At 65.4% G+C, this 55,433-nt stretch carries 59 protein-coding genes and 3 pseudogenes (2 of these 62 cut by a window edge); 27 read left to right on the top strand and 35 right to left on the bottom strand.

Features of this window, described 5'->3' with window-relative positions; genetic code table 11:
- The 5 genes and pseudogenes from N6H05_RS26810 to N6H05_RS26825 form a co-directional block, all read left to right on the top strand.
- Nucleotides 1-383: the 3' portion of an MBL fold metallo-hydrolase RNA specificity domain-containing protein gene (locus tag N6H05_RS26810; protein WP_021245239.1), read on the top strand. It extends 1,078 nt beyond the left edge of the window; only the last 383 of its 1,461 coding nucleotides appear in the window; its start codon lies beyond the left edge, outside the window; the stop codon is at nt 381-383.
- Nucleotides 380-1,918 carry a thymidine phosphorylase family protein gene (locus tag N6H05_RS26815; protein WP_030541610.1) on the top strand — a complete coding sequence of 513 codons (1,539 nt, stop codon included), beginning with the start codon at nt 380-382 and terminating at the stop codon, nt 1,916-1,918. Before N6H05_RS26810 ends, N6H05_RS26815 begins: the two co-directional genes overlap by 4 nt.
- Nucleotides 1,915-2,821: pseudogene (locus N6H05_RS26820) on the top strand (ribose-phosphate pyrophosphokinase); the annotation flags it as partial. The gene N6H05_RS26815 and the pseudogene N6H05_RS26820, both read left to right, overlap by 4 nt.
- 147 nt (nt 2,822-2,968) lie before the next feature.
- Nucleotides 2,969-3,221 (top strand): annotated as a pseudogene (locus N6H05_RS28355) (hypothetical protein).
- Nucleotides 3,218-3,589 carry a hypothetical protein gene (locus N6H05_RS26825; protein ID WP_047100325.1) on the top strand — a complete coding sequence of 124 codons (372 nt, stop codon included), beginning with the start codon at nt 3,218-3,220 and terminating at the stop codon, nt 3,587-3,589. The pseudogene N6H05_RS28355 and the gene N6H05_RS26825 overlap by 4 nt, the downstream one beginning before the upstream one ends.
- A gap of 180 nt (nt 3,590-3,769) precedes the next feature.
- Here the strand turns inward: N6H05_RS26825 and N6H05_RS26830 are convergent, their stop codons facing one another.
- The 3 genes from N6H05_RS26830 to N6H05_RS26840 all read right to left on the bottom strand — a co-directional run bounded on the left by N6H05_RS26830 (nt 3,770) and on the right by N6H05_RS26840 (nt 5,162).
- A complete protein-coding gene (locus N6H05_RS26830; protein ID WP_284114364.1) occupies nt 3,770-4,153 on the bottom strand; it encodes an NADH dehydrogenase ubiquinone Fe-S protein 4 in 384 nt (127 codons plus the stop codon).
- Entirely contained in the window at nt 4,137-4,658 is a 522-nt protein-coding gene (locus tag N6H05_RS26835; protein WP_047100326.1) for an Hsp20/alpha crystallin family protein, read from the bottom strand. The genes N6H05_RS26830 and N6H05_RS26835 overlap by 17 nt, the downstream gene beginning before the upstream one ends.
- 93 nt (nt 4,659-4,751) lie before the next feature.
- Entirely contained in the window at nt 4,752-5,162 is a 411-nt protein-coding gene (locus N6H05_RS26840) for an Hsp20 family protein (protein WP_075153450.1), read from the bottom strand.
- 610 nt (nt 5,163-5,772) lie between these two features.
- Here N6H05_RS26840 and N6H05_RS26845 point away from each other — a divergent pair.
- A complete protein-coding gene (locus tag N6H05_RS26845) occupies nt 5,773-6,408 on the top strand; it encodes a response regulator transcription factor (protein ID WP_047100328.1) in 636 nt (211 codons plus the stop codon).
- A gap of 26 nt (nt 6,409-6,434) precedes the next feature.
- Here the strand turns inward: N6H05_RS26845 and cueR are convergent, their stop codons facing one another.
- The 5 genes from cueR to copC form a co-directional block, all read right to left on the bottom strand.
- The gene (cueR, locus tag N6H05_RS26850) at nt 6,435-6,833 is read right to left on the bottom strand and encodes a Cu(I)-responsive transcriptional regulator (RefSeq protein ID WP_047100329.1); all 399 of its coding nucleotides are present in this window, start codon (nt 6,831-6,833) and stop codon (nt 6,435-6,437) included.
- A complete protein-coding gene (locus tag N6H05_RS26855) occupies nt 6,830-9,187 on the bottom strand; it encodes a heavy metal translocating P-type ATPase (protein WP_284114366.1) in 2,358 nt (785 codons plus the stop codon). The genes cueR and N6H05_RS26855 overlap by 4 nt, the downstream gene beginning before the upstream one ends.
- A 107-nt stretch (nt 9,188-9,294) precedes the next feature.
- Nucleotides 9,295-9,969 (bottom strand): class I SAM-dependent methyltransferase, encoded by a 675-nt coding sequence (locus N6H05_RS26860; RefSeq protein ID WP_020820524.1) that lies wholly within the window; start codon nt 9,967-9,969, stop codon nt 9,295-9,297.
- 36 nt (nt 9,970-10,005) lie between these two features.
- A complete protein-coding gene (copD, locus tag N6H05_RS26865) occupies nt 10,006-10,950 on the bottom strand; it encodes a copper homeostasis membrane protein CopD (RefSeq protein WP_007406374.1) in 945 nt (314 codons plus the stop codon).
- A 4-nt stretch (nt 10,951-10,954) separates the two neighbouring features.
- Nucleotides 10,955-11,332: a copper homeostasis periplasmic binding protein CopC gene (gene copC / locus N6H05_RS26870; RefSeq protein WP_039335443.1), complete on the bottom strand. Its 378-nt coding sequence runs from the start codon at nt 11,330-11,332 to the stop codon at nt 10,955-10,957.
- 132 nt (nt 11,333-11,464) lie between these two features.
- Between copC and N6H05_RS26875 the strand changes: the two genes are divergently transcribed.
- The 9 genes from N6H05_RS26875 (at nt 11,465) to N6H05_RS26915 (ending at nt 19,200) form a co-directional block, all read left to right on the top strand.
- Nucleotides 11,465-11,737, top strand: a complete 273-nt coding sequence (locus N6H05_RS26875; RefSeq protein ID WP_007406394.1) for a hypothetical protein — start codon at nt 11,465-11,467, stop codon at nt 11,735-11,737.
- Nucleotides 11,737-12,174, top strand: coding sequence for a periplasmic heavy metal sensor (locus N6H05_RS26880; protein WP_284114505.1), 438 nt, complete (start codon nt 11,737-11,739; stop codon nt 12,172-12,174). Before N6H05_RS26875 ends, N6H05_RS26880 begins: the two co-directional genes overlap by 1 nt.
- Nucleotides 12,171-12,737, top strand: a complete 567-nt coding sequence (locus N6H05_RS26885; RefSeq protein ID WP_136958221.1) for an RNA polymerase sigma factor — start codon at nt 12,171-12,173, stop codon at nt 12,735-12,737. Before N6H05_RS26880 ends, N6H05_RS26885 begins: the two co-directional genes overlap by 4 nt.
- A 66-nt stretch (nt 12,738-12,803) precedes the next feature.
- Entirely contained in the window at nt 12,804-14,756 is a 1,953-nt protein-coding gene (locus tag N6H05_RS26890; RefSeq protein WP_284114369.1) for a copper resistance system multicopper oxidase, read from the top strand.
- Nucleotides 14,753-15,940 carry a copper resistance protein B gene (locus N6H05_RS26895; protein WP_015449252.1) on the top strand — a complete coding sequence of 396 codons (1,188 nt, stop codon included), beginning with the start codon at nt 14,753-14,755 and terminating at the stop codon, nt 15,938-15,940. Before N6H05_RS26890 ends, N6H05_RS26895 begins: the two co-directional genes overlap by 4 nt.
- A gap of 90 nt (nt 15,941-16,030) precedes the next feature.
- The gene (locus tag N6H05_RS26900; protein WP_015449253.1) at nt 16,031-16,504 is read left to right on the top strand and encodes a DUF305 domain-containing protein; all 474 of its coding nucleotides are present in this window, start codon (nt 16,031-16,033) and stop codon (nt 16,502-16,504) included.
- A gap of 58 nt (nt 16,505-16,562) precedes the next feature.
- The gene (locus N6H05_RS26905) at nt 16,563-18,098 is read left to right on the top strand and encodes a PAS domain-containing sensor histidine kinase (protein WP_284114371.1); all 1,536 of its coding nucleotides are present in this window, start codon (nt 16,563-16,565) and stop codon (nt 18,096-18,098) included.
- Entirely contained in the window at nt 18,088-18,711 is a 624-nt protein-coding gene (locus N6H05_RS26910; protein ID WP_284114372.1) for a response regulator transcription factor, read from the top strand. Before N6H05_RS26905 ends, N6H05_RS26910 begins: the two co-directional genes overlap by 11 nt.
- 81 nt (nt 18,712-18,792) lie before the next feature.
- Complete coding sequence (locus N6H05_RS26915) at nt 18,793-19,200, top strand: response regulator (protein WP_016743851.1); 408 nt, start codon at nt 18,793-18,795, stop codon at nt 19,198-19,200.
- Between the two features lie 62 nt (nt 19,201-19,262).
- Here N6H05_RS26915 and corA read toward each other — a convergent pair.
- A pseudogene (corA, locus tag N6H05_RS26920) lies at nt 19,263-20,231 on the bottom strand (magnesium/cobalt transporter CorA).
- A gap of 448 nt (nt 20,232-20,679) precedes the next feature.
- A complete protein-coding gene (locus N6H05_RS26925) occupies nt 20,680-21,510 on the bottom strand; it encodes an SDR family oxidoreductase (RefSeq protein ID WP_021245217.1) in 831 nt (276 codons plus the stop codon).
- Nucleotides 21,511-21,579: 69 nt separating this feature from the next.
- On the opposite strand from N6H05_RS26925, the gene N6H05_RS26930 reads away from it, so the two are divergent.
- Nucleotides 21,580-22,146, top strand: coding sequence for a TetR/AcrR family transcriptional regulator (locus tag N6H05_RS26930; protein WP_062787982.1), 567 nt, complete (start codon nt 21,580-21,582; stop codon nt 22,144-22,146).
- 207 nt (nt 22,147-22,353) lie between these two features.
- On the opposite strand, the gene N6H05_RS26935 is transcribed toward N6H05_RS26930, so the two are convergent.
- The 22 genes from N6H05_RS26935 to N6H05_RS27040 form a co-directional block, all read right to left on the bottom strand.
- Entirely contained in the window at nt 22,354-22,926 is a 573-nt protein-coding gene (locus tag N6H05_RS26935) for a PepSY domain-containing protein (protein WP_284114374.1), read from the bottom strand.
- 347 nt (nt 22,927-23,273) lie between these two features.
- On the bottom strand, nt 23,274-23,555 hold the full coding sequence (locus tag N6H05_RS26940; RefSeq protein WP_004212690.1) for a type II toxin-antitoxin system YafQ family toxin: 282 nt from the start codon (nt 23,553-23,555) through the stop codon (nt 23,274-23,276).
- Entirely contained in the window at nt 23,542-23,805 is a 264-nt protein-coding gene (locus N6H05_RS26945; protein WP_004212689.1) for a type II toxin-antitoxin system RelB/DinJ family antitoxin, read from the bottom strand. Before N6H05_RS26945 ends, N6H05_RS26940 begins: the two co-directional genes overlap by 14 nt.
- Before the next feature lie 384 nt (nt 23,806-24,189).
- The gene (locus N6H05_RS26950) at nt 24,190-24,627 is read right to left on the bottom strand and encodes a DUF411 domain-containing protein (protein ID WP_007683347.1); all 438 of its coding nucleotides are present in this window, start codon (nt 24,625-24,627) and stop codon (nt 24,190-24,192) included.
- A gap of 79 nt (nt 24,628-24,706) precedes the next feature.
- A complete protein-coding gene (locus N6H05_RS26955; protein ID WP_007683345.1) occupies nt 24,707-25,948 on the bottom strand; it encodes an MFS transporter in 1,242 nt (413 codons plus the stop codon).
- A complete protein-coding gene (locus tag N6H05_RS26960) occupies nt 25,942-26,928 on the bottom strand; it encodes a copper resistance protein B (protein ID WP_284114376.1) in 987 nt (328 codons plus the stop codon). The genes N6H05_RS26955 and N6H05_RS26960 overlap by 7 nt, the downstream gene beginning before the upstream one ends.
- Nucleotides 26,925-28,631: a copper resistance system multicopper oxidase gene (locus tag N6H05_RS26965; protein ID WP_062788780.1), complete on the bottom strand. Its 1,707-nt coding sequence runs from the start codon at nt 28,629-28,631 to the stop codon at nt 26,925-26,927. The genes N6H05_RS26960 and N6H05_RS26965 overlap by 4 nt, the downstream gene beginning before the upstream one ends.
- A 25-nt stretch (nt 28,632-28,656) precedes the next feature.
- On the bottom strand, nt 28,657-29,682 hold the full coding sequence (gene adhP, locus N6H05_RS26970; RefSeq protein ID WP_037569599.1) for an alcohol dehydrogenase AdhP: 1,026 nt from the start codon (nt 29,680-29,682) through the stop codon (nt 28,657-28,659).
- 26 nt (nt 29,683-29,708) lie between these two features.
- Entirely contained in the window at nt 29,709-31,229 is a 1,521-nt protein-coding gene (locus N6H05_RS26975) for an aldehyde dehydrogenase family protein (protein ID WP_039335428.1), read from the bottom strand.
- 252 nt (nt 31,230-31,481) lie between these two features.
- A complete protein-coding gene (locus N6H05_RS26980) occupies nt 31,482-31,811 on the bottom strand; it encodes a hypothetical protein (RefSeq protein ID WP_039335426.1) in 330 nt (109 codons plus the stop codon).
- Between the two features lie 147 nt (nt 31,812-31,958).
- Nucleotides 31,959-32,360 carry a hypothetical protein gene (locus tag N6H05_RS26985; RefSeq protein ID WP_015449265.1) on the bottom strand — a complete coding sequence of 134 codons (402 nt, stop codon included), beginning with the start codon at nt 32,358-32,360 and terminating at the stop codon, nt 31,959-31,961.
- A gap of 318 nt (nt 32,361-32,678) precedes the next feature.
- Nucleotides 32,679-32,969 carry a hypothetical protein gene (locus N6H05_RS26990; protein WP_007406388.1) on the bottom strand — a complete coding sequence of 97 codons (291 nt, stop codon included), beginning with the start codon at nt 32,967-32,969 and terminating at the stop codon, nt 32,679-32,681.
- 228 nt (nt 32,970-33,197) lie between these two features.
- Entirely contained in the window at nt 33,198-34,499 is a 1,302-nt protein-coding gene (locus N6H05_RS26995) for a glycoside hydrolase family 130 protein (RefSeq protein WP_438830636.1), read from the bottom strand.
- A gap of 254 nt (nt 34,500-34,753) precedes the next feature.
- The gene (locus N6H05_RS27000; RefSeq protein WP_015449267.1) at nt 34,754-35,194 is read right to left on the bottom strand and encodes a four-helix bundle copper-binding protein; all 441 of its coding nucleotides are present in this window, start codon (nt 35,192-35,194) and stop codon (nt 34,754-34,756) included.
- Between the two features lie 14 nt (nt 35,195-35,208).
- Entirely contained in the window at nt 35,209-35,652 is a 444-nt protein-coding gene (locus N6H05_RS27005; protein ID WP_007406411.1) for a DUF1622 domain-containing protein, read from the bottom strand.
- A complete protein-coding gene (locus N6H05_RS27010; protein ID WP_044663288.1) occupies nt 35,639-36,361 on the bottom strand; it encodes a cytochrome c3 family protein in 723 nt (240 codons plus the stop codon). Before N6H05_RS27010 ends, N6H05_RS27005 begins: the two co-directional genes overlap by 14 nt.
- Nucleotides 36,358-37,086: a hypothetical protein gene (locus N6H05_RS27015; RefSeq protein WP_007406424.1), complete on the bottom strand. Its 729-nt coding sequence runs from the start codon at nt 37,084-37,086 to the stop codon at nt 36,358-36,360. Before N6H05_RS27015 ends, N6H05_RS27010 begins: the two co-directional genes overlap by 4 nt.
- On the bottom strand, nt 37,086-38,996 hold the full coding sequence (locus N6H05_RS27020) for a 2Fe-2S iron-sulfur cluster-binding protein (protein ID WP_013039106.1): 1,911 nt from the start codon (nt 38,994-38,996) through the stop codon (nt 37,086-37,088). The genes N6H05_RS27015 and N6H05_RS27020 overlap by 1 nt, the downstream gene beginning before the upstream one ends.
- Nucleotides 38,997-39,019: 23 nt before the next feature.
- Nucleotides 39,020-39,340 (bottom strand): hypothetical protein, encoded by a 321-nt coding sequence (locus N6H05_RS27025; RefSeq protein WP_007406382.1) that lies wholly within the window; start codon nt 39,338-39,340, stop codon nt 39,020-39,022.
- 59 nt (nt 39,341-39,399) lie between these two features.
- Nucleotides 39,400-39,621, bottom strand: coding sequence for a hypothetical protein (locus N6H05_RS27030; protein ID WP_007406426.1), 222 nt, complete (start codon nt 39,619-39,621; stop codon nt 39,400-39,402).
- On the bottom strand, nt 39,618-40,097 hold the full coding sequence (locus N6H05_RS27035; protein ID WP_007406417.1) for a heavy metal-responsive transcriptional regulator: 480 nt from the start codon (nt 40,095-40,097) through the stop codon (nt 39,618-39,620). Before N6H05_RS27035 ends, N6H05_RS27030 begins: the two co-directional genes overlap by 4 nt.
- Nucleotides 40,098-40,237: 140 nt before the next feature.
- Nucleotides 40,238-40,594 (bottom strand): hypothetical protein, encoded by a 357-nt coding sequence (locus tag N6H05_RS27040; protein WP_004212653.1) that lies wholly within the window; start codon nt 40,592-40,594, stop codon nt 40,238-40,240.
- 243 nt (nt 40,595-40,837) lie between these two features.
- On the opposite strand from N6H05_RS27040, the gene N6H05_RS27045 reads away from it, so the two are divergent.
- The 7 genes from N6H05_RS27045 (at nt 40,838) to N6H05_RS27075 (ending at nt 49,433) form a co-directional block, all read left to right on the top strand.
- Nucleotides 40,838-41,200 (top strand): hypothetical protein, encoded by a 363-nt coding sequence (locus tag N6H05_RS27045; RefSeq protein ID WP_007406428.1) that lies wholly within the window; start codon nt 40,838-40,840, stop codon nt 41,198-41,200.
- 77 nt (nt 41,201-41,277) lie between these two features.
- Entirely contained in the window at nt 41,278-41,535 is a 258-nt protein-coding gene (locus N6H05_RS27050) for a hypothetical protein (RefSeq protein ID WP_007683334.1), read from the top strand.
- A gap of 63 nt (nt 41,536-41,598) precedes the next feature.
- On the top strand, nt 41,599-42,861 hold the full coding sequence (locus tag N6H05_RS27055; RefSeq protein ID WP_013039107.1) for a TolC family protein: 1,263 nt from the start codon (nt 41,599-41,601) through the stop codon (nt 42,859-42,861).
- Nucleotides 42,858-44,348 (top strand): efflux RND transporter periplasmic adaptor subunit, encoded by a 1,491-nt coding sequence (locus tag N6H05_RS27060; RefSeq protein WP_007406384.1) that lies wholly within the window; start codon nt 42,858-42,860, stop codon nt 44,346-44,348. The genes N6H05_RS27055 and N6H05_RS27060 overlap by 4 nt, the downstream gene beginning before the upstream one ends.
- The gene (locus N6H05_RS27065; protein WP_007406408.1) at nt 44,345-47,488 is read left to right on the top strand and encodes an efflux RND transporter permease subunit; all 3,144 of its coding nucleotides are present in this window, start codon (nt 44,345-44,347) and stop codon (nt 47,486-47,488) included. The genes N6H05_RS27060 and N6H05_RS27065 overlap by 4 nt, the downstream gene beginning before the upstream one ends.
- Before the next feature lie 11 nt (nt 47,489-47,499).
- Nucleotides 47,500-47,889, top strand: a complete 390-nt coding sequence (locus N6H05_RS27070) for a copper-binding protein (protein WP_007683329.1) — start codon at nt 47,500-47,502, stop codon at nt 47,887-47,889.
- A gap of 248 nt (nt 47,890-48,137) precedes the next feature.
- Nucleotides 48,138-49,433, top strand: a complete 1,296-nt coding sequence (locus N6H05_RS27075) for a type II restriction enzyme NmeDI-related protein (protein ID WP_013039108.1) — start codon at nt 48,138-48,140, stop codon at nt 49,431-49,433.
- A gap of 66 nt (nt 49,434-49,499) precedes the next feature.
- Here the strand turns inward: N6H05_RS27075 and N6H05_RS27080 are convergent, their stop codons facing one another.
- Nucleotides 49,500-50,030: a GNAT family N-acetyltransferase gene (locus N6H05_RS27080; protein WP_228228193.1), complete on the bottom strand. Its 531-nt coding sequence runs from the start codon at nt 50,028-50,030 to the stop codon at nt 49,500-49,502.
- On the bottom strand, nt 50,027-50,647 hold the full coding sequence (locus N6H05_RS27085; RefSeq protein ID WP_008832583.1) for a recombinase family protein: 621 nt from the start codon (nt 50,645-50,647) through the stop codon (nt 50,027-50,029). The genes N6H05_RS27080 and N6H05_RS27085 overlap by 4 nt, the downstream gene beginning before the upstream one ends.
- Before the next feature lie 176 nt (nt 50,648-50,823).
- Between N6H05_RS27085 and N6H05_RS27095 the strand changes: the two genes are divergently transcribed.
- The 4 genes from N6H05_RS27095 to N6H05_RS27110 all read left to right on the top strand — a co-directional run bounded on the left by N6H05_RS27095 (nt 50,824) and on the right by N6H05_RS27110 (nt 55,313).
- Complete coding sequence (locus N6H05_RS27095) at nt 50,824-52,503, top strand: TnsB C-terminal domain-containing protein (protein WP_000179844.1); 1,680 nt, start codon at nt 50,824-50,826, stop codon at nt 52,501-52,503.
- A gap of 2 nt (nt 52,504-52,505) precedes the next feature.
- On the top strand, nt 52,506-53,414 hold the full coding sequence (locus N6H05_RS27100; protein WP_003155746.1) for a TniB family NTP-binding protein: 909 nt from the start codon (nt 52,506-52,508) through the stop codon (nt 53,412-53,414).
- A complete protein-coding gene (locus N6H05_RS27105; RefSeq protein WP_006122485.1) occupies nt 53,411-54,628 on the top strand; it encodes a TniQ family protein in 1,218 nt (405 codons plus the stop codon). The genes N6H05_RS27100 and N6H05_RS27105 overlap by 4 nt, the downstream gene beginning before the upstream one ends.
- Nucleotides 54,629-54,689: 61 nt before the next feature.
- The gene (locus tag N6H05_RS27110; protein WP_003155741.1) at nt 54,690-55,313 is read left to right on the top strand and encodes a recombinase family protein; all 624 of its coding nucleotides are present in this window, start codon (nt 54,690-54,692) and stop codon (nt 55,311-55,313) included.
- Nucleotides 55,314-55,384: 71 nt separating this feature from the next.
- Here the strand turns inward: N6H05_RS27110 and ampC are convergent, their stop codons facing one another.
- Nucleotides 55,385-55,433 carry the final stretch of a class C beta-lactamase gene (gene ampC / locus N6H05_RS27115; protein ID WP_048709300.1) on the bottom strand. 1,115 nt of this gene lie beyond the right edge of the window, so the window shows 49 of its 1,164 coding nt (coding positions 1,116-1,164); its start codon lies off the right edge, out of view; it ends in the stop codon at nt 55,385-55,387.

Below are 55,433 nucleotides of genomic sequence, written 5' to 3' on the forward strand. Positions count from 1 at the left end.
CGGCCAGCGGAATGGCAACGGGCGGCCGCGTGCTCCACCATCTCAAGCGCTTCGCGCCGGATGGGAAGAACCTCATCCTCTTCTCGGGCTTCCAGGCGGCGGGCACCCGCGGCGCCGCCATGATCGGCGGCGCCCGGACGATCAAGATCCACGGCGAGTATATCCCGGTCGAAGCCGAGGTCGCCAACCTGACGATGCTCTCGGCGCATGCCGACAGCGACGAGCTCATGCGCTGGCTCGGCTCGCTGCACGAGGCCCCGCGCCACGTCTATGTCACCCATGGCGAGCCGACCGGCGCCCACGTCCTGGCGAAGCGTGTCTCGGAGGAACTGGGCTGGGCATGCAGCGTACCGGCGCTGGGTAGCTGGGGCATGCTCGCGTGAAGCCCGGGATCATCGAGAACGCCGAAGCAGAGTCTGTCGCGACGACGCTGCGGGCACGCCGCATCGGCCTGTCGGGTGCCGGTAGCGATCTGATTGCGGTCATGCGCCACGACTGTCCCGTCTGCCGCTCGGAAGGTCTTGCGTCCCGCGCGCAGGTCGCGCTGCGCGCCGGCGGGCGGGAAATCGTCGTCTCGCTGCTGCACAGTTCCGCGGAGGCTCCAGCGCCCGGCGAGATCGGCCTCTCGGAATCCGCATGGCAGCGGCTCGGCGTCAGCGAGGGCGATCCGGTCGAGATCGCGCACGCCCAGCCTCTCGCCTCGCTCGCCGAAGTGCGTCGGCGTATCTATGGCAATCGTCTCAGTGACGGGGCTTTTTCAGCGATCATCACCGACATCGCCGAGCGACGCTATAGCGATGTCCATCTCTCGGCATTCGTCACGGCCTGCTCGGCGGTCCCGCTCGATACGGACGAAACGATCAGCCTGACCAGGGCGATGGTCGATGTCGGCGAGCGATTGCAGTGGCCCGGAACGGTCATCGTCGACAAGCATAGCGTCGGTGGATTGCCGGGCAATCGCACCACGCCGATCATCGTCTCGATCATGGCCGCGGAGGGCCTGATCATGCCCAAGACATCGTCGCGGGCGATCACCTCGCCGGCCGGCACGGCGGACACGATGGAGGTGCTGGCACCTGTCGACCTCGACGTTTCCGCAATCCGCAAGGTGGTCGAGCGCGAAGGCGGCTGCATCGCCTGGGGCGGCGCCGTCAATCTCAGCCCTGCCGACGACGTGATCATCGGCGTGGAGCGCGTGCTCGATATCGATGCCGTCGGGCAGATGGTCGCCTCGGTGCTGTCCAAGAAAGTCGCGGCCGGTGCGACCCATCTGGTCATCGACATCCCGGTCGGGCCGACCGCCAAGGTCCGCGGAGCCGCTGCCGCCGACACCCTCGAGCGCGCGCTGAGCTCGGTCGCCCAAGCCTTCGGGCTTCGCACGCGCGTGATGCGCGGCCCCGGCGCGGAGCCGATCGGACGGGGCATCGGTCCGGCGCTCGAGGCGCAGGATATCCTTGCCGTGCTCCAGGGGCAGCCTGGCGCCGAGGATCTCGCCCACCGGGCCTGCGAGCTGGCGGGAGGACTGCTTGAGCTCGCGGACGCGGCCCCGGCCGGCGAAGGCTATGCGCGTGCGCGGGCGTGCCTCGAAAGCGGCCGGGCCTGGGCCAAGTTCCAACGTATCTGCGAAGCGCAGGGCGGCATGCGGGCTCCACCGGTCGCCCGGTTCCAACAGGATATGATCGCTCCCTATAGCGGCCGCCTGGTGAGTATCGACAATCGCAAGCTCGCGACGGTCGCGAAGCTTGCCGGCGCGCCGATGGCCAAGGCCGCCGGCGTCGCGCTGCAGTGTCGGCTGAACCAGATGGTGGATGCCGGGGCTCCCTTGAGCACCATTCATGCCGAGAGCCCGGGCGAGCTCGATTATGCGGCGGCCTATGCGGTGAGCGACGGGCCGATCTTCGGGATTGAAGCGCTATGAACCGTCCCGTGCTGTTCGCGCTGTCTGGCAGCGAGGCCCTGGCACAGCCGCTATCCGCCGCACTCGATGCAGAGGTCGGCACGATCGAGCATCGTCAGTTTCCCGACGGGGAAACCTATCTCAGGGTCGTAAGCGACATCAGCGACCGCGACGTCATCCTGCTGTGCAGTCTCGATCATCCGGACGCCAAGCTGTTGCCGCTGCTGTTCGCAGCCGACACCGCGCGCGATCTGGGCGCTCGCAGGATCGGGCTCGTCGCCCCCTACCTCGCTTACATGCGCCAGGACATTCGCTTCCATGCCGGCGAGGCGGTGACGTCGCGAACCTTTGCCGCGATCCTGTCCCGCCATCTCGACTGGCTGGTGACGGTCGATCCGCATCTCCACCGCTATCATGCGTTGTCGGAAATCTACCGCATCCCGACCCAGGTTGTTCATGCTGCGCGGCTTCTGGCCTCGTGGATCAAGCGCAATGTCGCTCGTCCGCTGATCATCGGTCCGGACCTGGAAAGCGAACAGTGGGTCTCGCAGGTGGCGGCCGATGCCGATGCTCCGTTTCTCGTGTGCGAGAAAATCCGGTCCGGCGACCGTGACGTCACCATCTCGATTCCGAATGCCCCAGCGTTTCTCGATCGCCAGCCGGTGCTGGTCGACGATATCGCCTCATCCGGCCGGACCCTCGCCGAGGCGGCGCGCCAGCTGGTCGGCATGGGGTTCGCGCGACCGGATTGCGTGGTCGTGCATCCGCTTTTCGCCGGCGATGCAGCGCAAGTCCTGGGTGGGCTCGTCGAGAGGATCGTGAGCACGAACGCTGTTGCGCATACCTCTAATGATATCGACGTGATGCCGGCGATTGCGGAGGCCGTTCGTCACGGAATTTGAACGGTGCGCTGCGCGTCAGTTCTTCAGTACTCAATGCTCAATGCACGATGAAAACGAACGCCCGGCAAACGCCGGGCGCATTCCCATCCATTGACCCTACACGAGCCCGAACCAATCTTCCGGGAACTTCGCTTTCGGAGAAAGTCGCGGCAGGAAAGGAGGATATGTCATGTCGCACACACGCTCTTTCCTTGATCCCTTCATCGTTGCTCGGACCCGCAGCTTGAGCCCGAAGTGAAGCCCGCCATCCTTGCATCCTGGGCGCCCGATCGCTCCGCCGTCGAGGGCCAACCGGCCCTCCGTCGCCCGCCAGCATCCCGGTGCCGGTCGACGATGTGATGGCAGCGCTGCGCTGGCTCGATCGCGCTGAGCACGGCGCAGGCAACCGGCATATATCGCCCGGTTCAGAGACCCGGCAATGAGCCGCGGCGCGTTGCGGCGCTGGCGTCAACGGGGCAGCCGGACCGTCACGGTCTCGCTGGCCTTTGCCGACATCATGGAGATTGCGCTCGCGCTGCTGTCGCTCTCTCCGGATGAACTGGCGCGGCTCGATTGGAGCTTTGCCGATCGCAAGCGCCTGCTCGATCATCTCCTGCAGTCGGGCAAACAGGCGCAGTCAGTGGACCGGGACCAGCTCGACCAGACATTGCTGCGCCTCGCGCTTCCCGCGCGCGACGTGCGACGCCTGAAACGCTTTGCGCAGCGCGAACTGCCAAAAACGGCCACGAACGCGGCTGTGATCGAACGGCTGAGCGCCGTGCTCGAGGCAGCCGATCCGGACAGGATCTAGCGCGGCTGTTCAATGGCGCTACGCCCGCCGCATGTTCCCGGAGCGCGCGCGTGCGTGCGTCATAGGCGCGCGCGAGCTGCGCGTGAACGATGATCGCCTCTGGGATCGCCGCAGCCTCGGCCGCCGCCCATTCCTGAGCCGCGCGCCTCATGCAATAATCCAGATCGTCGTCGACACTGCTCAAACCCGTCCACCTCCCAGAAGGCCCGGATACGCGCCGAGCCGAAATATCAGTCCTGTCGATCGGCAATAGCGCTCGGCCGCACCACGATCTTGAAATCGCAGTTCGACATGGGCAAGCGGATCGCGGCCGCCCGTCCACCCCGTCAACGGATCGATGAAGGGGGGACAGCGCGGCTCGAAGCGGACCCGCCACTGGCCGCGCCGGGCCCGTCCGCCCTGATTGGTCGCGATCGGCATCGGCTCGATGATCGCCACCGCATCGGGCGGGAAGGCGCCGGTGCAAACGGCACAACGCCGGCCATTATCGTTCGGCGGCGTTGACGACCGCCTGCGTGGCCCGGAACGGGTGTTCCGGACCAGCTCGTCATGCGGCGCCGCCATTGATCGGAATGCGGCGACGATGATCGTCCGGCACCTCCGATCGGGGCAGCGCGACGGTGAGCACGCCGTTCTTGAACGTCGCGGTCGCCTTGTCGCGGTCGATTCCGCGCGGAAGGCCAATGCGGCGCTCGAAGCGGCCGTAGCTCCGCTCGGAATAGCCGCGGTCCTTGTCGTCGACCTCCGCACGCTTTTCGCCGCGGATGGTCAGCGCGCCTTCCTCGATGCTGATGTCGACATCCTTTTCCTCGAGCCCAGGGAGCTCCGCAGTCACGCGAATCTCCCTATCGGTCTCGCCAAGCTCGACATGCGGCCACGCGGCGCCGCGGTCGAAGCCGCCGAAAGCCGGCACGCCAAAACCGCGAAACACGTCATCGAACAGCCGGTTCACGTCGCGATGAAGCGAAAAGAGCGGGTGGGTTGCAGCCTCGCGATCGCGCTCGGCGCCGATGGCTGCGGGAAGCCGGTTCTCCTGCCGGCTCCAGGGGATCAAATCACGGAACGCCATGACGGCTATCTCCTTGTCTGGCTAGAGTTGGGGCATGACCCGCCGGCCACCGCCCCCACGGGGACGGTGCCGGCGAGCCGATTGTGATCGCGATCAGGCCGCTTGGGCGTCCTTGGGTGCCTCGATGCGGTCATTGGCGGCACTGCCGCCGCCGCTGATCTCGATCTTGCGCGGTTTCATCGCTTCGGGAACGACCCGCTTGAGCTGGATCCGCCGCTCGAACGAACGGGTCGCGATGCCGCGATGCAGATAATCGCCCTGATCCTGGTCTTCGGCGCGCTGGCCGGTGACGGTGAGCTGATTCTGCTGGGCAACGACCTCGATATCGTTCGGCCGGAAGCCAGCGACGGCCAGTGTGATGCGATAGCTATCCTCGCCGTCCCTCACGATGTCGAACGGCGGAAAGCCGTCATCCTCGCGCTGGCCCGCTTCGAGCATGTTAAACAGGCGGTCGAAGCCAACGGTGGAGCGCCGATAGGGCGCAAAGTCAAACGTGCTTCTCATTTCCAAATCCTCCTCAGGAAGCGATCTGGGCATGAGCTGCGCCGGTGCAGGAGAGCCGGCGCCCTCTATGTCCCACCGGACCCGAACACGGCGCCCGGCGAAACCGAGTTAGAAACTCGCGACGCCATTTCAAGAGATGGAAAGACACCAAATGCGCCGGTGAAAACGCCCGTCCATCGGTGCCCTTTGCGGATGCTTTTCATAAAGCCGCACGCGAGCGGAATGGCCATCCGTCCCGGACATCGGCATTATGACGCTGCTGACACAGCATAGCTATCTACCAGCTTCCTGACCTGACAACATCGCGCGTCGGGCTTAGGAGGAAGCAGCGCGCCCATCTCCCAAGAGCACGTGCACACTCCCGGCGGCCGCGTCTCCCGGCGCCTTGCCGCCGGGAGACCAGATGGAAACGTCCGCATCGCATTGGCAAGAGCCGTCATATCGCGACGGTGGGCCGACGAAGGTTGCGATTACCCCCAGCCGTGCATCTGCGCCGCTTGATGTGCTGCGGCATTTCGGCCTTGACCTTGGACCATGGTCCTACCCGTAAGAGGCCTCCCCGATTGCGGTGCCCCGCGGCACGGCGCATCCTGATCGATATCCGGGGACTATGGGTAACAAGCGTGTCGTTCACATCGTCGATGACGAAGAGACAATTCGAAAAGCATTGGGATTCACGTTGCGGACCGCAGGCTTTGTCCTCGAGGTCTACGCTTCGGGGCCGGAATTTCTGTCGGCCCTGGGTGACGCCGAGAAAGGCTGCGTGATCCTCGACATGCACATGCCGGACATGGACGGCCTTCAGGTCCAGGCGGAGCTGACAAGACGCGGCATCGGCATGCCCGTCGTGGTGCTGACCGGAAATGGAGATCCTACGCTCGCCGTCCAGGCCATGAGGGCGGGTGCAGTCGATTTTCTCGCCAAGCCGGTCGAGAAGGCCGCGCTGCTCGGCGCAATCGACCGCGCCTTCAGCCGGCTGGAGAATATAGCCGGCCGTGCCGCCGAACAGGCCGACGCTCTGTCGAAAGCCGCGAGACTGACGCAGCGCGAACGGGCTATCCTGAGAGGGATTGCGCGAGGTCATCCCAACAACCTCATCGCAGATGAACTCGGCATCACGTCCCGCACGGTTGAGCTGGATCGGGCCAGCCTGATGATCAAACTGGGAGCCCAAAGTTTGCCCGACCTGCTACGGATCGCCTTTGCTGTGGATGTAGGCGGTTCGGCCAGTGCCGACCGGCGTTAGGCTTCACGCCCGAGCCATGCCGTATACTATGCGGATCGGGCCAACGCCAGTTCAGCAATGATCGGACAATCCGGCCGCTCGTCGCCGTGACACCGCTCGGCGAGATCGACCAGCGTGTCGCGCAGCGCCGTCAGTGCCGCGGCCTTGCGCTCAAATTCCTCGGCGCGGGCAAGGGCAAGCCGCTTCACCTCCGCGCTCGCGCGACCCATATCCGCCCAAAGGCCGAGCAAGGTGCGGATCTCCTCGATCGGGAAACCCAGATCTCGCGCATTGGCGATGAACCGAAGGCGATGGAGGTCACTCTCGCCATAGTCGCGATAGCCTGCACCCCGGCGCGGCGGCGCCGGGATGAGGCCAATCTTCTCATAATGGCGGATCATCCGCTCCGAGACCCCGCTTTGCTTCGACGCCTCCCCGATGTTCACAGCGCTTTCCGGTTGAGGCGCAGCGCGTTGGTGACCACGCTGACCGAGGAGAGCGCCATGGCGGCGGCCGCGATGATCGGCGAGAGGAGGATGCCGAACAGCGGATAGAGTGCGCCCGCCGCGACCGGCACGCCCGCGACATTGTAGATGAAAGCGAAGACGAGGTTCTGGCGGATGTTCGACATGGTCGCCTGGCTGAGCCGTCGCGCCCGGACGATGCCGGTAAGGTCGCCCTTGAGCAGGGTGACGCCTGCGCTCTCGATCGCGACGTCGGTGCCCGAGCCCATGGCGATGCCGACATCGGCGGCGGCTAGCGCGGGGGCGTCGTTGACACCATCGCCGGCCATGGCGACCACCCGTCCCTCGCGCTTGAACTTCGCGACCACGGCGCTCTTCTGATCGGGCAGCACCTCGGCTTCGACCTCGTCGATGCCCAGGCGCCGGGCGACCGCTTCCGCCGTGGTGCGGTTGTCGCCGGTCAGCATGACCACGCGAATGCCCTCCGCCTTGAGCGCGGCGAGCGCTTCGGGCGTCGTGGCCTTCACCGGATCGGCGATCGCGAAGGCGCCGCCGACCGTGCCGTCGACGCCGATGAAGATCGCGGTGGCGCCATCCCGGCGCAGTGCGTCGGCCTGGCTGGCGAGCGCCTCAGTCGCAACCCCTTCGTCGGCAAGGAACCGCGCATTGCCGAGGACGATGCGCCGCCCTTCGACCGTGCCGAGCGCGCCGCGCCCAGTCGGCGAGTCGAAGTCGATGACGTCGCTCGTGGCGATGCCGCGATCCTTCGCGGCCTCGACGATTGCCAACGCGAGCGGATGCTCGGAGGCCCGCTCGACCGAGGCGGCAAGCCGCAGCAGTTCGGCTTCGTCGAAGCCGGGCGCCGGCACGATCTGGGTGACGGCAGGCCGGCCTTCGGTGAGCGTGCCTGTCTTGTCGACGACGAGCGTGTCGACCTTTTCCATATGCTCGAGCGCTTCGGCGTTCTTGATAAGGACGCCGAGCCCGGCGCCGCGGCCGACGCCGACCATGATCGACATCGGCGTTGCGAGACCCAACGCGCAAGGACAAGCGATGATCAGCACGGCGACCGACGCCACCAGCCCGTAGGCGAAGCGCGGCTCTGGGCCCCAGATACCCCAGGCGATGAACGCGACCACCGCGACCGCGATGACCACCGGCACGAACCAGCCCGACACCTGATCGGCCATGCGCTGGATCGGCGCGCGCGAGCGCTGCGCCTCGGCGACCATCTGGACGATCCGCGCGAGCATGGTGTCGCGTCCGACCTTGTCGGCGACGATCACCAGCGCTCCGGTCTGGTTGAGCGTGCCGCCGATCACCGTGTCGGCCTTGGCCTTGGTGACGGGCATGGACTCACCGGTGACCATCGACTCGTCGAGCGAGGAGCGGCCGTCCTCGACCACGCCGTCGACCGGCACCTTCTCGCCGGGCCGCACGCGCAGGCGGTCGCCGACCGCGACCAGATCGAGGCTGATTTCCTCTTCGTTGCCATCGGAACCGATGCGGCGCGCGGTCTTGGGCGCGAGATTGAGCAGCGCCTTGATCGCGCCCGAGGTTCGCTCACGCGCGCGCAGTTCGAGCACCTGGCCGAGCAGCACGAGGACAGTGATCACCGCGGCCGCCTCGAAATAGACGGCAACCATGCCGTCCTCTCCGCGGAAGGCGGGCGGGAACAGCTGGGGCGCGAGCGTCGCGACGACGCTGTAGATCCAGGCGACCCCGGTCCCCATCGCGATCAGGGTGAACATGTTGAGGTTGCGGGTCTTGAGCGAGGTCCAGCCACGCTCGAAGAAGGGCCAGCCCGCCCAGAGCACGACGGGTGTCGCCAGCACGAACTGGATCCATACCGAGATCGACATCGGCACGAGGCGATGGATCGCGGGAAAGAGATGCGCGCCCATCTCGAGGATCAGCACCGGGAGGGCCAGCATCAGGCCGACCCGGAAGCGCCGTGTGAAATCGACCAGTTCGTGGCTGGGGCCGCTGTCGGCGGTTACTGTCGCGGGTTCGAGCGCCATGCCGCAGATCGGACAGGACCCGGGATGGTCCTGCCGGATCTCGGGATGCATAGGGCAGGTCCAGATCGTGCCTTCTGGCACCGCGACCGGCGGTGCCGGCGGGCCGAGATAGCGCTCGGGATCGGCGATGAATTTTGCCCGGCAGCCCGCGCTGCAGAAATGATAGCGTTCACCGCCATGATCGGCATGGTGCGCGGTGGTCGCCGGATCGACGGTCATGCCACAGACCGGGTCCTTGATGCCGGTCGCCGCTTTCGCGCCGCCGTGGCCGCCGCAGCAACCGCCGCCATGCGCCGCTCCATGTGTCTCGTTCATCGCCTTGCTCCTTTCGACGCCTGACGATCTAGGGTCTGACACCGTGTCAGGGTCAATACGTAATCGCCTAAGCGGCCAAATCGGCGTACCCGGTCGCTCGGCCGGGATCAGCCAAGGTCGTTCGCAACCGTAAGGCCCTGGGCCTGCGCCGGTCGATGCGCGGTAAGCAATTCGATCGCGCCGGTGATGGTCAAGAGCCGAAACGTCTCGGCCACATGCCTGAAGCCGGCCGCCGCGATCAGGCCGGGGAGCACGCCGTCGGCGTTGGGTCGGGTATCATCGATGCCATCGAGTCGCTGCACGGTCAGGCGAAAGGCGAGCCGCATGAGACCGTGCTGGCGGCCATAATCTGCGATCACCAGGCGGCCACCCGGGCGCAGCATGGCGAACATGGCGCGCAGGGTTGCCGCCTTCTCCCTGACCGGCATCTGATGCAGCACGAGACTCGATACGACAGCGTCGGCGGTGCCCGGGGCCACGTCCCTGGCAAATCCCTGACGCCAGTCAATATCGGCCTGCCGCGCAGCGGCCTTGTGCCGCGCGATGTCGAGCGCCTCGGCATCGGGATCGAGACCGATCACCTGCGTCCTGGGCTCGGCTTGCTTGAGCATCAGCGCGAAGCTGCCGGTGCCACAGCCGACGTCGACGACCGTCTCACCGGCTTTGGGCGCCAGGGCGGCGAGCATGGCGGCACGCCACCGCTTCTCCCGCGTCCACAGGCGGATCGCGCGATCATAGTCTTTCGTCGATCCGGTCCCGAGCGGCGGGGTGTAGGATTGCATTGGCTTCTCCCAACGCGAGGCGTCCGAAACGATAAGCTACATCGACATGGGCGGCGATAGTGTCCCCAGCCAGGCGACGAGCCCGAGAATGACGATCGCAAGACCGCCTTCGACGACGAGGCTCGCGCGCAGCAGCGCCTGCGCCCGTGGCGCGTCCTCTTCCTCGATCGCCTGCGCAAGTGCCGGGGTCAGGCGATAACGGTTGAGCGCGGCCAGGCCCAGCATGCCGGCGAACAGCAGCAGCTTGGCGATGAGCAGCAGGCCGTAGGTCGACTGCCCGAGCGAGGCGATGTTGCCCGGACCGACGAGGAACCAGCCGTTCACCGTCCCGGTCAGGATCAGCAGGGCGACGATGATCGTGCCGACGAGGGAGAAGCCCCGCAACGCTTCCTCGGCGAGCGTGACCCGGTCCATGTCTTGAGCGGCGAGATCGTCGGTTGCGAGCCTGGGAAGTACCAGCGCGAGGAATGCGGCAAGTGCGCCGACCCAGGCGCCGGCGGCGAGCAGATGGATGAGATCGGCGCCCAGTTGCAGCCAGCCCGCCTCGCCTTCGCCAGCCGCGCCATGCCCACTCCAGGCGAGGGTCGCGAGTGCGACCGCGCCTGCCAGAGTGGAGGCGATGAAGGCAGGACGGGATTGCCGGCGATAGAAGGGGATGGAGAGCAGAAGAACGAGGAGCGCGACGAGGCGCGCCTTCAGCGCCGTTCCCATGGACGTGCCGTTGAACAGCTCTGCGACCATGGAAAGATCAGGCTGGGTGAGCGGCAGCCCGGTCATGGCCGCTGCCTGCAACGCGAACCCCAGCGCCGACAGCAGGAGGGCGAGACAGGCGAGACCGGCCACCATTGCTACCATCGGCAGATGCCGCTGTACCATCCGGCCGCCGCCGGGCGCATAGAGCGCGAACAGCGGCAGGCCGAACAACAGGCCGAGATCGACGTAGAGCGCCCAGCGGACGGCGACGAGTGCCACGTCGTTCATGGCGTCACTTGACGGTAAAGGCGAGATTGCCCTGGATGCGGTGCGTGTCGGTCGAGACGACGTGCCAGGCGACCTGATAGCTGCCCGCCATGAGCGGCTTGGCGAGCGTCAGCACGAGCGTCTTGTCGCCTTCGACGGACGTCTTGAAGCCGGTTACCGCCATGCGATGGTTGGGCATGCCGGGCATACCGGTCATCACGATCTCGGCACCCGACAGCCTGGGCATCAGACCTTCGCTGAACGTAAGCGTAATGCGCGAGGGCGCCGAGACGCTGGCATTGGCGGCCGGAGCCGAGGATACAAGCTTGGGATGGGCATAGGCCGGAGCCGAAACACTCAGGCCTACGATGGCGATAGCTGCGAGAGGCGAAAAGAAACGCATTGGAACATTCTCCTGTGGATCCCATGAGACAATACGCAGCCGCGACCTGCACCCCTCGCAATTTTCTTTTTGTTCCCGGACAAGGGTTGCCGGACCATCCTGCGTATTGAGAAGTGAAGACGGAGAAACATCATGGACCACCTCGACGACATGCTCAGCCGGTTGCGGGAAGCGCCGCTCGATCCCCGGCTTGCCGGGCTGGACAGCCGCGTCATGGCCGAGATCGCCCGGCTCCAGGCCATGCCCCGCCTGAGCGCCACGACATTCGGTATCGCCGCGGCAGCAGCCTTGTTCCTGGGAATTGCCGGCTCGGCCGTGCCTGTGCGGTCGACCGAAGCCGGGCCGATATCGCCCTTTGACGCGCGGCTCGCGCTCGCTCCTTCGACGCTGCTGAGTTCACAATGATGCGCGACCGCCGGCTCCTGCTCCTCGTCCTGCTGACCTTTGCCGCGGCGATCGCCGGTGTGGTCATCGGCCGCGTCTATGTGGTTCCGGTGCGCCCGGTCGAAAATGAGTTGCACGACCTGCTCCATCGCGATCTGAAGCTGGACACCGCGCAACATAGCCGTCTCGAGACGATCGAGAAGAACTATGCGATCCGGCGTCAGGCACTGGAGGCCGAACTGCGCGCCGATAACGCGCGGCTCGCCGAGGCGATCGAGGCGGAGCATGGCTATGGTCCTCGGGTTGCAGGGGCGGTGGATCGCTCGCACCAGGCGATGGGCGCGCTGCAGAAGGAAACACTCGAGCATATCTTCGCGATGCGGGCCGTGCTGCGCCCGGATCAGACGGACAAGTTCGACGACGCCGTGGTGAAAGCGCTGACGGCCAAGCCCAAATGACCGCGTGCCTCCCCGACTGCTCGGACGGGGAGCTCGCGGCTCTGGCGCTTGGAGGCCGGCAAGCGGCCTATGGCGAGCTGGTCCGCCGGCATCAGGGCTGGGTGCACCGCCTCGTGCGCAGCCATATAGGTGACGGAGAGGAGGCGCTGGACGTCACGCAGGCAAGCTTCGTCGCCGCCTTCGCCGCACTCAACCGCTATGACGCTGCGCGACCCTTCCAGGTCTGGATGTCCCGGATCGTCATCAACAAATGCCATGACTGGCGGCGCCGGCGCGCGGTCCGGAACTTCTTCTCCATGGCCCTGCCGCTGGGCGAGGCGGATGACGTCGCCGATGAGGCGCCGCTACCCGACCAGGCAATCGGCGCCGAGCAGCAACTGGCAGAGGCGATGAAAGCGATCGCCGCCCTGCCCGCCTCTCTCAAAGACACGCTCATCCTGCGGACGATCGACGAGAAATCGGAAGCCGAAACCGCCGAGATTCTCGGCATCAGCCAGAAGGCAGTCGAGACCCGCCTCTACCGCGCCCGCGCACGCCTCGCGGAAATGTTGAAGAAAGTTTGAGGGGGATGAGGCCACGCTGCGTATTTCCAATAGGTCCGCCCTCTTTCTTAAAGCTGAGACAACCGAATGATTTCTGCTCTCGACCGCCGCCAGTTCCTCCGCGGCGCGGCCCTCGCCGGCGGCGGCGCAGCATTGTCAGCCTGGCTGCCGGCCTGGGCGCAGACGATCTCGCCGGGGATGCGACCGACGCTGCCGACCGTGTCGGGCGAAGACATCACGCTCACCATCGCCCGGCAGTCGATGACCATCGACGGGCGCAAGTTCCGGGCAATCGGCCTCAACGGCACGGTCCCCGCCCCGCTGATCCGGCTGCGCGAGGGCCAGCGCGTGCGGCTCAACGTCATCAATCAGCTGGAGGAGGACAGCTCGATCCACTGGCACGGGCTGATCCTGCCGGCCAATATGGACGGTGTGCCGGGCGTGTCTTTTCCGGGCATCAAGCCGGGCTCGAACTACCTCTACCAGTTCTCCGTCGTGCAAAGCGGCACCTACTGGTACCACAGCCATTCAGGCCTGCAGGAACAGGAAGGCCATTACGGCCCGATCATCATCGATCCCGCCGGTGCCGATCCGGTCGCCTATGACCGCGAGCATGTCATCGTGCTCGCCGATCACAGCGCGCTCTCGCCGCAGGCGATCTTCCGGCGCCTCAAGGTCAACCCCGGCCATTTCAATTTCCAGCGCCAGACCCTGGCCGGGCTCCTGTCGGGCAAGGATCAGCCGCTCAAGGACCGGCTCGACTGGGGCCAGATGCGGATGGACCCGGCCGACATCTCCGATGTGACCGGATCCACCTACACCTATCTCGTCAACGGCCATGGTCCGATGGACAACTGGACCGCGCTCTTCACCCCGGGCGAACGGGTGCGGCTGCGGGTCATCAATGCGTCGGCGATGACCACCTTCAACGTCCGCATCCCCGGCCTGCCGCTGACCATCGTCCAGGCCGACGGGCAGAATGTGGTGCCGGTCACCGTCGACGAGTTCCAGATTGGTGTTGCCGAGACCTACGACGTCGTTGTCAGCCCAGGCGATGACAAGGCCTACACCCTTGTCGGCGAGGCGATCGACCGCTCGGGCATGGCGCGTGCCACGCTCGCGCCGAGGGCCGGCATGGCCGGCGAGGTGCCTCCCTTACGCAAACGGCCGCTCGCCGACATGAAGGACATGGGCATGGACATGTCCTCGATGCCGGGCATGGAAGGCATGGACATGTCGGGCGGCGCTATGCGGGGCGTCGATCCGACGGCCGAGAAGAACGCGTCCGCGCGCCTCGCGACCGGCGCGGCGGCAGCGATGGCGACCATGGACAACAGCGCCATGGCGGGCATGGACCATTCGGGGATGGATCATTCCGCGATGAGCGGGATGGATCATGGATCGATGGCCGGCATGGACCACGGCGCGATGGGCGCCGATGGCCAGATGGCGGGCATGGATCATGGCGGGCACGCGATGGGTTCGATGAAGATGCGCGACTTCTCGAACGCGCCGCAGGTGAAGCGCGATCCGAGCGTCCAGACCATCTCGCCGATGCCCGTCGACCGCACCGGCGAGCCCGGCCAGGGCCTCACCGACGTCGGCCACAAGGTGCTCGTCTACAAGGATCTGATGGCGCTCGAGCGCAATCCAGACGTGCGCGCGCCGAGCCGCAGCATCGACATCCACCTCACCGGCAACATGGAGCGGTTCATGTGGTCGTTCGACGGCGAGAAAATGTCGGACCATCACGAGCCGATCCCGTTCATCGAAGGCGAGCGGGTGCGCGTCAATCTCATCAACGACACGATGATGGGGCATCCGATCCACATCCACGGCCATTTCTTCGAGCTGGTGACCGGGCATGGCGACCATGCGCCGCGCAAGCACACCGTCATCGTCCAGCCCGGCGGCAAGGTGAGCTGGGACTTCACCGCCGACGCGGTCGGGGACTGGGCCTTCCACTGCCATCTCCTCTACCACATGCATGCAGGGATGATGCGGGTCGTGAGCGTGCGTCCGAAGGGAGACGCGCAATGACCCGCATCCTCACGCCGCTGGTGAGCGCGATCGCCCTTCTCGCCGCCGCACCCGCCTTTGCCCAGGATCATTCGATGCACGACATGCCCGGCATGGCGCCGCCGGGCGGGGCGCGGCCGGCGCAGGAGAAAAAGAAGGACAAGGCCGCCGCGCCGCGCCCCAAGCCCACTGCCAGGCCGCGCGCTCAGAAGCCAGCGCCGGACACCATGCCGGCAATGGACCATTCGCAGCACCAGACCACTCCCGCGGCGCAAGCAAATGCGGCCGGTCAGCCGCAATCCACGTCTCCCGCAATGCCGGAGATGCCGGGCATGGACCACTCCCAGCATCAGGACGGCGCGATGCCCGACATGCCCGGGATGGACCATGCGCAGCATGGCCAGACAGCGACGCCGGGAACGCCCGCCATGCCCGGCATGCAAATGACCGGCACCGCACTTCCGGCCGGCAATGCGCCCCCGCCGCCGCCCCCAGGCGACCACTTCGCCGATCGGGATTTTCCCGGCGGCGAGATGGCGCGCTCGCGCGACATCATGATGAAGGACAGCGGCGGCAACAATTTCGGGCAGGTGCTGCTCAACCTGTTCGAGTATCAGGCGCATAGCGGCCGCGATGGCTATCGCTGGGATGGCGAAGGCTTTTACGGCGGCGACATCAACCGCCTCTGGCTCAAGAGCGAGGGCGAAGGCGAGTTCGGCCGCGGCATCGACAGCGCCGAGGTGCAGGTGCTCTACAGCCGGGCCATCGACCCCTATTTCAATCTTCAGGGCGGTATCCGCCAGGACTTCGGCCGCGGGCCCGACCGCACCTACGCGACGATCGGCGTCGAGGGCCTGGCTCCTGGCATGTTCGAGGTCGAAGGCGCGCTGTTCCTCTCGACCAAGGGCGATGTTCTGGGCCGGGTCGAGGGCTATTACGACCAGCGCATCACCCAGCGCCTGATCTTGCAGCCGCGCGCCGAGGTCAATTTCGCCGCGCAGGATATTCCGGAGAACGACATCGGTTCGGGGCTGGTCAACATAGAGCTCGGCGCGCGCCTGCGCTACGAATTCAGCCGCCAGTTCGCACCTTACATCGGCGTTTCCTATCTGCGCAAAGCCGGAGACACGGCGCGGCTGTCGAGGCTTGCGGGCGAGGACGTCCATGCCACCAGCTTCGTCGCCGGCGTTCGCTTCTGGTTTTAGCATCAGGACGGCTGATGGCGGGGGCGAACAAGAGAGCGGGGCGTTACACTCATACCCAGGTCGGCCGGCGCCGAGCGAAGGAGATACGCCATGGACCATTCGTCCCACATGAACACCCGGAAGATGGGTGCCTATTGGAGCCTTGCCGTTCAGACCGTCATCAGCGGCGTCATCATGTATCTGGTGATGTTCGTCATGATCGACGGGCTCGACAGCTTCTACAACAACCTCAACATGCTCTACATGACGCTGATGATGGTCGCACCGATGGTGGTGCTGATGATCCTCGCCATGCGACACATGTTCGTGTCGAAGGCCGCCAACATCGCGCTGATCGCCGCGTCGCTGGTCGCCTTCTTCGGCAGCTTTGCACTCATCCGCACCCAGACCACGATCGGCGACACGGCCTTTCTGCGCTCGATGATCCCGCATCATTCCGGGGCGATCCTGATGTGCCAGGAAGCAAAGCTCAGCGATCCGGAAGTCATCCGGCTTTGCGAAGCGATCAAGCGCTCGCAGCGGCAGGAAATCGACGAGATGAAGGCCATACTCGCGCGGCGCTGAGTGGCACGGTCGGGCTACGCCCGGATACGTGCGCCCGGCCAGGTATGTGAGCCGGCCGATGGTCGACACGAGGCGCGGGGCGGACGAGATTGCCAGGGAGGTGGTGCGGCTTGCGCCTTTGTTCCTGCGACAGGCTGGCGGCCATGTCCTGACGCTGCTCGATCCTGCCGGGATCGTGCTGAGCTATAATGAAGAAGGCGAGCGTGCCGAATGCTGGCCCCTCGATCGCGTCCTGGGACAGCCCCATGACCTGTTCTACCCGCCCGACGAGATTGCGGCCGGCCGCCCGTGCGCAGACCTGGCGGCCGCCCTTCACGAAGGCACGCTGGAGCGCGAAGCGTGGCGGGTCTGCGAGAACGGAGCGGAGTATCTCGCGCGCCTGACGATCAGCGCCCTGTTCGAAGGCGACGCACATCGAGGCTTTGCCTGCATCAGTCGCGATGTCACCGACGAGGCGGCGGTCCGGGCGTCAATCGAGACCCGCGAGCAGCATCTCCAGTCGATCCTGGCGACCGTCCCCGATGCGATGATCATCATCGACGAGACCGGCGACATCACGTCGTTCAGCGCGGCCGCCCAACGCCTGTTCGGCTATTCGGAAACCGAGCTCGTCGGCCGCAACGTCTCCTGCCTGATGCCCCAGCCCGATCGCGACCGGCATGACGAATATATCGCGCATTATCTCCAGACCGGCGAGCGCCGGATCATCGGCCTCGGCCGCGTCGTGGTCGGCCAGCGCCGCGACGGCTCGACCTTCCCGATGCAGCTGTCGGTTGGCGAGGCCGGTGAAGACGGGCAGCGGTTGTTCACCGGCTTCATCCGGGATCTCACCGCCAAGGAGCTGGATGAGCTCAGGCTCAAGGAACTGCAGGCAGAGCTGGTCCATGTCTCCCGGCTGAGCGCGATGGGCACGATGGCCTCGACCCTCGCGCATGAGCTCAACCAGCCGCTTGCCGCGGTCGCGCTCTATCTCGAGACGATCCGCGACATGCTCGACGAGCGGGACGACGAACCCTTCGTGTCGCTACGGTCGGTGATGGATGATGCGGCACAGGAAACGCTGCGGGCCGGCCATATCGTCCGGCGCCTGCGCCATTTCGTCGCCCGCGGCGAGGTCGACAAGAGCCTCCACGATCTGCCGCAGGTTGTCGCCGAGGCGAGCGAGCTCGCGCTGGTCGGTGCACGCGAGCGCGGCATCCGCAGCTTCTTCGCGGTCGATCCCGCCGCGACGCCGGTTCTCGTCGACAGGGTGCAGATCCAGCAGGTGCTGGTCAACCTGATGCGCAACGCCATCGAGGCGATGGCGGCGTGTCCTGTTCGCGACCTCAAGGTAGCGACCAGGTTGCGCCCTGACGGGCTGATCGAGGTGACCGTGGAGGATACCGGCCCCGGCATCGCCGACGAGGTCCGGGAGCAGCTCTTCACGGCGTTCAAGTCGACAAAGGCCGACGGCATGGGCCTCGGCCTTTCGATCTGCCGGACCATCATCGAAGCGCATGGGGGCCGTATCTGGATGGAGCGCCCCGACCGCGGCGGCGCGCGCTTTCATTTTACCTTGATCCATGCGCGGGCGGAGGAGGAACATGGGGGATAGACGCGTCATCCATCTGGTCGACGACGAGAAGAGCATCCGCAAGGCGGCGAGCTTTGCGCTCAAGACCGCGGGCTACGACGTCGTGACCTATGCCTCGGGCGTGGAGTTTCTCAAGGAGGCGAAGTCGGCGGCCGTCGGCTGCGTCATCCTCGACGTGCGCATGCCCGAGATGGACGGTCTCGAGATTCAGGCCGCCATGGCAGCACGCGGGGTCAATATGCCGGTCATCGTCCTGACCGGCCATGGCGACGTGTCGGTTGCGGTGCAGGCCATGAAAGGCGGCGCGGTCGACTTTCTCGAGAAGCCCTTCGAGAAAGCCGCCCTGCTCGGCGCCGTCAGCCGCGCGTTCGCGCGTCTCGACGATGTCGACCTTCGCACTCTGGAAACCTCTGAAGCCGGCGTGCGGGTCGCTGCACTGACGCCCCGGGAGCGTGAAGTGCTGGAAGGGCTGGCGAACGGCCTGCCCAATAAGACGATCGCCTATGACCTGGGCTGTTCATCGCGAACGGTCGAGGTCCATCGCGCGAGCCTGATGGCCAAGCTCGAGGTCCGCAATTTGTCCGAAGCCCTGCGGATCGCCTTTGCCGCGGGCATGGGCCGCAAGCCGAAGTGACTGCGACCTCTACGTAGCGACGGGACGAGGCGCGATATGCGATCGATGGTGCAATCGTCACACGGGTGTCCGCTTCTCGCAATGCCATCGGTCCGTTCCACTCAGCATGATGGCAGATACACCATCCTCGTCTCCGACGACGATCCCGGCGTGCGGCGTGGCCTCCAGCTGCTGCTGAGATCGCGCGGCTATGCCGTGTGGGGATATACGACCGGCCACGCGCTGTTGGCCGACCCCCGCGCGAAGGAGGCAGACTGCGTCATCCTCGACTATCGCATGCCCGACATCGACGGATTCGCGATGCTGCGTCACCTTCGCGAGATCGGATGGTCGGGACGCGCGATCATGATCTCAGGCTTTCATGACACGCTGCTGGCCTCGCGGGCCGCTGAGGCGGGCTTCGATCATGTTCTCGCAAAGCCGCTGATCGGCAGGGCTTTGCTCGAAGCGTTGGACCGGCACCGCATCGAGACGCTTCGAAAGCATTGAATTGTGGCGGCCGGCCCCCGGCAGCCTCAGCCCGGCGCGATGTGGAAAGCCGATCTGCGCCGTCAAAGCCAGTGGCTACGTTTGAACCGGATGTAGAGCCCAATGCAGACCGCAGCGATGACGCCGAGGATGACGAAATATCCCCATTGCGTCTTCAGTTCGGGCATATTCTCGAAATTCATGCCGTAGATTCCGGCAATCGCGGTAGGCACCGCGAGGATCGCTGCCCGGGCGGCAAGCTAACGGGTGATCGCACCTTGGCGCTGCTGTTCGAGCAGGTGACTCGCCTCGAACACCGAGATCAGGATGTCGCGGATGCCGGTGATGGCGCTCTCAACCCTGAGCATGTGATCGAGCAAATCACGGAAATAGGGTTTGGAGGCCTCATCAAGCCGCGGAAGCTGCAGGTTCACCAGCTTGCGACCGACCTCGAGCATGGGTCCGAGCACGCGTTGGAAGCGGACGAGCTCACGCCGCAGCGTGAAAATCCGGGTCACCTCCTCGCGGGTGAGAAAGGCTGCAAGCATGCGCTGCTCCATCTTGAGGACGTCCTCCTCGATCGCCTCGACGATCGGGAAATAGCCATCGACGATGAAGTCCAGAATGGCATGGAGCACATAGTCCGGGCCCTCGCGCAGCAGCTCGGGCGTGATTTCGAGATGCGCGCGAAGCTCGCTGTGCGAACGTGCCGAACCCTGCCGAACGGTGATCAGGAAACTCTTGCCCAGGAAAATCGCGGTGGAGCCGTAGGCGATATGATCGCCTTCAAGATGTGCCGTCCTGGCGACGATGAACAACTGGTCACCGTAGACGTCGAGCTTGGAAATCTGGTGGCCGTTGCCGGCATCTTCCACGGCAAGCGGGTGAAGGCCGTAATTTCCGGCGATGTCGGCAAGTTCTGTCTCGGTGGGCTGGGAGAGGCCGATCCACACAAAGTCATCCTTGGCGATATGCTCGCACGCCGGATCGATCAGGGTCACCGGCCGTAGCCGTTTGCCCTCGTGATAAAGAAAGGCGGCGACGACGCTCATGGCACTTTCCGGTGCCGCCACTGCGGCGGCGACCGGAAGCCGTGTGCCTGGCCCATTGAGACGCGCGCACGAGCAGACGCGCCTCATTCTTCAAGCCCAGTCGCAGGAAGAAGAAAGCGGCGCGCAGCAATTCGAGCGAGAGCTTGTAGAAAAAGCGGCGGAGCGTTGGGTTTCGCAGAAGGCCGCTCCCGTTCATGACGCGCGTGGCTGGGCGGCGCGCTGCCACATCAAGGGCACGCAGACTGCGAAGGTCCGCGCACCCTTGATTGGCGACCGCGAAGGTTTTCCTCTCTTGCGATGGTACCAAGCGATTGCCCGTTTGGCGCTTCGGCAATCGTGTCGGATGGCTATACCTAAGTATCGGATAGCGGCGCTGACGACAGGGGTTGCCGGGCCCCGGTGAGGCGCATCGCACCGCGCGGAGACGAAAGCTGGAAGACGGGAAAGCTCAACTGTCGAAAGCGACCGAGCGCGCGAGCGCTTCCTGGGACTGCAGAAAGGCGAGCCGCGATTGCAGCGCCGCCTGGACAACGCCGAAAGCGTCACCCCCCAGAGTCACGCGCAGCGGCGGATGGTCGCTGGTTGCGACATCGACGATCGCTTGCGCGATCTTTTGCGGGTCGAGCGTGTAGAGCTCGTTTCCGGCGGTCTCGAACATCTTGCGGATATCGCCGGCGGGCGTATCGCGATAGGCGGCGATCTCGCTGGCGAATTGCAGGTTGTGGCTGAAGCTGGTGCGCGCGCCACCCGGCTCGATCAGCGTCACGAACAGGTTGAAGGGTTCAAGCTCCTGGCGGAGGCATTCGCTGAAGCCCTCCAGGCCCCATTTGGCCGCATGATAGAGACTGCTCGTCGGAAGCGAGCCCTGACCGCTGGCGCTGGAGATCTGGATGATCCGGCCGCTCCCGCGCAGGCGCATCGCGGGGACAAAGGCGCGGGTGATGTGGATGGGCGCCATGAGATTGAGCGCGATCTGGCCTTCGACCTCGGCGTCCGACATCTCTTCGGTGGCGCCGATCACGCCGCCGCCGGCGTTGTTGACCAGAATATCGACGGGTCGACGCGCCTGCGCCCGGGCCACGACCGCAGCAATATCGTCCTTGACCGTGACGTCGAGCGCTTCGACGCGCAGCTGGCTCGGATATTTCGCCGCAAGGTCGTCGAGGCTTTCGGGCCTGCGAGCCGTCGCGGTAAGGTCGTCGCCCGCGGCCAGGATCAGTTCGGCCAGATGGCGGCCAATGCCGCTGGACGCGCCCGTGAGAAACCAGTGATTGGACATATGCTGCTCCATATATTACCAACTGGTAGGTAACTTCATGTGTGGAATGCGTCAATGCCGGGAGGTGTGATGAAGGAACGAACCAGGCGGAATGCCGCACAGAGCCGCGAGAGGCTCCTGGCTGCAGCGACCGAGGAGTTCGCGTCCCATGGGCTGGCGGGCGCGCGGATCGATCGCATTGCGCAGGCGGCGGGTATCAGCAAGCCGATGCTCTACACCTATTTCGGGGACAAGGAGGCGCTCTTCGATGCCGCGCTGACGCAGGAAGTGATGGACGCGGCGCAGGCCGATCGCTTCGATCCCGATGATCTTGAGGGTTATGCGGGGCGCACCTATGACTTGCTGGTCGAGCGCCCGCGCTTGTGGAGGCTGCTGACCTGGCATCATTTGGAGCGTGGCCAGGATGTTCTGATGCTCCCGGCCGGCGAGGTCCTTCTCGGGGAGAAGCTGGACGGGATCGCAGCGGCGCAGGCCGAGGGGCGGATCGTCGCCGACTTCACGCCCATGGACGTCGTCCGGCTTGTCGCCGCCCTCACCCAGCTCTGGTGCATGACCGGAGCCGCACGCGACGCTACCGAGCATGCGGCGCGCAGGGCGACGATCATGCGGGCGGTGGGGCGACTGCTGCGCGTGTGATCGTGCGAGGCGCGCGTTGCCCGCCCGCGCGCCGATCAGGACACAGCAAGCTCCATCGCACCCCGCGACATTACCCGACCGCGAAGATACGGCGGCTCATCTGCTCGCGCTGCCCGTGGGCACGGCGGGCCGAGCGACGATCAGAATTGCGCGGCCACAGCCGAACCGGAGTGGATCGGCAAGTGAGCCCGTCGCAGCGCGATGACCTCAGGTCGCAGGCCTTGATGCGCGACGTTTCGTCAGCAGTCGTTTGAGATCCTTCGCAAGGCGATAAAACAGAATGACGATCCCGGTGACCACGATGAGCAACGTCGCCGATGCAGCGACAACGATCAGTGGATGGTTGTAACTGCGCGAGGCGCCAAGGTTCATGATATGGATTTTGTAAAAGAAATCATAGAAGTCCCACAGGTCCGAACGGCGACTGAGCACCTCTCCGGTGAACGGATCCAGATAGAGGCGACTATGCTCCTTGTCGGCGAAGCTGGCGCGCCACAGCGGCCCGCCGACCTGCGCTTCCTCGGGCGCCGTTTCCTGATAGTCGACCGCCTGCAGCCCGCCGGATCCTTTGTAGGACATCAGAGCATAGCGCCGAGCGTCTGCCAGACTGATCTCATCGACATTTTCGCCAGTGTAGGCGTTCCACCAGCTTTCGCTTCCGCCCCGCGCCTTGAGGACCCATATCGGACCGCGCGGCGTATTTTTGAGCGTGGCCTCGTTGAGGTTCCTTCTCACGATCTGGCTTTTGAGCCATGCGAGCATGGAATCTTTTGCCATCATGGGCGTCGTCGTCGCTCTCGGCAGCATCGTCTACCGGGCCAGCATCCGCCGGTCATCAACGTAGGGGTCACGACGGTGGAGCGAGCGGTCGGCTCTTCAAGCCCAACGCGATCGGCTCATTTCTCGCTCACCAGTCGTGAACTAACGGCAAATTTGTCAGAATTTGAGGGTGAAAGTGATTTATGGCCCTCATTTTTGTTTCAAGCAGCGCCTGCCGAATGCATCTCTGCGATTGATGTCTTCTGCAAAAGCTTGTTGGCATCGGATGCTCGCTGATCACACCTAACCCGTAATCGTGCCTCTGGCTGACATACCCGACAAACGTATAAGCTCGCCATGCGCGCGCGTCACCAACCCAATTCCGCGTGCGATCCCAAGCGCACAAGCTGCAAGGTGTCGTCATCGGGCTTGCGGTAAATCAGCACGAGGTCGGGCTTTATGTGGCAATCGCGATGGTCGCGCCAGTCGCCGGTCAGCGCATGGTCGCGGTGGCGCGGTTCAAGCGGCTCGTCGGATGCCAGCGCCTCGATGATCGGGATCAGGTCAGCGTCCAGCGTCTTGGCGTGCTGCCCCTTCTTCTCCCGCTTGTAGTCGCGCTTGAACCGCCCGAAGCGTTCAATCGTCCGCATTGAGGTCGGCCATCAGGTCGACCACCGTGGCGAACCGCTTGCCCTTTCCCTCGCGCGCTTCCTTCATGGCCTCGATCGTCTCGGCATTGGGCACCAGCGGTTCAAACGGCAAGGCCTTGTCGCGGGCAACGCGGGTCAGCATCAGGCGCACGGCATCGGAGACGGTCAGCCCCATAGCAGCCAGCACGGTCGCGGCTTCCTCCTTCACCGCTCCGTCGATCCGGGTCTGCACAAGAGCGTTTGCGGCCATGTCGATTTCCTTTCTGCATGACGATGTAATGCAAGCGAACGCAAAGTGCAATCAGGCAAAGCCCCGGCTATCGACATGGCGACCGGGCTTCGCGTTTTTCACCTTCAATGCTGTGAGTGCCATCGGTTCGGGGCCCTGATCGGGAATGTTGGGGCCGTTCTCACACTTTCGGTGGGCAAACGGTCCCACAATCGTTCCCACATTTTGGGGCAAATTCAGGCAAATCAGGGAGACGACCGCGAACAACTTACAAGACAAATCGTTGCTTTTTCAGTGTAGGTAGGGGTAGGGACGCCATCAGCTCGCTTGACACAAGGTTCTACACTCGACAGCGGGGTCCTCTACCACCGGGCAATTCTGCAGGATGCTGCAAACCGCGCGATATCAATGGCGGGCGAAAATTCGCTGACCGGCGCTGCCGAAGGCCACCACCGTATAGGGTTGGCGGGCAGCGCCTGCCACTTCCATGCCCTCCGAACCGATCGGCATCCCCGCAACCGCAATGCCTTTGACGCCCGCAGGACGGGTCGCCAGCAAGCGCTTGACGTCGGATATCGGGACATGGCCCTCGATCATATAGCCATCGACGATCGCGCTGTGGCAAGATGCCAGCGTCCGGGGCATGCCGGCCTTGCGCTGAAGCTCGCTGCGCGACGCATCGTCACGCATGACGACCTTGCGTCCCAGCTTCGCGCGCACGGCCTGCGCCCACTTCTCGCAACATCCACATCCCGGATCCCGGTGGACGACGATATCACTGGCCGCAAGCGCTACGCCGGGCATGGCGAGGAACAGCAAGGCGACGAATAGGCGGGTCTTCATGAAATGACTCCCGGAAGAACGATAAGCATGGGGCAGAGGCCCCTTCTTTTCTATACGCATCAATGCGCCCCTCCCCTCATCACGCAGATGATTTTACGATGGCGGGCGGCCTCCAGGCTAGCGGCAGGGACACAAGCAGCGCTAGCGATAGACCACCAATCCCCCACAGAACGAGCGGCTGCGCCCCGGGAGCGACGATGGCTATCGCCAGCGGCGCGAGCGCCTGCCCGATGCTGGCGGCGGAATGCTGGAAACCGAGCTTCACGCCTGAAGGGGCCCCGCCGCCGCTGATCCAGAAGCTGGTGACCAATCGAAGGGTTGCCGAGCTCCAGCCGGCAGCAACGATGATCCCACTGAGCTCGGCCATACTCGCGGCGACAGGAAACATGAAAAGTGCCACAGCCAGCAGGCCCAGCGTCAATCCGGCAAGCCGCCTCGGCACAGTGACCAGCCAATCCAGCTTTGCATGGAAGATCTGTGCCGCCAGCATGCCCAATCCGCAGAGACTGAGCATCCAGGCGATCTCTTCGCGGCTCAGCGAAATGGCGCTCCGCGTCACCAGGAGATTGACATGCATCGCCGCCAGTCCGCCGCCCGCGACGATCGTGATAAAAAGCAGGATCAACGTCGCGCCGAGCGTAGGCGCGGGCAGGTCTCCGCCATCGATGCAAGGTGCACACCAGCGCGGCAGACGCACGGCGCAAAGCGCCGCCCCGACGGCACCGATGCCGAGAGCGAGGATCATGAGGGGAGCGCGGGGCAGGATCGCGGCCGAGACCTCCGCCACCAGCGGACCGGCGAGATCGCCCAGAAACACGAAGGCGGTCAGCCAGGTGAAGCGGCGCGCCTGGTCCGCGCGCCCGCTTGCGGCAAAGCTCGCGCAGAGCAAGCCCAACGGTATGATGGCGGCCGACGCCATCCCCGCCACCAGACGCAATGCATAAAGCTCAGGCAACCCGACGAGGCCGATCGGCGCGGTCACCAGCGCGAGGATGACCAGCGCTGCGCGCAACATCGCCCGATAGTCGACCCGGTCCGCGATCCAGCCCCAGAGCGGCGCCGCCAGCAAGGCTGCCAGGGGATGGACCGCGGTCAGGCTCGCGACGTGAAAATCATGAGCGCTTGACGATAGCGCGCCACGAGCCGGGTCGACCAGTGCCGGAAGGAAGGCGAGAATGGCCGTCTGTCCCGCCGACGCCGCAGCCGCCGCGAGCAACAAGACGAAAAAGGAGGCCGGCCAGCGACCGTTGGCTTGCGATCCAGCCTTGTCACGCGGCGCGTTCGCGGTCGATCCCTCGAGTGGCCATCCGCGGATCACCACCAGGCGCGCAAGCCGATCACCAGCCTGTGTTCGGAAGGCCCTTCCCTGCGCAGGCGACGGAAATCGGCCGTGCCGTCAAATGCGCGCTCCCAGACGAAGCCGATATAGGGCGCGAACTTGCGCGACACCTCGTAGCGCAACCGTCCGCTCAGCTCGACATTGCTGAAGCCGCTGCCGAGCTGCCGATCGCTCGACCGCTTCGAATAGATATTGGTTTCCACCTGCGGCGTAAGGATCAACCGATTGGTGAACAGGACCTCATAGGAGGCCTTGGCGCGCGCCGCGAGACGCCCATCGGTTCCTACATAGCCGGTGAGCTGGACGTCGAACCAATAGGGCGCCAGTCCCTCGACGCCGGCGGCGAGCCAGGTGGTCGCACCCTTGCCGAGATCCTGCCTGACCCCGAGCAGCGTGCCCCAGAACGGGTTCTTGCTGTGCCACCACAGCGCCTCGACGCTGCTCTCCGGATCGAGACGTTGGTCGCGGGAGTTCTTGAGGCCCTGGCTGCGCAGCCAGAGCTTGTCATTGTCCTGACCCTTGGTGACGAGCACGGTCCAACCCACGCCCTGACCCTCGTTGCCGCTGGCGAATTCGAGCTCATCGACAAGTATCTTGGGGATCGAGAGCTTGTCGGCCATCTCATAGCCCGGCAGCGTCGAGTTGCGATAGCCGTCGGCATAATCGTCCGAGTTGCGCGCGTCCGGCGGGGCCTTGCCACCCTGCATCGAGCCCATGTCCATCGTGGCGCCGTTACCGGACGCCTTCGTGTCGGTCATATCCATGCCCGGCATGTCCATGCCCGCATGGTCCTGAGAGCCTTGCGCGGAAGGGGTGTGCTGAGCGGGAGTGGCCGTTTGGGCAGGGGTGGCGGCGGGCGACGGGGGCGAGGCCTCCTGCGCGAGGGCGGGAGCCGTGATCGCCGGCGCCAGGAAGAGGGCAGCGCCAAGAGCGATGCCGCGCGAGGGGAAAATCCGGATCATGCGACCACCACCTCCCGGAACATGCCGGCCGCCATGTGATAGAGCAGATGGCAGTGGAAGGCCCATCGGCCCATGGCGTCGGCGGTGACGCGGAAGCTCACCCGCTGGGCGGGCTGGACCACGACCGTATGCTTGCGGACCTGGAAGGCGCCGTCCGGGCCTTCGACATCGCTCCACATGCCGTGCAGATGCATCGGATGCGCCATCATCGTGTCGTTGACGAAGGTGACGCGCAGCCGCTCGTTTGGCTTGAAATGAAGCGGCCTGGAATCGTTGAGCTTGATGCCGTCGAGCGACCAGATGAACCGTTCCATATTGCCCGTCAGATGCAGCTCGATGTCGCGCTCGGGCTCGCGCGGGTCGGGATCGCCGCCCGGCGTGCGCAGATCGGCCAGCGTCAGCACGCGCCAGCCGCGCCCGCGCAGCCCGGCGCCGGGATCGTCGAGATTGGTGCGCGGATAGTCGACGCGCATGTCGGTATTGGCGCCATATTCGGTGCGGGCGTGCCGTGCCGTGGCCGGCATCTCGGTCATGCCGTGCCCGGCATGCGCGTCGCCTCCCATTGCGCCCATCGTCGCCATCGCGCCCATCATGTCGACCGGCTCGAGCCAGGTCCGGGCATCGAGCGGCGGCACGGCTGCCGCCATGCCCGGGGCCGGTGCGATCGTGCCACGCGCATAGCCGCTCCGATCGATCGCCTGCGCGAAGATGGTGCGGGCGCCGCCCTCGGGCATGGTGAACTCGACGTCGTAGGTCTCGCCCGGGCCGATCCGGAATTCCTCGACCGTGACCGGCTCGACCGGCTGCCCGTCGGTCGATACGACCGTCAGCTCGACCCCGGGGATCCGCACGTCGAAGAACGTCGCCGTCCCCGCGCCGACGAAGCGCAGGCGCACGCGCTCGCCGGGCGCGGCGATACCGGTCCAGTTGCCGGCGGGCGGCGCGCCGTTCATCAGATAGGTGTAGGTCGCGGCAGAGACATCGCTGTAGTCGGTCGGGTTCATCCGTGAGCTGTTCCACATCCGCCGCCGCTCGAGCGCCTTGCCCAAGCCCATGGTGCCGACATCCTTGAGGAAATCGCCGGCGGTCGGCTGCGCAAAATTATAGTAGCTGCTCTGCTTCTTGAGATTGAGGAAGATCTGCAACGGCGGCTCGTCCGACCAGTCGCTGAGCACGATGCAATAGTCGCGATCGGGCGCCCGCGCCGTCGGCACCTGTTTTGGCTCCACGATGATCGCTCCATAGAGTCCCGTCTGCTCGGCGAGCGTGTGAGCGTGATACCAGTAGGTTCCGCTCTGGCGGACCTCGAAGCGATAGGTGAAGGTCTCGCCCGGCGCGATGCCGGCAAAGCTGATGCCGGGCACGCCGTCCATCTCCGCCGGCACGATGATGCCGTGCCAATGGATGCTCGACATCTCCTTGAGGCCGTTGCGTACGCGCAGCGTGACCGTGTCGCCTTCGCGCAGGCGCAGGACCGGCGCGGGCACGCTGCCGTTCACGGCGGTCGCGATACGGCGTTTGCCGGTGAAGTTGACCGGCAGCTCGGCGATCTCGAGGTCGAACTCGGTCCCGCTCAGCTCAGCGGGCAAGGTTGGTGCGGATCGCGCGAGAAGCGCCGGGGCGAAACCGGCGACCGCGCCGCCGATCGCCAGCCCCTGGACGAAACGGCGCCGCGCGATCGGCCGGATATGTAAGGGAGACATGAACTGTACTTTCGCGAAGTCGGCTTCAGGCGAGGTCGAGGACGATCCGGCCCTCGATGTCGCCATGATGCATGCGGGAGAAGACGTCGTTGATGTTCTCGAGCCTGTCCGCATGGACCGTGGCCTTGACCTTGCCCTCGCCGGCGAACGCCAGTGCCTCGAGCAGATCGAGCCGCGTGCCAACGATCGAGCCGCGCACGGTAATGCCGTTCAGCACGGTGTCGAAGATCGACAACGGGAAGTCGCCCGGCGGCAGGCCGTTGAGCGCGACCGTGCCGCCGCGCCGGACCATGCCGAGCGCCTGCTGGAACGCCTTGGGCGAAACGGCGGTCACCAGCGCCCCGTGCGCGCCGCCAATGGCTTTCTTGAGCGCTGCCGAAGGGTCCTCGTTGCGCGCGTTGACCGTCAGTGTGGCGCCAAGGCGTGTAGCGAGGTCGAGCTTGCTATCGTCGATGTCGACCGCGGCCACATTGAGACCCATGGCTCGGGCATATTGCACCGCCATGTGGCCGAGCCCGCCAATGCCGGAGACGACCACCCACTCGCCGGGTCGGGCCTCGGTGGCCTTCAATCCCTTGTAGACGGTGACGCCCGCGCAGAGGATCGGCGCAATGTCGAGGAAGTCGACATTGTCGGGAAGGTGACCAACATAGTTGGGATCGGCGAGGACATATTCGGCAAAGCTGCCATTGACCGAATAGCCGGTGTTCTGCTGTTCGTGGCAAAGCGTCTCCCAGCCACCCAGGCAATGCACGCAGTGCCCGCAGGCGGTGTAGAGCCAGGGCACACCGACCCGGTCGCCTTCCTTCACATGGGTGACGCCTGCACCGACGGCGGCGACATGCCCGACGCCTTCATGGCCAGGAATGAAGGGCGGGTTGGGCTTGACCGGCCAGTCTCCTTCTGCCGCGTGCAGGTCGGTATGGCACACGCCGGTTGCCGCAATCTTGACCAGGATCTGCCCGGGGCCGACCGCCGGGATCGGCGCCTCCTCGATGACCAGGGGCTTGCCGAATTCGCGGACGACCGCCGCTTTCATGGTTTTCGCCATGTCCGTTTCTCCTTTTAAGCGGGGGGTCAGAATAGGCCGAGCGCGTGCTCGTCATAGGAGACGAGCAGATTCTTGGTCTGCTGATAATGATCGAGCATCATCCGGTGGTTTTCACGCCCGAAGCCCGATGCCTTGTATCCGCCGAAGGCGGCATGGGCGGGGTACTGATGATAGCAGTTGGTCCAGACCCGCCCGGCCTCGATCGCGCGGCCGAGCCGGTAGGCGGTGTTGCCGCTCCGGGTCCAGACGCCCGCGCCAAGACCGTAGGCGGTGTCATTGGCAAGTGCGATCGCCTCCTCGACCGTCTTGAACGTGGTGACCGACAGGACGGGACCGAAGATCTCCTCCTGGAAGATGCGCATGTGGTTCTGACCCACGAACACGGTCGGCTGCACGAAATAGCCCTGGTCGAGCGCACCGCCCGGCAGCGCCCTGGCGCCACCGACCAGACACTGCGCGCCCTCGGCCTTGCCGATATCGATATAGCCCAGGATCTTGTGGAGCTGGTCCTCCGACGCCTGCGCGCCGACCTGGACCGACGGGTCGAGCGGATCGCCCTGGCGGATCGCGGCGACGCGCGCCACGGCGCGCTCGATGAAGCGGTCGAAGATCGACTCATGGATCAGGGCGCGCGACGGGCAGGTACAGACCTCGCCCTTGTTGAAGGCGAACAAAGTAAAGCCTTCGAGCGCCTTGTCGAAGAAGGCATCGTCCTCGTCGAGCACGTCCGCCATGAAGATGTTGGGCGACTTGCCGCCAAGCTCCATCGTCTGGGGGATCAGATGGTCCGCCGCGGCGTGCATGATCTGCTTGCCGGTGACGGTCTCGCCGGTGAACGAGACCTTGGCGATGCGCGGATTGGCGGCGATCGCCTGGCCAACGGTCCGTCCCGGGCCGGTAACGACATTGAGCACGCCGGGCGGCAGGATGTCGGCGGTGAGCTCGGCGAACATCAGCAAGGTGAGCGGCGTCTGGGATGCGGGTTTGATGACGGTGCAGTTGCCCGCCGCCAGCGCCGGGGCGATCTTCCACGCCGCCATCAGCAGCGGGAAGTTCCACGGGATGATCTGGCCGACGACGCCGAGCGGCTCGCGGAAATGATAGGCGATGGTGTCCGCATCGATCGTCGAGATGCCGCCTTCCTCCGCCCGGATGCAGCCGGCGAAGTAGCGGAAATGGTCGATCGCGAGCGGCACGTCGGCAGCGCGCGTCTCGCGGATCGGCTTGCCATTGTCGATCGTCTCGGCAAGTGCCAGCAACTCCAGATTGTCTTCGAGCCGGTCGGCGACGCGATTGAGAATCCTGGCGCGTTCGGCGGGCGCGATCCTTGCCCATTGATCCTTGGCGGCGTGCGCCGCATCGAGCGCGCGCTCGACATCTTCCGGCGTCGACAGCGCGAACTCTGCGATCTGGGCGCCATTGATCGGGCTCGTGTCGGCGAAATACTCGCCGCCCGCAGGAGCGCTCCAGCGGCCTCCGATGAAATTATCATAGCGGTGTCGGAAGGAGGCCGCCGCGTTAATGGTCCCGATCGCCTCCTCGAACATAACCTGACTCCATCTCTATCGATGGCCTGACGGAGTAATCTCTTTGCCCGGGTGGCCTATAAGTAAGTTCCGCAGAAGGTAGTCTGGTATCGGGGTCGCGGGCTTGAGGGTCAGACACGCCAACAGAGCCGATGACTATTCATCGACTCCTGAACGTATTCGCGCACGCCTGATCGGAATTATGCCGAGACAGGCGTTACTCGGCCGAGTCTTCTTTTGGCGAGGGCGGCGCTTGGCATTCCAATTCTGGCGTTACGCCCGGACGCACTTTAGGCTCACCCAATCGCCTTTCTGAAGCGTCCCGTCCCTCACGCGGAAATGAGCATAATGGTCGTCGAAAATCTGGTCGACTTCGACATGACCGACAAGACGGCGGTGGCGCGGCGTTGCGTGATAGACTTCGAGTATCTGCCCGATGTGCGCGCCATCGGCCTTACCCAGGCAGGCCACTGTGCCGCCCGCATCCATACGGACGATCTTGCCGCGCATGAACAAGCTATGGCCGATACCCTGTGCGAGGAGCGGCGTGCTGCCAAAGAGCAGAAAGCCAACAGCAGCACCGACGCCAAGATGTTTTCGCATCGCTGTTTCCTCTGTCAAGTCAGACGCTCGGACCCGGTTTTGAAAGCTGGGAGCACGGGGCGACGCTGGGCATCGTCAAAGAACTGGCCCGCCGCGGGGGAACGGCGGGCCCTCAGCCCCTGGGGTCTGTTCTCGGGGCTGGAAACCTCACATGTCGCTCATCGGCTTGTCGGCCATGGGCTTGGCGGTCTTCTTCTTCGCCGCCGGCTTGGCCTTCTTCATCGGCATCTTGCAGCAGCCACTCTTCGCCTTACCGGCCATGCCCGAGCCGTTCGATGCAGGCGAGCCGCCGGACATGCCGGCCATCCCCGACATGCCCTGTTGATCCTGCTGGGCCGGTTGCCCCTGCTGCTTCTGCGCGCCGGCCTGATGATCCTTCATCATCTGATCGTGCATCTGCTGCCCGCCATGATCCATGCCCTGCTGGTGGGCATGGGCCGGCGCAGCCTGCGCGGGCGCGGGCGTCGACTGGGCGAGAGCGGTGCCGGCGGCGAAGGTTAGCGTCGCGAAGAGGCTGACGGGCGCCGCGAGAAATGTCGTCTGTCGCATTGAGGGTCTCCGAGTGTTCTTCCTGTTGCCCGATCGACGTTCCGATCCCGGCAATTCCGAAGCTTCAATGCTGCTAGCGAGACGCAGTCTGTATACGTAACTTACGAATCGAAATCCGATCGGCCGTGTGCCTGCTGGAGCAGGCGCGTAAAATGATGATCCGGGATCGATCAAAAATGTGACCCGGCCTGGTTTTCTCGTCCTGAGACCGGCCAGAAAAGCGATTGGCCCGCCGTGGGAACGGCGGACCAAGGCTTCGGTTGAAAGCGGCCATGATCTTGTCCGTCAACCTTGTCGTCTGATGGAATGATGGCAGGGTCAGCAACCACCGTCCGACCTGTGTGACATGCCGGAGGCGCCGTCCTGGTCCTGCGAATCCCGCATCGCCATTCGATGGCCCTGCATCATCTGGCCGTGCATCTGCTCCTTACCGTGAGCCATGCCCTGCATGTGGGCAGGATCGGGCTGGGCAGGCGCCGGCCTGGCCTTGAGGGTCTCCTCAAGATCGGGCATGCCCGGCGGCATCCCGTCCGCCAGCACCGGTCCGGCACTGACGGCGAGGAAGCCGAGAGCTGCGAGCGAAGCGATCATTGCCGTCTTCTTGCGCAAGTATCCATTCCTTCAAGTCTGGGTTTCCCGTTCGATCGAGCATATGCCCGGTCGATTGTCGCCCCTTCCGGAGCTTGCCCGTGAAATGGTGTCACCTTCCGCCTTGCTGTATACGTAATGTGCGAAGTCCGTCTCTGAGATGGCCATAAATTATCGCACTGGCATCGTTGTTGTGCCGATGTGTAACTATGGTTCGGACTCGAGAGCAGGACAGGTCGGCAACAGTGACTAATCCATGGCGGCCAGCAGACGCTCGAGAGGAATAGTGGCAAAAGTGGTGAAGCTGTCAGCAATGGCATAAGGCAGTACCAGCACCCGATTATGTACCATCGCGCCGCAGCTGTAGGCTACGTTTGGCACATAACCTTCGCGCTCATCCATGTCCGACCGCAAAAGCGGTAGCTTCGTCCGCGCCAGCAGCTTCGAGGGATCGTCACGGTCCAGCAGGCACGCCCCGATGCAATAGTTCCGAACGGCGCCGACTCCATGAGTTACGACCAGCCAGCCTTCGTCGATCTCGATCGGCGATCCGCAATTACCGATCTGGACAAACTCCCAAGGCCAGCGAGGTTCGATGGCTTTCGCTCCGCCACTCCAGTCGTGAATGTCCGCGGACGTCAGGAACCAGATATTTTCGTTATCCTCGCGCCCAAGCATGGCAAAGTGCCCGGCAATGCGTCGGGGGAAAAGCGCCATGCCCTTGCTACCGGTGGCATCCCCACGCAGCGGTCTGAGTTCGAATGTCCGGAAGTCCGGCGTGGACAACAACTCCTGCCGGACGGACTGGCCGCTAAATGCCGTATATGTACCGAAATAGGTGGCTCGGCCATCGTCGTCCAGGAAGCGGACCAAGCGAAGGTCTTCGATGCCACCACGCTGGCTGGGGGTTGTCGGAAAGATCACGATCTCCGAGAGATCGTGGCTGCCATCGCACTTGATCCGAATGCCCGCGTCCGGCCCGTCCTCGCCGGAGATGTTTTCAGTCTCCAGCACGAGCGGCATGGGGCTCGGAGGATTGATTGCTATGGTTCCGTCCGCGGCGCAAAACCCGGTGCGAAAGGTGACGGAGGAGATATGCCCCTCGCCCACGCCTCGCAGGGAAAGAATGAATCGGAGAGAGTTTTCAGGTACAGCAGACTGATCAGGATGCAGGACGATGCTCGGATTGAAAAGCGCTGCTGCCTCATAGGAATATTCGTTGCAAAAATGGGCACCGATCAAGAGCGCCTGTTCATGGGTGACCTCGCAATCACAGACGATGATGCCATCAACCTCGTGGAACCGCCGCAAAAACAGGGACGGAACCTCACGATGCCTTCCCGAGAAATCATCAAGAATGCGTTGCAACTCATCGTGGAGCGATGCTGGGTCGAGCGCCAGGACGCGGTCGGCGATGCGCTGCGCACGTGGCTGATCCGGTACCGCATATTTATAGGTTTCCGTCGACGGCATATAGGGTCTGATCACTACCCTTGCTGGATTGGGGCGGAGCAATTCGGGTAGCCGGTTGACAAATTCGGCGGTTGACACTGACTTCTCCAATACAGATCGACCGTGGAGCGTTCACGCAATCGTAAAGATGGTGCTCGGCATTACCCGACTATCGGGTGGCGGCACGGAAGGCTCCGGCGATGGCGGGTGCGATGATTTCCGCCGTTGCCGGATACTCGGACTTTGTGCCACGTGCCATGATCGCTGTCCTGGCGTAGTTGTCGGACACACAAGCTGTGACCGGGGGCTCTGGCCTGAACGTGACTATGTGGGGCACGTGCGAAGCGCGCCGCTCAGCTCGACATGTCCGCCATCGTTCGGCAGCTCGCCGCGCATTTCTTGCAGGTGGCCGAGCAACGCGCGATCCGCTGGTCCGCGCTATGGCGTCCGCATTCCTCGGCGCAGCGCTCGCAAGCGTCGGCGCAGGCGCGGCAGACGATGCGGTGCAGGGCAGATTCCCGCAGCATCGAGTTGGCGGTCGCCTGGCACAGTTCCGCACAGTCGTTCAGCATGGCGATCAGCGACGCCGTAGCTGACGCGCCGCCTTGCTTCGTCAGCCAAGCGGCGGTTTCCAGGCACATGCGGTGCGAAGCCACGCAATCGTCGATGCAGTCCGTCATCGACATCGCCATCCCTTCCATTCGATGCTGCTGCGCCGCCGCCGGCACAGCCAGCGTTCCGGCGGCGGCAAGGCCGGCGCCGGCCATCAGCAATTCGCGTCTCTCGATCATCATGCACCTCCCATCTGCTATCCCTTGAGCGCTGTGCCGCATCCGGCGGCCTCAGCCGTCGCAGGCGACCCATCCGACGCCGCACGCGCCTTCTCCCGCGCCATCCGGGTTTCCTCCCAGGGCCAGTGGCCGTTGATCTCGACCCCGAGCGAGATGCTCAGGAAGGTCCGCACCAGCACCAGCCCGGCCAGAACGATGAGATCGTCGAGCGTTGGGTTGATCACCAGCGACTTGACGATGTCGCCGGCGACCAGAAATTCCAGGCCGAGCAGGATGCTGCGGCCGAGCGCCGAGCGGAACGCGCTATAGGCCTCGGTCCGGTCGCCCGCCCTCGCCCGCCGCGCAAACAGAAAGGTTGCGAGCCCCGCGCCGACCAGGATGGTCAGCGTGCCCGCCAGTTCCAGGCCAATCACCGCGAGCCGGAAGAAGGCGCTCAGCCAGTCGGCCTCAATGGTGATCATACCAGCCTCGCTTGCGGATATTGTTGAAGCTGTCGGTGGCGTGACAGGCATAGCATTGGTCGACGCGCGCCTTCGATCCGGCTGCGCGCTGCGAGACCATGCTGAAATGCTCCATGAAGTGACTCGGCGGCGCCTTGTGGCACTCGGCGCACTGCGTCGAATTGACCGATGGATGGCGATAATTGACGATCTTCCAGCTGTCGGTCTTGTGGCAGCTCGCGCAGTCGGTGCCGAACAGGGCCTGGTGCGGATCGCGGAACGCATGGCAGCTCGCGCAATTGAGCGCGGTCTCGGGAGTCAGGCTTCTAGTGTTTGTCGACATGCCCGCCGAAGGCTGCCGCCACTTTGCCATGTCGAGCAAGGCGGCGTGATCCATGCGGATGATGCCGCGCTCTCCCTCATGTTCGACGTGGCAGGAGGTGCACTGCGTCGCTTTCGCGTGGAACTGAGTCGACTGCTTCGTCCCGAAATCGGTGCCCGCATGGCAGGTGAGACAGGTCCGGGTTTCGACGCCCTTGCCCGGCGTGTGGCAGGCCGTGCATTGGCCGGCAAAGGACTGGTGCGCGCTCGAGAGCGGGCCGGGCGAGACGAGCTGCGCCACCAGGCCGGCATCCCTCGGCGCGTCCGATCGCATCCGGATCGCGACCGCGGCGACCATCACCAGCAGGGCTGCGATGAAGACGGCGTAGGAAAGACGCTGCCAGCTCATAGCCAGCGCAGCCCGTAATAGATCGCCGCGCCGACGTGGAGCGCGAGCAGCGCGAAGATGAGACAGCCCAGCAGGATGTGCAGGAACCGCCACCGCGCGAACAGGGTGTTGGTTGCCTCTTCGGCACGGATCGCGAATTCGGTATCGGCCAGCGCTGCGGCGATCCCCGCCTTGTCCTGGGGGCGCTGGCCCGCGGACGCATCCCCGGCGACGAACAGATAGCGCTTCCAGCCCGACAGCGGCGGGGCTGCGGTATCGGCCTGCGTCGGCGCCGCCGGCTCCTCGAGGAAGGCGGCGCGAAGCGAGGCCAGTTCTGACCTGCGTCCGCGCAGCGCCCGACCAAGCTGGGCAAGCAGGTAGCGGCCGATGAAGCCGGTGATGACCGTCATCAGCAGGAGGACGGTCAGAAGCAGGCCGACCGGGCTTTCGAGCTTGTGCGCGGCGTGGACCAGACCCAGGATCGGCGCCAGCACGCCGGCATAGATGTGGATGGCGAGCAGGGTTGGCTTGCTGACGACCCGGGAGAGCGCCTTGTCGACCCAGGCGATGTGCTTGGCCGCGACATAAGGAAGCGTCAGCAGCATCAGCACGAGCGCTGCGATCCCGATGATCCCGCCGGCCAGGCTACCCGGAAAGCGGGGCGACACATGCACGAGATAGCCGAACGGGAACAGCAGCAGGAACGCGACCAGCAGGCCCACGGCAATGTCGCTGCGTTCGCGCATCAGGCTTCGACCACGAGCGGCGTGCCCGTCCCCTTCGCCTGGCACGCGAGCACATAGCCTTGCGCCTTGTCGGCGGGCGCAAGGCCGGATTCGACCTCCATCGTCACTTCGCCCTGCAGCAGCTTGACCACGCAGGCGCCGCATGTGCCCGCACGGCATGCATAGGGGATCTCGACGCCCGCGCCCTCGGCCGCCTCCAGCACGGTCTCGTCCGCGGGCAAGGCCGCCGACACCCCCGACACGGAGAAGGTCACCGTGCTCGGCGCCACCTCGGCGCTCGGGGCCGGCTTATCCGCTGGCGGGGGCGCGGGCTTGACCTCGAGATCCTCGTGGTCGGCCGGCAGCGAGGCCGGACCGAACGCCTCGGTGTGCAGCTGCGCGTCGGGGACGCCGAGTTCCGCCAGCACGCCGCGCATCGCGCCCATCATCGCCGGCGGGCCGCACATATGGATGCGCCGGCTCGCGATCTCCGGCACCGCGGCCAGGATCATCTCGCGCGTGATCGGCCCTTCGGGGCCCATCCAGACGGTGCCGGGCGCGCGCTGCATCGCGGCGACGACATGGAGGTTGGGAAAACGGCGTTCGAGCCGCTCGAGCTCGTCGCGGAACACGAATTCCTCGGTCGACCGTGCGCCGTAGAAGAAGAAGATATCACCCTTCCACGCGGTGTCGGTGAGATAGCGCAGCACCGACATCATCGGGGTGATGCCGACCCCGCCCGCGATCAGCACGATGCTCTGGGCATCCGTTCCCGTGAAGGTGAAGGCGCCGAACGGTCCGCTGACCTTCAGCAGATCGTCGGCGACGACCTTGTCGTGCAGGTATCGCGAGACCACGCCCTGCTCCTCGCGCTTGACCGTCAGTTCGACATAGGCCCGCTGGGTCGGCGAAGAGGCGATCGTGTAGGAACGGCGCGCGGTCTTGCCCGCTTCGGGCTCTACCTCGACCTGCAGGAACTGGCCCGGCAGGAAGTCGAACGGCAGCCGGTCGGCGGTCGGGTCCGCGAGCCGGAAGGTCAGCACGCTCGGCGTCTCTCGCACGATCTGGACCACGCGCAGCTGCCCCGCCCAGCTTTTGGGCTTGCGCAGCGACGCCCCAGCGGGTGCGGCCGCATTGCTCGGCGCGAGCCCGGCGCTGTCGGCAACGGGTGCAGGCGCGGGCGCAACCCTGGTAGCGGGAGGGGCAGCCTTCGGCTCCGGCTTTGCTGGAACCTTGGCGGTGGCGACACCGCCGGCGATCGCCCCGATCCGCCGCAGGCGGAAGATCTGCAGCGCGATAAGCGTGGCGCTCACCAGCCCCAGGAACAGCATGAGAAGGAGGTGCGAGGGCGAGATGCCGAACCAGTGATCGGCATGGCCGGGCGCGGCCTGGTCGATGTCGAGCTGATCGCGCAGCCAGGCAAGCCCGACCTCCCGGGGCGGCTGCAAGCCCCCGATCGCGCCCTGCGCGGCGGTGCCGGAGCGGAACAGGTCGGTTCCCTCGCGCAGGCGCCGCGCCGCATCGAGCCGGGCCGAGACCGTGGTCGCACGCGCGCCGTCGGCCGAGGCGGCGTTGATCATCGCCAGACCCGTGCTTACCCGTTCGCCGGCCTGCGCAGCGACCCGCTGCCTTGCCGCTTCGTCAAGCGCGGGAAAGGCGAGCAGCTGCGAGATGAAGCCGGTCCGGCGCGATTCGTGGCCGTGCTCATTCTCCCCTTCCCCATTGATCATGCGATCCATCATGGGGTTCATCATCTTCGCCATGTCCGACGACCCCGGCTCTGCCGGTGCGGACATGCCCCCGCCGGCCGGCATGCCTGCGCCATGATGCGCGGCATGATCCTCGCCCTCCTGCGCGCCCGCGCTCGCGGACAGGCTGAGAGCGATTGCGCAGCCGAGGCTCAAGCGTCGAAGGCTGATCCGCCTGGACATCCTCATCCCCTTAGTGTGCGAGCCTACATATCCTTCATCGGCATCGCCGCATTGCCCGGCGCGGGATCGGGTGCCGGCGCGGTCTGGTTGCCGGCCCCGGCGCGCATCGCGTCATGGTCCATCGCCTGACGGTGATGCCGCTCCATCTCGGCCTGGTTGCTCATCGCGTCCATCGGCGCCGCGTCTGCAGCGTTGCCGCTGTCGGTCAGGACCGGGGTGGCGGCGACGCTGTTCGCCGCGGGCGGCACCGTCTGGTCGGCCTGGCGGTCGCAGCCCGAAAGCGCGAGCGCCAGCAACAGGCTTCCGCCGACAAGTGGAAGGGCTTTCTTCGCATGGTCGATCATGGCTTTGCTCCTTGGCTTGAAAACTGTGTCCGGGCGCCATCCCTGGCGTCCGGACCGGCTCATTGCGCGCTGCGCAGAATCCGGAGACACCGGTCGTGCGAGAGGTTCATCGGGTTGCGCCCCTGCCCCTTCATCTCGCCATGATCATGCGGCGTCTGGAGACCCATATTGCCCTCCATCGCCCGGCAACTCTCGACCTGCGCCGAGGTCGGCCGCGTGGTCACACAGGCGCCTAGAAGCAGCGCCGGCGTGAGGACGGCGATCAAACGCATTTTCTTCATGACAAAACCCCTTTCGCTCGTGGTGATCGTTCGTCCTGCGCTGCCTGATGTTTCTTGTTATGCTGCTGGTCTTTCCGCCGCGCCGTCAGGAAGGCGAGGATCGGGCAATCGGAGACCGGCACTTCGCCCGGGCATTCGTCGGCGAGCATCCGCAGCATGTCGCGGATATCCGACAGGCGCTCGAGCCGGGCTTCGGCGTCCGCGATCTTGGCAAGCGTGATATCGAGCACGGCCTGGGCATGCGCGGTGTCCGACGCCCTGAGTGCCAGCAGCTGCCGGGCCTGTTCGAGTGTGAAACCAAGCTCCTGCGCCGAGCGGATGAAATTGACGCGCTCGAGGTCGGTCGCGTCGTAGAGCCTGTAGCCCGCTGCCGTGCGCGCGGGCTCGCGCAGCAGGCCCATCCGCTCATAATAGCGGATCGTATCCCGCCCCACGCCTGCGGCCGCGGCCAGTTCGCCGATCTTGAAATTGCCCATGTCATCCGCTCGATCATGCCGGTTGGACCATGGTCCAGGGTCAAGCGGTTTCGCTTTGACCCCGAACGGTCTCCTCGTCGCCGGCGGCCCGCTGCCCCGACGCGTCGCAGGGCAGCCCGTGCCGCCGGGCCACCGGCTTGTCAGTTCTTGCGAAGCTCGACGATGTCGTGCCTGGCAGGCGTGCCGTCGGCGACGGACACGTGCGCGAAGTGATCGTCAAAGATATGGTCGATCGTCACATGGCCGACGAGCTGGCGGTGATAGGTCGGCGCCACGCCCTTGGACGGACCCGGATGGGTCACGACGCGATAGACCTCGAGCTTCTGGCCGACCTCGGCGCCATCGGCCTTGCCGATGCAGACGACCGTGCCGTTGCTGCCCGTGTCGACGATCGAGCCGCGCATGAACAGGCTGTGCCCGATGCCCTGGGCCATAGCGGGGACGGCAGCAAGCATCGAAATGCCGGCAAGCGCGACCATGAGAGTTTTTCTGACCATATTCACCTCCTTGGATGGTAAGCCACCGCCCGGACTTTGCCGAGGGGAAGAGCGTCTCTTCAGGCTTGGGACTACGGTCCCGGGTCCAGCCTCGATATACGTAGAGGCCGCAGCCGATCTTCTTCCCCGGGCCGGATCTTTATTGACGCGGAGTTGACGGAATCAGCCGTCAGCACTTCAAAATCCGCGCGGCGCGAGACTTTGGTTGGCTGCGCCCGCGAAACCCGCTAGATATCGAGGCCCGTGAAACGCCTGCTCGCCCTCCTGCTCGTCATCGGAGCGCTGTCCGGTCTCTTCGGAGCCCAGATGGCGGCCGCGCACAGCGTGCCGCAGGCGGCAGGCGCGCCGCTGGCCAAGGGCATGGATGCGGACTGCATGGCGATGATGGCCAAGCAGCAGCCTGCGCCCAGCGAAAAGCCCTGCAAGGGCCTGACGCTCGATTGCATCGCCGCGATGGGGTGCGTGATCCCGCTGGTCGCAGCGGACCTGGCAGGCGGCGTTGCGCCTGCGCGTCTCTACGACGCGCCCAGCTTCTGGACGACCGACACGATATTGACCGGCAAGGCGGTTGCGCCCGAGCCGGATCCTCCCACCAGCCTTGCCTGATTGAACGAGCACGGGCTGCGCGCATCGATCGATGCGTGCGCGCCCGGTTTCCTTCTTTTCAGTCAAAGGTTTTCGTGATGATCAAACTGCTTCCGGCCGCCCTTGTGGCGGCCCTCAGTCTCGCCGCGCCTGCGCTTGCAACCGACGCGAGCCGCACGCCGCAAGGCCATTGGGAATGGCGGTCGGCGCCGCAATATGGTCCGCGGGCGACTGGCCCTGCGCGTGTCCGCATATGGGTGCCCGACAGCCGGGACATGGCCAGCTGCGATTGCGCGATGATGCAGGCAAGCGCCGCCGACTGCATGCGCGGCGCAGTCAGGTCGGACAAGGGCTAAACCCGCTCCGGAGCGGCGCGTCACATCTTGGCGCGCCGCCTCTGTCATGAGGGGATGATATCCATGATCATGATGCCGAGGCGCGCTGTGCGACGCCTGTTGCTCTCTATCGGTGCGACGCTTGCGAGCGCCTGGGCCGTGCCGGTGTCGGCCGGCCCGCTCACCTACGAGCAGGCAGTGAGGCTCGCTGCCGCCAACGCGCCAAGCCTCAAGGCGCGCGCGGCGGCGACAGCCGGCGCCCGCTCTTCGGCGGTCGCGGCCGATCGCCTGCCCGATCCGACGCTCGACCTGGGCCTGCAGAACTTCCCGGTGAGCGGCCCCAATGCCGGCAGCTTCACGCGCGACGATTTCACTATGGCGACGATCGGGTTCAGCCAGACCTTCCCCAATCTCGCCAAGCGCCATGCACGCGCCGCGCGCGCCGCGGCCGATATCGGTATCGCCGAGGCGGGCGAGCTGGTCGAAGGCCGCAACGTGCGGCTCGAGACCGCCCTCGCCTGGGTCGATCTCTATTATGGAGAACGCCGGCTCCGGCAGCTCGACCTGCTCGATGCCAGCCTCGACGACCTGCAGAAGACCGTGACCGCACGCCTGGCGTCGGGCAGCGCGCGCCCGAGCCAGGCGCTCGAGCCCGACCAGCTCCGCGCCGCCATCGCCGATCGCCGCGCCGAGATGGCTGCGGTGGTGGCGCAGGCGCGGGCCCGGCTCGCGCGCTATACCGGCGACCCCGACCCGCAGGCGACGGGCGACCCGCCGATGCTCGATGTCGATCCGATCCGGCTGCGGGCCGGGATCGATGCGCTTCCCGCCCTGCGCGCGCAGGACGCGCGGATCGCAGTCGCCGAAGCGGACGTGCGTCTCGCGCGCGCCGACAAGCGCCCCGACTGGAAGGTCGGCGTCACCTATGGCCGGCGCGATCCCATGTACGGCGACATGGCCTCGGTCGGCGTGTCGATCGACCTGCCGCTGTTCGCCGGCAAGCGCCAGAACCCCAGGATCGCTGCAAGCGAGAGCCTTGCGCAAGGGGGTCGGTTCGACCGCGAGGCGATCCGCCGCGAGCTGGTGGCGCAGCTCGACGCCGATCTCGCAGACCATGCCATGCATCTCTCCCGGTTGCGCAATGCCCGCGAGACGCTGGTGCCACTCGCCAGGCACCGCGCCGAGCTCGACCGCGACAGCTATGGCGCCGGCAAGCTCGACCTTGGCGCCGCGCTGCTCACGACGCTCGGGCTCGCGGAGGCCGAGGTCGAGGCGCTCAACCGCGAAGCCGACGTCGCGCGCGACGCGGTCCGCATCACTATCACCTATGGGGAGGAGCGGCCATGACGCTCGATAAATCCGCGCTGCGCTGGGGCGCATCGATCCTGGCTGTCGCGCTGCTGGCCGGCGGCACAGGCTATTGGGCTGGCCATCGCCAGGCACCGCAATCGGAGGCGACCACGCCCGCCGGGGCAGGCAAAGTCCTTTACTGGTACGATCCGATGTTCCCCAACCAGAAGTTCGACAAGCCCGGCAAGTCGCCCTTCATGGATATGCAGCTCGTGCCGCGATACGCGGACGGAGGAAGCGCCGGCGCGGCCCCCACGGTCGCCGTCGATCCCGCCGCGCGGCAGAGCCTGGGATTGCGGGTCGTCGCGGCGAAGATGGGCAGCCTTGCCTCGGCCCTCGAGGTCACCGGCACGATCGACTTCAACCAGCGCGACGTCGCCGTCATCCAGGCGCGTTCGGGCGGGTTCGTGAGCCGCGTCTATGCGCGAGCGCCCGGGGACGTGGTCCGCGCCGGCGCGCCGATCGCGGACCTGCTCCTGCCCGAATGGGGCGGCGCGCAGACCGAATATCTGAGCGTCAGGCGGCTCGGCAAGCCCGACCTCACCGCGGCCGCGCGCCAGCGACTGCGGCTGATGGGCATGTCCGACGGCCTCATCGCCAGCGTCGAGCGGAGCGGACGCCCGAACGGCGTGGTGACGATCACGACGCCGATCTCGGGCACGATCCAGACGCTCGACGCCCGTGCCGGCGTGACGCTCGCCATGGGCCAGACGCTCGCCCAGGTAAGCGGGCTCGGCACCGTCTGGCTCAATGCCGCGGTGCCCGAAGCGCGCGCGGGCGATGTCCGGGTCGGCCAGAATGCCAGCACCACGCTGGCGGGCTTCCCCGGCGAGCGCTTCGCCGGCCGGGTGATCGCGATCCTGCCGACCACGCAGGCCGACAGCCGCACGCTCACCGTGCGGATCGAGCTGCCCAACCGGGACGGCCGGTTGCGGCCGGGCATGTTCGCCAGCGTCGCGCTTGGCGGCGATGCCAAGCCGGCGCTGCTGGTGCCGAGCGAAGCGGTGATCCGCACGGGCAGGCGCACGCTCGTCATGCTGGCCGCAGGCGACGGGCGCTATCATCCCGCCGAGGTCCGCATCGGCCGCGAGGCAGGCGGCGAGACCGAGATCCTTGCCGGCCTGTCGCCCGGCGAGAACGTCGTCGTCTCGGGGCAGTTCCTGATCGATTCCGAGGCGAGCCTGTCGGGAATCGAGGCGCGGCCGATCGGCGGCGGTGCGGCATCGGCGACCATCGCCGCGCCGGCGTCGAAAGCCACGCTGTACGAGACGACGGGCAAGATCGAGCGGATCACGGCCAATTCGGTGACGCTCAGCCACGAGCCCGTTCCCGCGCTCGACTGGCCGGCGATGACGATGACCTTCGCGCTCGCCAATCCGGGCATCGCGCGCGGCTTCAAGGCGGGTGACCGGGTCCGGTTCGGGTTCGACCGGCCCCCGGCGGGACCGACGCTGCGGCATATGGCGAAGGTGGCGGGCCAGTGATCGCCCATCTCATCCGCTGGTCGGTGAGGAACCGCTTCTTCGTCGTGCTCGGCATGCTCGCGCTGGTCGGCGCGGGCCTGTGGGCGGTGCGCTCGACCCCGATCGACGCGCTGCCCGATCTTTCCGACGTGCAGGTCGTGATCCGCACTTCCTATCCGGGTCAGGCGCCGCAGATCGTCGAGAACCAGATCACCTATCCGCTCACCACCACCATGCTGTCGGTGCCCGGCGCCAAGACGGTGCGCGGCTATAGCTTCTTCGGCGACAGCTTCGTCTATGTGATCTTCGAGGACGGCACCGATCTCTACTGGGCGCGCAGCCGCGTGCTCGAATATCTCAACCAGGTCCAGGGTCGGTTGCCGGCCAGCGCCCGCAGCGCGCTCGGGCCGGACGCGACCGGGGTCGGCTGGGTCTATGAATATGCGCTGGTCGACCGCACCGGCCGGCACGATCTCTCGCAGCTTCGCGGGTTGCAGGACTGGTTCCTGCGCTACGAGCTGAAGACCGTGACCGGCGTGGCCGAAGTCGCCAGCATCGGCGGCATGGTCAAGCAGTACCAGGTGCTGCTCGATCCGGTGAAGCTCGCGGCCTACGGCGTAACCCACGCCCAGGCAGTGCAGGCGATCAGCCAAGCCAATCAGGAAGCCGGCGGCTCGGTGCTGGAAATGGCCGAGGCCGAATATATGGTCCGCGCCTCGGGCTATCTGAAAACGCTCGACGATTTCCGGGCAATCCCGCTCAAGACTGCGGCGGGCGGCGTGCCCGTCCGGCTCGGCGATGTCGCCACGATCCAGGTCGGCCCCGAGATGCGGCGCGGCATCGCCGAACTGAACGGCGAAGGCGAGGTCGCCGGCGGCGTCGTTATTCTTCGGTCAGGCAAGAACGCCCGTGAGACCATCGCGGCGGTCAAGGACAAGCTCGCCGATCTCAGGAAAAGCCTGCCGCCGGGCGTCGAGGTGGTCACGGTCTATGACCGCTCGCAGCTGATCGATCGCGCGGTCGAGAACCTCACCCGCAAGCTGGTCGAGGAGTTCATCGTCGTCGCATTGGTCTGCGCCCTGTTCCTCTGGCACGTCCGCTCGGCGCTGGTCGCGATCCTGACCTTGCCGCTCGGTGTGCTGGCCGCGTTCGTCGTAATGCGGTTCCAGGGGGTGAACGCCAACATCATGTCGCTGGGCGGCATCGCCATCGCCATCGGCGCGATGGTGGATGCGGCGGTCGTCATGATCGAGAACGCCCACAAGAGGATCGAACGCTGGGAGCAGGATCACCCGGACAGACATCTCGATGGCGAGATGCGCTGGATCGTCGTCACCGAGGCGGCGGCCGAGGTCGGGCCGGCGCTGTTCTTCAGCCTGCTGATCATCACGCTGTCGTTCATTCCGGTCTTCACCCTGGAGGCGCAGGAAGGCCGGCTGTTCGCGCCGCTCGCCTTCACCAAGACCTATGCGATGGGCGCGGCCGCGATCCTGTCGGTGACCCTGGTGCCGATCCTGATGGGCTGGCTGATCCGGGGCCGCATTCCGGCCGAGCAGGCCAATCCGGTCAATCGCTGGCTCACCAATATCTACCGGCCCGCGATCGACTGGACGATGAAGCGGCCCAAGGCAGTGCTGCTGATCGCGGCTCTGGTGTTCGCCACCACGGCCTGGCCGCTCAGCCGGCTCGGCGGCGAGTTCATGCCCAATCTCGACGAGGGCGACCTGCTCTACATGCCCTCGGCGCTGCCGGGCCTCTCGGCCGCCAAGGCGAGTGAGCTGCTCCAGCAGACCGACCGCCTGATCAAGACCGTGCCCGAAGTCGAAAGCGTGTTCGGCAAGGCCGGCCGCGCCGAGACCGCGACCGATCCCGCGCCGCTCGAAATGTTCGAGACGACGATCCAATTCAAGCCCCGCGACCAGTGGCGGTCGGGCATGACGCCCGAACGCCTTGTCGACGAGCTCGATCGCCGGGTGAAGCTTCCGGGTCTCGCCAATATCTGGGTGCCGCCGATCCGCAACCGCATCGACATGCTCGCGACGGGCATCAAGAGCCCGATCGGGGTCAAGGTGTCGGGCAGTGACCTCGCCGAGCTCGACCGCATCGCGCATGATGTCGAGACCGTGGCCAGGAGCGTGCCCGGCGTCAGCTCGGCGCTCGCCGAGCGGCTGACCGGCGGACGCTATGTCGATGTCGACATAGACCGCGCCGCCGCCGCGCGGTTCGGGCTCAACATCGCCGACGTCCAGGCCATCGTCTCCGGCGCGATCGGCGGCGAGACGATCGGCGAGACGGTCGAGGGCCTCGCCCGCTATCCGATCAGCGTGCGCTATCCGCGCGAATTGCGCGACAGCCTCGAAAGGCTGCGGGCGCTACCGATCCTGACGCCCGCGGGCCAGCAGATCACCTTGGGCACCGTGGCAAACGTCTCGATCGCCGAGGGACCGCCGATGCTCAAGACCGAGAATGCCCGGCCTTCGACCTGGGTCTACGTCGATGTGCGCGGGCGCGATCTTGCCTCGGTGGTCGGCGATCTGCAGCGTGCGGTGGCGAAACAGGTCAGGCTCTCGCCTGGGGTCAGCATCGCTTACTCTGGCCAGTTCGAATATCTCGAGCGCGCGGTCGACCGCTTGAAGCTGGTCGTGCCCGCGACGCTGCTGATCATCTTCGTGCTGCTCTACCTCATCTTCGGCCGCTTCGACGAGGCGGCGCTGATCATGGGGACGCTGCCGTTTGCGCTGACCGGCGGCATCTGGACGCTTTATCTGCTGGGGTTCAACCAGTCGATCGCCACCGGGGTCGGGTTCATCGCGCTCGCCGGCGTCTCCGCCGAGTTCGGGGTGGTGATGCTGATCTATCTCAAGAACGCGCTGGCCGAGCGCGGCGCACATCCGGACGCTGCCGAGGTCGAGGCCGCCGTGCGCGAAGGCGCGCTGCTGCGCGTCCGTCCCAAGGCGATGACGGTGGCGGTGATCCTGGCCGGCCTGCTGCCGATCCTGCTGGGATCAGGCGCGGGTTCGGAGGTCATGAGCCGGATTGCCGCGCCGATGATCGGCGGCATGCTGACCGCGCCCTTGCTCTCAATGTTCGTCCTGCCCGCCGCCTACCTGCTGTTGCGCCGGCCCAAGACCGATCCCATCCCTCAACCCGTTTCATCATGAAGGAGAAGACGATGAACCATGCACGACTGACCATTGCCCTCGGCCTCGCCGCCCTGACTGCCGCGTGCGGCAAGAAGGCGGAGGCCCCCGTTGCGACTGAGACCAACGAGGCGGCGCCCGCCGCGACCATGAGCGGCGACATGGGCAACATGTCGATGGCGCCTGACGCGAACGCCGCGATCAAGGCCAAGGGCCATGGCACCGTCACCGCGATCGACAAGGCGGCAGGCACGATCACGCTCGATCATGGTCCGATCCCGGAGGCCAAGTGGCCCGCGATGACGATGGCGTTCAAGGCCGCGCCGTCGATCACCGATGCGGTCAAGGTCGGCGACAAGGTCGATTTCGACCTCTCGCTCAAGGGCAGCGATGGCGAGGTCACCGCGATCGCAAAGCAGTGATCCGCTAAGTTCGACCGGAAAAAGCTGGTTGCGGCGCCGCTCCCGGGCGGCGACGCCCGTGCCGGCCGTCTGCCTGGCTGTGCGCCCGGTCGACGGTTGCGACCGGCAACGCCCAATGCCAGCGGCGTTTCCCTGCGCGATCACCGACAATTTGAGCACGCTTCGCGGATCGCACATTGAACGTGCAAGCCGCCCTTGCTCGCGATAGCCTGAACGGCAAGGAGCCCAGTTTAGATGACCCAGCCAGTATGACCTTGTTACCCGCGACACATCATGATCTCGTGAGCGAGCTTGTCCGTCGTTGGCGAGACGATCCCGGCGCCACCTATCGCTCCTGGTTTCTGTGGGACGAACGGCTGAAAAACTTCCGCTCCATCCGTCGCGGGCTGCAGCAGGTGGTCGCAGAAATCGAAAGTGGGCGGTTCGGCGTCGCCTATCGCGGCTCGTCACTGGAAACGGTTGTCCACTCGATCGCCGAACAGCGGCAGATCTTCAAGGGCGCCGACCATGCCTGGCTGTGGAAGCCCAAGCTGCGCATTCCAGACATCTACGAAAGCCCGGACAACCAGCGGGCGTTCGGTCGCCTGCTCGACAATTGCTCGTGCTGCGATACCGCCGAGGAGATCATCAGCCACATCCGCAGCATAGACGCGCTCAAGATCAAGGGGCTGGGGCCGGCGGCGGCCAACCTGCTCTATTTCCTTCACCCGACGCTGGTGCCGCCCTTCAATACCGCGATCGTCAAGGGCTACAATGCCGTCACCGGCGCCAAGGTGAAGCTCGGGTCATGGGATCATTTTCTCGCCATGCGCGCCGGCATCCTCGACCTCAACGACCGTTACCGCGAGTTGCTCTCCAACGATCTCGGCGCGATCGGCGGACTGTTGTTCGACATTGGCTCGGGCCGCTATCCCGCGCCACCGCTGGAGGATGACGCAACGGCGGCCGACGACTGGCTCGGCAGATTGGAACATGCCAGAGCGGAGGCAAGCCGGCTCGACAAGACAGCCGCCGCGCAGGGCGAAACCGATCGCACGCACGCCGAAATCCAGGCCTGGCTGCGCGACCTCGGCCATGCCCTCGGTTACGATGTGTGGATCGCCGCCAATGACCGCGGTCGACTTCACGCTGGCTGCCCGCTTGGACAGGGATGCCTCGAGCGCCTTCCAGACGCCATTGCGACCTCTCCCGGAGCGGACTCGATCCGCCTCATCGACGTGTTGTGGCTGGCGAAGGGTGGCGACGGCGTCGCCGCCGCGTTCGAGGTTGAACATTCGACCTCGATCTACTCGGGGATCGTGCGCATGCTCGATCTGGCGCTGTCGGGGAGCGATCTGCACGCTGCCGCCGGGCTATTCCTGGTCGCACCGAATGCGCGCGAGCAGGACGTTCGCGCGCAACTCCGTCGCCCGGCTTTCAGCCGTATTGCCGATCTCGACTTCGCCTATCTGCCCTATGGCGAGCTGGAGAGAAACAGGGACGCGATCGCTCGTTTTGGAACGGGATTGAAGGCCATCAAGGCGATCTCAAGCCCCCTTCCCTGAAAGGGGGCGTTTGCGGGAGGGGGCGGAATCCTACGCCAAGCTCGCCCAGATAGCCGGCGCGAGATCTTACTTGTTGCTGCCTTCTACGGTCGCGCCAGAAAGGCGACGGCTCAGTTCTATCCGGCGATGGCTACGCATTTTGAAGGTGTCTGGCCCAACGCGCCGATACTCAATGAAGCCGAGAGAACGCCAAAATCGCTCTGCCGCTTCATTCGCTTCCAGCACGGCCAACCGAATCTCTGTGGAACCTCTCGCAGCGGCCCAGCTTTCGACCGTCGAGTAAATTGAGCGTCCGACGCCACGACCACGCTGTGCGGCATCTACGATCATGAAGCCGAGATACCATGTGCCATCACGCGGATAATCGCGGAGGATGGCCGCGATTGCATATAGGCCGCCAGGCCCCTTCCATCCCAGGACAGCTTGATTGTGGGCGCTCTTTTCGGGCGGCACATCGGAGAAAAGCTCGCGAGCATCGTCCAGCGTGGGCGCGGCCCCGTCCTGCAACAGGAAATAGTCGCTGCAACGGTTGTACAGGTCTGCAACGTCTGCGGCGTCCGCTTGGGTAAGTTTGATCGGGGCTCCCGTCATCATCATCGCGTTTTGGCAGCAAGCACGCGCTGACCGTAATCCCGGAGTTCCCCGTTGGGACCGACATAGCGGTAGAGAGTGACGCGCTCGATCCCGAGTTCCTTGCAGAGGTCGGAAACGGACGTGTCGCGTTGGGCCATAGCAGCCTGAGCGAGCCGCACCTGGGCCTTGGAGAGGGCGAACTTGCGGCCACCCTTGCGTCCCCGCGCGCGGGCAGCGGCCAGGCCAGCCATGGTGCGCTCGCGGATCATATCCCGCTCAAACTCCGCCAGTGTGGCAAAAATGCCGAACACCATCCGGCCCGATGGCGTCGTGGTGTCGATCTGCGCGCCCTTGCCGGTGAGCACCCGCAGACCGATACCGCGATCCGACAGATTCTGCACCGTGCTGACCAGGTGGGTGAGCGTTCGGCCGAGCCGGTCGAGCTTCCAAACGATGAGGACATCGCCGTCGCGCAACGATTTCAGGCAGGCGGCAAGACCGGGGCGATCATCACGGCTACCGGATGCACGATCATCATAGATATTGCCTGGCTCGACACCGGCAGCGCGAAGGGCATCGTGCTGCAGGTCGAGCGACTGCGAGCCGTCGGCTTTGGACACGCGGGCGTAGCCGATCAGCATGGATCACAAACGAAGGTTTGAGGCGGTGACGAACATGTCATTTTCAGAAGACGACTGCACCAGTTGATTGGGCGTAATGGCTGTTGTGCAGCCAGCTCCTGACAGTTCAATATCAGAAGTGATCTGCACCAATCTCGACTATGCTCAATACTCGTGTGCACCAAAGCGAGGTGAGCATGGCGACGGACACCCCACGGATTCCAGAACAAGGCGTGGCCACTCTGCCTGATGAGGCTTGGGAGCGTGCGCGCCGTCGTGCGGAGATCATCAGTCCGTTGGCGCAGTCGGAGACGGTCGGGCACGAAGCGGCCGATATGGCGGCTCAGGCGCTGGGCTTGTCTCGGCGCCAGGTATACGTTCTGATCCGGCGTGCCCGGCAAGGCAGCGGCCTCGTGACGGATCTGGTGCCCGGCCAGTCCGGTGGAGGTAAAGGTAAGGGGCGCTTGCCGGAACCGGTCGAGCGCGTCATCCACGAGCTACTGCAAAAGCGGTTCCTGACCAAGCAGAAGCGCAGCCTAGCGGCCTTTCACCGCGAAGTCACTCAGGTGTGCAAGGCTCAAAAACTGCGAGTGCCGGCGCGCAATACCGTGGCCTTACGGATCGCTAGCCTTGACCCGCGCAAGGTCATCCGCCGGCGGGAAGGCCAGGATGCCGCTCGTGACCTACAAGGTGTGGGCGGCGAGCCTCCTGCCGTGACCGCGCCGCTGGAGCAGGTGCAGATAGACCATACGGTCATCGACCTGATCGTGGTCGATGACCGCGACCGGCAACCTATTGGCCGCCCGTACCTGACCCTCGCCATCGACGTGTTCACCCGCTGCGTGCTCGGCATGGTCGTCACGCTGGAAGCGCCGTCTGCCGTTTCGGTTGGCCTGTGCCTCGTGCATGTCGCCTGCGACAAGCGCCCTTGGCTGGAAGGACTGAACGTGGAAATGGATTGGCAGATGAGCGGCAAGCCCTTGCTGCTCTACCTAGACAACGCGGCCGAGTTCAAGAGCGAGGCCCTGCGCCGGGGTTGCGAGCAGCATGGCATCCGGCTGGACTATCGCCCGCTGGGACAGCCGCACTATGGCGGCATCGTGGAACGGATCATCGGCACGGCGATGCAGATGATTCACGACGAACTGCCGGGAACGACCTTCTCCAACCCTGACCAGCGCGGCGACTACGATTCCGAAAACAAGGCCGCCCTGACGCTGCGCGAGCTAGAGCGCTGGCTCACATTGGCGGTCGGCACCTACCACGGTTCGGTGCACAACGGCCTGCTCCAACCGCCGGCCGCGCGCTGGGCCGAGGCCGTGGCGCGTGTCGGCGTACCGGCCGTCGTCACACGCGCTACTTCGTTCCTGGTCGATTTTCTGCCGATCCTCCGGCGCACGCTGACCCGCACCGGCTTTGTCATCGACCACATCCACTACTACGCCGATGCGCTCAAGCCGTGGATTGCGCGGCGTGAACGCTGGCCGTCCTTTCTGATCCGGCGCGATCCGCGCGACATCAGCCGTATCTGGGTCCTGGAACCGGAGGGACAGCATTACCTGGAAATTCCCTACCGTACCTTGTCGCATCCGGCTGTCACCCTCTGGGAACAACGGCAGGCGCTGGCGAAACTGCGGCAGCAAGGGCGCGAACAGGTGGATGAGTCGGCGCTGTTCCGCATGATCGGCCAGATGCGTGAGATTGTGACCAGCGCGCAGAAGGCCACACGCAAGGCGCGGCGTGACGCGGATCGCCGCCAGCACCTCAAGACATCAGCTCGGCCGGACAAGCCCGTTCCGCCGGATACGGATATTGCCGACCCGCAGGCAGACAACTTGCCACCCGCCAAACCGTTCGACCAGATTGAGGAGTGGTAGCCGTGGACGAATATCCCATCATCGACCTGTCCCACCTGCTGCCGGCGGCCCAGGGCTTGGCCCGTCTTCCGGCGGACGAGCGCATCCAGCGCCTTCGCGCCGACCGCTGGATCGGCTATCCGCGCGCAGTCGAGGCGCTGAACCGGCTGGAAGCCCTTTATGCGTGGCCAAACAAGCAACGCATGCCCAACCTGCTGCTGGTTGGCCCGACCAACAATGGCAAGTCGATGATCGTCGAGAAGTTCCGCCGCACCCACCCGGCCAGCTCCGACGCCGACCAGGAGCACATCCCGGTGTTGGTCGTGCAGATGCCGTCCGAGCCGTCCGTGATCCGCTTCTACGTCGCGCTGCTCGCCGCGATGGGCGCGCCGCTGCGCCCACGCCCACGGTTGCCGGAAATGGAGCAACTGGCTCTGGCACTGCTGCGCAAGGTCGGCGTGCGCATGCTGGTGATCGACGAGCTGCACAACGTGCTGGCCGGCAACAGCGTCAACCGCCGGGAATTCCTCAACCTGCTGCGCTTCCTCGGCAACGAACTGCGCATCCCGTTGGTTGGGGTAGGCACGCGCGACGCCTACCTAGCCATCCGCTCCGATGACCAGTTGGAAAATCGCTTCGAGCCGATGATGCTGCCGGTATGGGAGGCCAACGACGATTGCTGCTCACTGCTGGCCAGCTTCGCCGCTTCGCTCCCGCTGCGCCGGCCTTCCCCAATTGCCACGCTGGACATGGCTCGCTACCTGCTCACACGCAGCGAGGGCACCATAGGGGAACTGGCGCACTTGCTGATGGCGGCGGCCATCGTCGCCGTGGAGAGCGGCGAGGAAGCGATCAACCATCGCACACTCAGCATGGCCGTTTACACCGGACCCAGCGAGCGGCGGCGGCAATTCGAGCGGGAACTGATGTGAAGCCTGCGCCGCGCTGGCCGCTGCATCCCGCCCCGAAAGAAGGCGAGGCGCTGTCCTCATGGCTCAACCGCGTGGCCCTTTGCTATCACATGGAGGAGCCCGACCTGCTGGAGCACGATCTTGGTCACGGCCAGGTCGATGACCTGGACACCGCGCCACCACTCTCGCTGCTGGCGTTGCTTTCCCAGCGGAGCGGCATCGAGCTGGACCGGCTGCGCTGTATGAGTTTCGCCGGATGGGTGCCTTGGCTACTGGACAGCCTTGATGACCAGATTCCAGACGCCTTGGAAACCTATGCGTTTCAGCTCTCGGTGTTGCTGCCAAGACTCCGCCGTAAGACGCGATCCATCACGAGCTGGCGTGCCTGGCTGCCCAGCCAGCCGATAAACCGCGCCTGTCCGCTCTGCCTGAGCGATCCGGAGAACCAAGCCGTACTGCTCGCGTGGAAGCTGCCCCTGATGCTGAGCTGCCCGCTGCATGGCTGCTGGCTGGAATCCTATTGGGGCGTGCCAGGGCGGTTTCTCGGCTGGGAGAACGCCGACGCCGAACCGCGCACCGCCAGCGACGCGATTGCGGCGATGGACCAGCGTACCTGGCAGGCACTGACAACCGGTCACGTGGAGCTGCCGCGCCGACGCATCCACGCCGGATTGTGGTTTCGACTTCTTCGCACGCTGCTCGATGAGCTGAACACCCCGCTTTCCGCGTGCGGAACCTGCGCGGGGTATCCCCGCCAAGTCTGGGAAGGCTGCGGGCATCCGCTGCGTGCTGGGCAAAGTCTGTGGCGACCGTATGAAACCCTGAATCCGATAGTACGGTTACAGATGCTGGAGGCGGCGGCAACGGCAATCAGCTTGATTGAGGTGAGGGACATCAGCCCGCCAGGCGAGCAGGCAAAGCTATTCTGGTCCGAGCCCCAAACCGGGTTCACCAGTGGCCTGCCGACGAAAGCGCCGAAGCCCGAGCCCATCAATCACTGGCAGCGTGCAGTCCAGGCCATCGACGAGGCCATCATTGAAGCGCGACACAACCCCGAGACGGCACGCTCGCTGTTCGCGTTGGCTTCCTATGGTCGGCGCGATCCCGCTTCCTTGGAACGGTTGCGCGCCACCTTCGTGAAGGAAGGCATCCCGCCGGAATTTCTGTCACATTACCTGCCTGATGCACCCTTTGCATGTCTTAAACAAAATGACGGGTTAAGTGACAAATTTTGACGGATAGAGCTTTCCGGCTCACACTGTCACATAATCGAACGTATACGTGACGGGTGAAAAGGTGCTGATCGGCTACATGCGGGTATCGAAGGCGGACGGATCCCAGTCCACCAATTTGCAACGCGATGCGCTCATCGCCGCTGGTGTGAGCCTTGCGCACCTTTACGAGGATCTGGCCTCGGGCAGGCGCGATGATCGCCCAGGGTTGGCTGCTTGCCTGAAGGCGCTTCGTGAAGGGGACACGCTGATCGTGTGGAAGCTCGATCGGCTTGGCCGTGATCTGCGCCACCTGATCAACACCGTGCACGACCTAACTGCGCGTAGCGTGGGCCTGAAGGTCCTGACCGGTCACGGTGCGGCGGTCGACACGACGACTGCCGCCGGCAAGCTTGTGTTCGGTATTTTTGCCGCGCTGGCCGAGTTCGAGCGTGAGTTGATTTCCGAGCGAACAGTCGCTGGACTTATCTCGGCGCGCGCTCGCGGCAGGAAAGGGGGGCGCCCCTTCAAGATGACCGCCGCCAAGCTACGCCTGGCGATGGCCAGCATGGGGCAACCGGAAACCAAGGTGGGCGATCTCTGCGAAGAACTCGGGATTACCCGGCAGACGCTCTACCGGCACGTGTCGCCCAAGGGCGAACTGCGGCCAGACGGCGTAAAGCTGCTCTCCCTCGGTTCAGCCGCATAAATGGAGGCGACCTGGAACGGGGCGCTGTTCAGTGCGGCAACGATCCGATTACCGGTGTCGACCCAAAGCTGTCATTGTTTCCCGGTTAGATTGCTATAAATTTTGTGGGCAATTTCTACC

Origin of the sequence: Sphingobium sp. WTD-1 (genome assembly GCF_030128825.1) — a bacterium.
Lineage (GTDB): Bacteria > Pseudomonadota > Alphaproteobacteria > Sphingomonadales > Sphingomonadaceae > Sphingobium.

Excerpts from the sequence above, each read along its gene's own strand:
- N6H05_RS26985 (WP_015449265.1), bottom strand. The coding sequence starts at position 32,360 with ATGCGACAGACGACATTTCTCGCGGCGCCCGTCAGCCTCTTCGCGACG.
- N6H05_RS27080 (WP_228228193.1), bottom strand. The coding sequence starts at position 50,030 with ATGATGATGACGGGAGCCCCGATCAAACTTACCCAAGCGGACGCCGCA.
- N6H05_RS26845 (WP_047100328.1), top strand. The coding sequence starts at position 5,773 with ATGGGTAACAAGCGTGTCGTTCACATCGTCGATGACGAAGAGACAATT.
- N6H05_RS26935 (WP_284114374.1), bottom strand. The coding sequence starts at position 22,926 with ATGATGGCAAAAGATTCCATGCTCGCATGGCTCAAAAGCCAGATCGTG.
- N6H05_RS27050 (WP_007683334.1), top strand. The coding sequence starts at position 41,278 with ATGATCAAACTGCTTCCGGCCGCCCTTGTGGCGGCCCTCAGTCTCGCC.
- copC (WP_039335443.1), bottom strand. The coding sequence starts at position 11,332 with ATGCGTTTCTTTTCGCCTCTCGCAGCTATCGCCATCGTAGGCCTGAGT.
- N6H05_RS27010 (WP_044663288.1), bottom strand. The coding sequence starts at position 36,361 with ATGAGCTGGCAGCGTCTTTCCTACGCCGTCTTCATCGCAGCCCTGCTG.
- N6H05_RS27075 (WP_013039108.1), top strand. The coding sequence starts at position 48,138 with ATGACCTTGTTACCCGCGACACATCATGATCTCGTGAGCGAGCTTGTC.
- N6H05_RS26915 (WP_016743851.1), top strand. The coding sequence starts at position 18,793 with ATGCCATCGGTCCGTTCCACTCAGCATGATGGCAGATACACCATCCTC.
- N6H05_RS26925 (WP_021245217.1), bottom strand. The coding sequence starts at position 21,510 with ATGTCCAATCACTGGTTTCTCACGGGCGCGTCCAGCGGCATTGGCCGC.
- N6H05_RS26950 (WP_007683347.1), bottom strand. The coding sequence starts at position 24,627 with ATGAAGACCCGCCTATTCGTCGCCTTGCTGTTCCTCGCCATGCCCGGC.
- N6H05_RS27085 (WP_008832583.1), bottom strand. The coding sequence starts at position 50,647 with ATGCTGATCGGCTACGCCCGCGTGTCCAAAGCCGACGGCTCGCAGTCG.
- N6H05_RS26835 (WP_047100326.1), bottom strand. The coding sequence starts at position 4,658 with ATGGCGTTCCGTGATTTGATCCCCTGGAGCCGGCAGGAGAACCGGCTT.
- N6H05_RS27095 (WP_000179844.1), top strand. The coding sequence starts at position 50,824 with ATGGCGACGGACACCCCACGGATTCCAGAACAAGGCGTGGCCACTCTG.
- N6H05_RS26855 (WP_284114366.1), bottom strand. The coding sequence starts at position 9,187 with ATGAACGAGACACATGGAGCGGCGCATGGCGGCGGTTGCTGCGGCGGC.
- N6H05_RS26840 (WP_075153450.1), bottom strand. The coding sequence starts at position 5,162 with ATGAGAAGCACGTTTGACTTTGCGCCCTATCGGCGCTCCACCGTTGGC.
- N6H05_RS26895 (WP_015449252.1), top strand. The coding sequence starts at position 14,753 with ATGACCCGCATCCTCACGCCGCTGGTGAGCGCGATCGCCCTTCTCGCC.
- N6H05_RS26945 (WP_004212689.1), bottom strand. The coding sequence starts at position 23,805 with ATGGCCGCAAACGCTCTTGTGCAGACCCGGATCGACGGAGCGGTGAAG.
- copD (WP_007406374.1), bottom strand. The coding sequence starts at position 10,950 with ATGAACGACGTGGCACTCGTCGCCGTCCGCTGGGCGCTCTACGTCGAT.
- N6H05_RS27035 (WP_007406417.1), bottom strand. The coding sequence starts at position 40,097 with ATGGGCAATTTCAAGATCGGCGAACTGGCCGCGGCCGCAGGCGTGGGG.
- N6H05_RS26875 (WP_007406394.1), top strand. The coding sequence starts at position 11,465 with ATGGACCACCTCGACGACATGCTCAGCCGGTTGCGGGAAGCGCCGCTC.
- N6H05_RS27015 (WP_007406424.1), bottom strand. The coding sequence starts at position 37,086 with ATGCGCGAACGCAGCGACATTGCCGTGGGCCTGCTGGTCGCGTTCCTG.
- N6H05_RS26930 (WP_062787982.1), top strand. The coding sequence starts at position 21,580 with ATGAAGGAACGAACCAGGCGGAATGCCGCACAGAGCCGCGAGAGGCTC.
- N6H05_RS27055 (WP_013039107.1), top strand. The coding sequence starts at position 41,599 with ATGATCATGATGCCGAGGCGCGCTGTGCGACGCCTGTTGCTCTCTATC.
- N6H05_RS27070 (WP_007683329.1), top strand. The coding sequence starts at position 47,500 with ATGAACCATGCACGACTGACCATTGCCCTCGGCCTCGCCGCCCTGACT.
- N6H05_RS27025 (WP_007406382.1), bottom strand. The coding sequence starts at position 39,340 with ATGATCGACCATGCGAAGAAAGCCCTTCCACTTGTCGGCGGAAGCCTG.
- N6H05_RS27020 (WP_013039106.1), bottom strand. The coding sequence starts at position 38,996 with ATGTCCAGGCGGATCAGCCTTCGACGCTTGAGCCTCGGCTGCGCAATC.
- N6H05_RS27000 (WP_015449267.1), bottom strand. The coding sequence starts at position 35,194 with ATGATGATCGAGAGACGCGAATTGCTGATGGCCGGCGCCGGCCTTGCC.
- N6H05_RS26825 (WP_047100325.1), top strand. The coding sequence starts at position 3,218 with ATGAGCCGCGGCGCGTTGCGGCGCTGGCGTCAACGGGGCAGCCGGACC.
- N6H05_RS26940 (WP_004212690.1), bottom strand. The coding sequence starts at position 23,555 with ATGCGGACGATTGAACGCTTCGGGCGGTTCAAGCGCGACTACAAGCGG.
- N6H05_RS27030 (WP_007406426.1), bottom strand. The coding sequence starts at position 39,621 with ATGAAGAAAATGCGTTTGATCGCCGTCCTCACGCCGGCGCTGCTTCTA.
- N6H05_RS26880 (WP_284114505.1), top strand. The coding sequence starts at position 11,737 with ATGCGCGACCGCCGGCTCCTGCTCCTCGTCCTGCTGACCTTTGCCGCG.
- N6H05_RS26900 (WP_015449253.1), top strand. The coding sequence starts at position 16,031 with ATGGACCATTCGTCCCACATGAACACCCGGAAGATGGGTGCCTATTGG.
- N6H05_RS27040 (WP_004212653.1), bottom strand. The coding sequence starts at position 40,594 with ATGGTCAGAAAAACTCTCATGGTCGCGCTTGCCGGCATTTCGATGCTT.
- N6H05_RS26965 (WP_062788780.1), bottom strand. The coding sequence starts at position 28,631 with ATGTCTCCCTTACATATCCGGCCGATCGCGCGGCGCCGTTTCGTCCAG.
- N6H05_RS27005 (WP_007406411.1), bottom strand. The coding sequence starts at position 35,652 with ATGATCACCATTGAGGCCGACTGGCTGAGCGCCTTCTTCCGGCTCGCG.
- adhP (WP_037569599.1), bottom strand. The coding sequence starts at position 29,682 with ATGGCGAAAACCATGAAAGCGGCGGTCGTCCGCGAATTCGGCAAGCCC.
- N6H05_RS26890 (WP_284114369.1), top strand. The coding sequence starts at position 12,804 with ATGATTTCTGCTCTCGACCGCCGCCAGTTCCTCCGCGGCGCGGCCCTC.
- N6H05_RS27060 (WP_007406384.1), top strand. The coding sequence starts at position 42,858 with ATGACGCTCGATAAATCCGCGCTGCGCTGGGGCGCATCGATCCTGGCT.
- N6H05_RS26905 (WP_284114371.1), top strand. The coding sequence starts at position 16,563 with ATGGTCGACACGAGGCGCGGGGCGGACGAGATTGCCAGGGAGGTGGTG.
- N6H05_RS26960 (WP_284114376.1), bottom strand. The coding sequence starts at position 26,928 with ATGATCCGGATTTTCCCCTCGCGCGGCATCGCTCTTGGCGCTGCCCTC.
- N6H05_RS26885 (WP_136958221.1), top strand. The coding sequence starts at position 12,171 with ATGACCGCGTGCCTCCCCGACTGCTCGGACGGGGAGCTCGCGGCTCTG.
- N6H05_RS26980 (WP_039335426.1), bottom strand. The coding sequence starts at position 31,811 with ATGCGAAAACATCTTGGCGTCGGTGCTGCTGTTGGCTTTCTGCTCTTT.
- N6H05_RS26910 (WP_284114372.1), top strand. The coding sequence starts at position 18,088 with ATGGGGGATAGACGCGTCATCCATCTGGTCGACGACGAGAAGAGCATC.
- N6H05_RS26860 (WP_020820524.1), bottom strand. The coding sequence starts at position 9,969 with ATGCAATCCTACACCCCGCCGCTCGGGACCGGATCGACGAAAGACTAT.
- N6H05_RS26975 (WP_039335428.1), bottom strand. The coding sequence starts at position 31,229 with ATGTTCGAGGAGGCGATCGGGACCATTAACGCGGCGGCCTCCTTCCGA.
- N6H05_RS26830 (WP_284114364.1), bottom strand. The coding sequence starts at position 4,153 with ATGGCGGCGCCGCATGACGAGCTGGTCCGGAACACCCGTTCCGGGCCA.